The organism is Streptomyces sp. CB01881 (assembly GCF_002953255.1).
Lineage (GTDB): Bacteria > Actinomycetota > Actinomycetes > Streptomycetales > Streptomycetaceae > Kitasatospora.
The window spans coordinates 1,768,798-1,824,820 of the sequence record NZ_CP026498.1; the positions used below are offsets into that span (position 1 = coordinate 1,768,798).

At 74.7% G+C, this 56,023-nt stretch carries 54 protein-coding genes (2 of these 54 running past the window's edge); 21 read left to right on the forward strand and 33 right to left on the reverse strand.

Going from position 1 to position 56,023, the window contains the following annotated elements:
* The 13 genes from C2142_RS41465 to C2142_RS07770 form a co-directional block, all read right to left on the reverse strand.
* A protein-coding gene (locus C2142_RS41465; protein WP_148641695.1) for a LysM peptidoglycan-binding domain-containing protein crosses the window boundary here: on the reverse strand, window positions 1-1,982 show its 5' portion. It extends 1,882 nt beyond the left edge of the window; 1,982 of the gene's 3,864 nt are visible here — the first part of the coding sequence; its start codon is at window positions 1,980-1,982; the stop codon falls past the left edge of the window.
* Complete coding sequence (locus tag C2142_RS07715; protein ID WP_148641696.1) at window positions 1,982-2,377, reverse strand: hypothetical protein; 396 nt, start codon at window positions 2,375-2,377, stop codon at window positions 1,982-1,984. The genes C2142_RS41465 and C2142_RS07715 overlap by 1 nt, the downstream gene beginning before the upstream one ends.
* Window positions 2,378-2,606: 229 nt before the next feature.
* Window positions 2,607-3,005, reverse strand: a complete 399-nt coding sequence (locus tag C2142_RS07720; RefSeq protein WP_148641697.1) for a pilus assembly protein — start codon at window positions 3,003-3,005, stop codon at window positions 2,607-2,609.
* An 86-nt stretch (window positions 3,006-3,091) separates the two neighbouring features.
* The gene (locus C2142_RS07725; RefSeq protein ID WP_241002439.1) at window positions 3,092-3,463 is read right to left on the reverse strand and encodes a TadE/TadG family type IV pilus assembly protein; all 372 of its coding nucleotides are present in this window, start codon (window positions 3,461-3,463) and stop codon (window positions 3,092-3,094) included.
* Window positions 3,464-3,498: 35 nt separating this feature from the next.
* On the reverse strand, window positions 3,499-3,783 hold the full coding sequence (locus C2142_RS07730) for a hypothetical protein (RefSeq protein WP_148641698.1): 285 nt from the start codon (window positions 3,781-3,783) through the stop codon (window positions 3,499-3,501).
* Window positions 3,784-3,849: 66 nt separating this feature from the next.
* The gene (locus C2142_RS07735; protein ID WP_148642265.1) at window positions 3,850-4,728 is read right to left on the reverse strand and encodes a type II secretion system F family protein; all 879 of its coding nucleotides are present in this window, start codon (window positions 4,726-4,728) and stop codon (window positions 3,850-3,852) included.
* Entirely contained in the window at window positions 4,725-5,729 is a 1,005-nt protein-coding gene (locus tag C2142_RS07740) for a type II secretion system F family protein (RefSeq protein ID WP_241002440.1), read from the reverse strand. Before C2142_RS07740 ends, C2142_RS07735 begins: the two co-directional genes overlap by 4 nt.
* Window positions 5,729-6,418 carry a CpaF/VirB11 family protein gene (locus tag C2142_RS41955; protein WP_346766367.1) on the reverse strand — a complete coding sequence of 230 codons (690 nt, stop codon included), beginning with the start codon at window positions 6,416-6,418 and terminating at the stop codon, window positions 5,729-5,731. Before C2142_RS41955 ends, C2142_RS07740 begins: the two co-directional genes overlap by 1 nt.
* A 911-nt stretch (window positions 6,419-7,329) precedes the next feature.
* Entirely contained in the window at window positions 7,330-8,601 is a 1,272-nt protein-coding gene (locus C2142_RS07750; protein WP_194235760.1) for a hypothetical protein, read from the reverse strand.
* A 1-nt stretch (window position 8,602) separates the two neighbouring features.
* A complete protein-coding gene (locus C2142_RS07755) occupies window positions 8,603-9,373 on the reverse strand; it encodes an SAF domain-containing protein (RefSeq protein WP_148641699.1) in 771 nt (256 codons plus the stop codon).
* Window positions 9,374-9,475: 102 nt separating this feature from the next.
* Window positions 9,476-10,417, reverse strand: coding sequence for a hypothetical protein (locus tag C2142_RS07760; protein ID WP_148641700.1), 942 nt, complete (start codon window positions 10,415-10,417; stop codon window positions 9,476-9,478).
* Window positions 10,411-10,890 (reverse strand): hypothetical protein, encoded by a 480-nt coding sequence (locus tag C2142_RS07765; protein WP_208693216.1) that lies wholly within the window; start codon window positions 10,888-10,890, stop codon window positions 10,411-10,413. The genes C2142_RS07760 and C2142_RS07765 overlap by 7 nt, the downstream gene beginning before the upstream one ends.
* Window positions 10,891-11,171: 281 nt before the next feature.
* Window positions 11,172-12,035: a hypothetical protein gene (locus C2142_RS07770; RefSeq protein ID WP_148641702.1), complete on the reverse strand. Its 864-nt coding sequence runs from the start codon at window positions 12,033-12,035 to the stop codon at window positions 11,172-11,174.
* 314 nt (window positions 12,036-12,349) lie between these two features.
* Between C2142_RS07770 and C2142_RS07775 the strand changes: the two genes are divergently transcribed.
* From C2142_RS07775 to C2142_RS07785, 3 genes are all read left to right on the forward strand, one after another.
* Window positions 12,350-12,781 carry a pyridoxamine 5'-phosphate oxidase family protein gene (locus C2142_RS07775; RefSeq protein ID WP_148641703.1) on the forward strand — a complete coding sequence of 144 codons (432 nt, stop codon included), beginning with the start codon at window positions 12,350-12,352 and terminating at the stop codon, window positions 12,779-12,781.
* A gap of 170 nt (window positions 12,782-12,951) precedes the next feature.
* Entirely contained in the window at window positions 12,952-13,404 is a 453-nt protein-coding gene (locus C2142_RS07780) for a MaoC family dehydratase (RefSeq protein ID WP_148641704.1), read from the forward strand.
* Window positions 13,405-13,823: 419 nt separating this feature from the next.
* Entirely contained in the window at window positions 13,824-15,104 is a 1,281-nt protein-coding gene (locus C2142_RS07785; protein ID WP_241003138.1) for an MBL fold metallo-hydrolase, read from the forward strand.
* A gap of 430 nt (window positions 15,105-15,534) precedes the next feature.
* Here C2142_RS07785 and C2142_RS07790 read toward each other — a convergent pair whose 3' ends face one another.
* The 4 genes from C2142_RS07790 to C2142_RS07805 form a co-directional block, all read right to left on the reverse strand.
* The gene (locus tag C2142_RS07790; RefSeq protein WP_148641706.1) at window positions 15,535-15,891 is read right to left on the reverse strand and encodes a hypothetical protein; all 357 of its coding nucleotides are present in this window, start codon (window positions 15,889-15,891) and stop codon (window positions 15,535-15,537) included.
* A 254-nt stretch (window positions 15,892-16,145) separates the two neighbouring features.
* Entirely contained in the window at window positions 16,146-16,676 is a 531-nt protein-coding gene (locus C2142_RS07795) for a TetR/AcrR family transcriptional regulator (protein ID WP_148641707.1), read from the reverse strand.
* 160 nt (window positions 16,677-16,836) lie between these two features.
* Window positions 16,837-19,521, reverse strand: coding sequence for a DUF6493 family protein (locus tag C2142_RS07800; protein ID WP_148641708.1), 2,685 nt, complete (start codon window positions 19,519-19,521; stop codon window positions 16,837-16,839).
* Entirely contained in the window at window positions 19,518-20,912 is a 1,395-nt protein-coding gene (locus tag C2142_RS07805; protein ID WP_148641709.1) for an SWIM zinc finger family protein, read from the reverse strand. Before C2142_RS07805 ends, C2142_RS07800 begins: the two co-directional genes overlap by 4 nt.
* 136 nt (window positions 20,913-21,048) lie before the next feature.
* On the opposite strand from C2142_RS07805, the gene C2142_RS07810 reads away from it, so the two are divergent.
* The 8 genes from C2142_RS07810 to C2142_RS07845 all read left to right on the forward strand — a co-directional run bounded on the left by C2142_RS07810 (window position 21,049) and on the right by C2142_RS07845 (window position 26,087).
* Complete coding sequence (locus tag C2142_RS07810) at window positions 21,049-21,960, forward strand: acyl-CoA thioesterase II (RefSeq protein ID WP_241002441.1); 912 nt, start codon at window positions 21,049-21,051, stop codon at window positions 21,958-21,960.
* A 103-nt stretch (window positions 21,961-22,063) separates the two neighbouring features.
* Complete coding sequence (locus C2142_RS07815; RefSeq protein ID WP_206670930.1) at window positions 22,064-22,714, forward strand: TetR/AcrR family transcriptional regulator; 651 nt, start codon at window positions 22,064-22,066, stop codon at window positions 22,712-22,714.
* Window positions 22,715-23,141: 427 nt separating this feature from the next.
* A complete protein-coding gene (locus C2142_RS07820) occupies window positions 23,142-23,930 on the forward strand; it encodes an alpha/beta fold hydrolase (protein ID WP_148641712.1) in 789 nt (262 codons plus the stop codon).
* A 100-nt stretch (window positions 23,931-24,030) separates the two neighbouring features.
* Complete coding sequence (locus C2142_RS07825) at window positions 24,031-24,429, forward strand: MerR family transcriptional regulator (RefSeq protein WP_148641713.1); 399 nt, start codon at window positions 24,031-24,033, stop codon at window positions 24,427-24,429.
* 190 nt (window positions 24,430-24,619) lie between these two features.
* The gene (locus C2142_RS07830) at window positions 24,620-25,018 is read left to right on the forward strand and encodes a BCCT family transporter (RefSeq protein WP_148641714.1); all 399 of its coding nucleotides are present in this window, start codon (window positions 24,620-24,622) and stop codon (window positions 25,016-25,018) included.
* A gap of 172 nt (window positions 25,019-25,190) precedes the next feature.
* Window positions 25,191-25,370, forward strand: a complete 180-nt coding sequence (locus C2142_RS07835) for a hypothetical protein (protein WP_148641715.1) — start codon at window positions 25,191-25,193, stop codon at window positions 25,368-25,370.
* Window positions 25,371-25,410: 40 nt separating this feature from the next.
* Window positions 25,411-25,692 carry a hypothetical protein gene (locus tag C2142_RS07840; protein WP_241002442.1) on the forward strand — a complete coding sequence of 94 codons (282 nt, stop codon included), beginning with the start codon at window positions 25,411-25,413 and terminating at the stop codon, window positions 25,690-25,692.
* A complete protein-coding gene (locus C2142_RS07845) occupies window positions 25,689-26,087 on the forward strand; it encodes a hypothetical protein (protein WP_148641717.1) in 399 nt (132 codons plus the stop codon). Before C2142_RS07840 ends, C2142_RS07845 begins: the two co-directional genes overlap by 4 nt.
* 3 nt (window positions 26,088-26,090) lie before the next feature.
* Here C2142_RS07845 and C2142_RS07850 read toward each other — a convergent pair whose 3' ends face one another.
* Entirely contained in the window at window positions 26,091-27,812 is a 1,722-nt protein-coding gene (locus tag C2142_RS07850; protein ID WP_148641718.1) for a DUF2398 family protein, read from the reverse strand.
* Window positions 27,813-28,134: 322 nt separating this feature from the next.
* Here C2142_RS07850 and C2142_RS07855 point away from each other — a divergent pair, with 322 nt between their 5' ends.
* Window positions 28,135-28,899, forward strand: coding sequence for a lysoplasmalogenase (locus C2142_RS07855; protein WP_148641719.1), 765 nt, complete (start codon window positions 28,135-28,137; stop codon window positions 28,897-28,899).
* Window positions 28,900-29,003: 104 nt separating this feature from the next.
* On the opposite strand, the gene C2142_RS07860 is transcribed toward C2142_RS07855, so the two are convergent.
* The 7 genes from C2142_RS07860 to C2142_RS07890 form a co-directional block, all read right to left on the reverse strand.
* Entirely contained in the window at window positions 29,004-29,615 is a 612-nt protein-coding gene (locus C2142_RS07860) for a hypothetical protein (RefSeq protein ID WP_148641720.1), read from the reverse strand.
* 153 nt (window positions 29,616-29,768) lie between these two features.
* Window positions 29,769-30,572 (reverse strand): exodeoxyribonuclease III, encoded by an 804-nt coding sequence (locus tag C2142_RS07865; protein WP_148641721.1) that lies wholly within the window; start codon window positions 30,570-30,572, stop codon window positions 29,769-29,771.
* 138 nt (window positions 30,573-30,710) lie between these two features.
* Window positions 30,711-32,513, reverse strand: a complete 1,803-nt coding sequence (gene ggt, locus C2142_RS07870; protein WP_148641722.1) for a gamma-glutamyltransferase — start codon at window positions 32,511-32,513, stop codon at window positions 30,711-30,713.
* Between the two features lie 258 nt (window positions 32,514-32,771).
* The gene (locus tag C2142_RS07875; RefSeq protein ID WP_241003139.1) at window positions 32,772-33,833 is read right to left on the reverse strand and encodes an ROK family glucokinase; all 1,062 of its coding nucleotides are present in this window, start codon (window positions 33,831-33,833) and stop codon (window positions 32,772-32,774) included.
* Between the two features lie 41 nt (window positions 33,834-33,874).
* Window positions 33,875-34,729: an ATP-binding cassette domain-containing protein gene (locus C2142_RS07880; protein ID WP_148641723.1), complete on the reverse strand. Its 855-nt coding sequence runs from the start codon at window positions 34,727-34,729 to the stop codon at window positions 33,875-33,877.
* Window positions 34,726-35,769: an ABC transporter permease gene (locus tag C2142_RS07885; protein ID WP_148641724.1), complete on the reverse strand. Its 1,044-nt coding sequence runs from the start codon at window positions 35,767-35,769 to the stop codon at window positions 34,726-34,728. Before C2142_RS07885 ends, C2142_RS07880 begins: the two co-directional genes overlap by 4 nt.
* Window positions 35,766-36,785, reverse strand: coding sequence for a substrate-binding domain-containing protein (locus C2142_RS07890; protein ID WP_148641725.1), 1,020 nt, complete (start codon window positions 36,783-36,785; stop codon window positions 35,766-35,768). The genes C2142_RS07885 and C2142_RS07890 overlap by 4 nt, the downstream gene beginning before the upstream one ends.
* A 357-nt stretch (window positions 36,786-37,142) precedes the next feature.
* On the opposite strand from C2142_RS07890, the gene C2142_RS07895 reads away from it, so the two are divergent.
* Window positions 37,143-38,243: an alpha/beta hydrolase-fold protein gene (locus tag C2142_RS07895; protein WP_346766368.1), complete on the forward strand. Its 1,101-nt coding sequence runs from the start codon at window positions 37,143-37,145 to the stop codon at window positions 38,241-38,243.
* A 123-nt stretch (window positions 38,244-38,366) separates the two neighbouring features.
* Here C2142_RS07895 and C2142_RS07900 read toward each other — a convergent pair whose 3' ends face one another.
* Window positions 38,367-39,959: a PucR family transcriptional regulator gene (locus C2142_RS07900; protein WP_148641727.1), complete on the reverse strand. Its 1,593-nt coding sequence runs from the start codon at window positions 39,957-39,959 to the stop codon at window positions 38,367-38,369.
* 423 nt (window positions 39,960-40,382) lie between these two features.
* Between C2142_RS07900 and C2142_RS07905 the strand changes: the two genes are divergently transcribed.
* The 5 genes from C2142_RS07905 to C2142_RS07925 all read left to right on the forward strand — a co-directional run bounded on the left by C2142_RS07905 (window position 40,383) and on the right by C2142_RS07925 (window position 47,365).
* Window positions 40,383-41,270, forward strand: a complete 888-nt coding sequence (locus C2142_RS07905; RefSeq protein ID WP_148641728.1) for an FAD binding domain-containing protein — start codon at window positions 40,383-40,385, stop codon at window positions 41,268-41,270.
* Window positions 41,267-41,764: a (2Fe-2S)-binding protein gene (locus C2142_RS07910; RefSeq protein ID WP_148641729.1), complete on the forward strand. Its 498-nt coding sequence runs from the start codon at window positions 41,267-41,269 to the stop codon at window positions 41,762-41,764. Before C2142_RS07905 ends, C2142_RS07910 begins: the two co-directional genes overlap by 4 nt.
* Window positions 41,761-44,133, forward strand: a complete 2,373-nt coding sequence (gene pucD / locus C2142_RS07915; protein WP_148641730.1) for a xanthine dehydrogenase subunit D — start codon at window positions 41,761-41,763, stop codon at window positions 44,131-44,133. Before C2142_RS07910 ends, pucD begins: the two co-directional genes overlap by 4 nt.
* A gap of 398 nt (window positions 44,134-44,531) precedes the next feature.
* The gene (locus C2142_RS07920) at window positions 44,532-46,013 is read left to right on the forward strand and encodes an NCS2 family permease (protein ID WP_148641731.1); all 1,482 of its coding nucleotides are present in this window, start codon (window positions 44,532-44,534) and stop codon (window positions 46,011-46,013) included.
* 80 nt (window positions 46,014-46,093) lie between these two features.
* Complete coding sequence (locus tag C2142_RS07925) at window positions 46,094-47,365, forward strand: XdhC/CoxI family protein (protein WP_148641732.1); 1,272 nt, start codon at window positions 46,094-46,096, stop codon at window positions 47,363-47,365.
* Window positions 47,366-47,389: 24 nt separating this feature from the next.
* Here C2142_RS07925 and C2142_RS07930 read toward each other — a convergent pair whose 3' ends face one another.
* Complete coding sequence (locus tag C2142_RS07930) at window positions 47,390-47,683, reverse strand: hypothetical protein (RefSeq protein ID WP_148641733.1); 294 nt, start codon at window positions 47,681-47,683, stop codon at window positions 47,390-47,392.
* A 174-nt stretch (window positions 47,684-47,857) separates the two neighbouring features.
* Here C2142_RS07930 and C2142_RS07935 point away from each other — a divergent pair, with 174 nt between their 5' ends.
* Complete coding sequence (locus tag C2142_RS07935) at window positions 47,858-48,151, forward strand: hypothetical protein (protein WP_148641734.1); 294 nt, start codon at window positions 47,858-47,860, stop codon at window positions 48,149-48,151.
* Window positions 48,152-48,180: 29 nt separating this feature from the next.
* On the opposite strand, the gene C2142_RS07940 is transcribed toward C2142_RS07935, so the two are convergent.
* Both C2142_RS07940 and C2142_RS07945 read right to left on the reverse strand, forming a co-directional pair.
* Window positions 48,181-48,801, reverse strand: coding sequence for a LysE family translocator (locus C2142_RS07940; protein WP_148641735.1), 621 nt, complete (start codon window positions 48,799-48,801; stop codon window positions 48,181-48,183).
* Window positions 48,802-48,926: 125 nt separating this feature from the next.
* On the reverse strand, window positions 48,927-49,130 hold the full coding sequence (locus C2142_RS07945) for a cold shock domain-containing protein (RefSeq protein ID WP_148641736.1): 204 nt from the start codon (window positions 49,128-49,130) through the stop codon (window positions 48,927-48,929).
* A gap of 191 nt (window positions 49,131-49,321) precedes the next feature.
* Here C2142_RS07945 and C2142_RS07950 point away from each other — a divergent pair, with 191 nt between their 5' ends.
* A complete protein-coding gene (locus C2142_RS07950) occupies window positions 49,322-50,359 on the forward strand; it encodes a WYL domain-containing protein (protein ID WP_148641737.1) in 1,038 nt (345 codons plus the stop codon).
* On the opposite strand, the gene C2142_RS07955 is transcribed toward C2142_RS07950, so the two are convergent.
* Window positions 50,350-51,264, reverse strand: a complete 915-nt coding sequence (locus tag C2142_RS07955) for an SDR family oxidoreductase (protein WP_148641738.1) — start codon at window positions 51,262-51,264, stop codon at window positions 50,350-50,352. The two genes, C2142_RS07950 and C2142_RS07955, sit on opposite strands and share 10 nt — an antisense overlap.
* A 248-nt stretch (window positions 51,265-51,512) precedes the next feature.
* Here C2142_RS07955 and C2142_RS07960 point away from each other — a divergent pair, with 248 nt between their 5' ends.
* On the forward strand, window positions 51,513-52,358 hold the full coding sequence (locus tag C2142_RS07960; RefSeq protein ID WP_153882759.1) for a hypothetical protein: 846 nt from the start codon (window positions 51,513-51,515) through the stop codon (window positions 52,356-52,358).
* 78 nt (window positions 52,359-52,436) lie between these two features.
* Here the strand turns inward: C2142_RS07960 and C2142_RS07965 are convergent, their stop codons facing one another.
* The 3 genes in view from C2142_RS07965 to C2142_RS07975 are tightly spaced (at most 10 nt apart) and all read right to left on the reverse strand, a layout consistent with a single transcriptional unit that may run on beyond the window.
* Window positions 52,437-54,158, reverse strand: a complete 1,722-nt coding sequence (locus C2142_RS07965) for an SDR family oxidoreductase (protein WP_148641741.1) — start codon at window positions 54,156-54,158, stop codon at window positions 52,437-52,439.
* Window positions 54,155-55,102 carry a M24 family metallopeptidase gene (locus C2142_RS07970; protein ID WP_148641742.1) on the reverse strand — a complete coding sequence of 316 codons (948 nt, stop codon included), beginning with the start codon at window positions 55,100-55,102 and terminating at the stop codon, window positions 54,155-54,157. The genes C2142_RS07965 and C2142_RS07970 overlap by 4 nt, the downstream gene beginning before the upstream one ends.
* Before the next feature lie 10 nt (window positions 55,103-55,112).
* A protein-coding gene (locus tag C2142_RS07975) for a PDR/VanB family oxidoreductase (protein WP_148641743.1) crosses the window boundary here: on the reverse strand, window positions 55,113-56,023 show its 3' portion. The gene runs 178 nt beyond the window's last position; only the last 911 of its 1,089 coding nucleotides appear in the window; its start codon lies beyond the right edge, outside the window; it ends in the stop codon at window positions 55,113-55,115.

A 56,023-nucleotide genomic window follows, 5' to 3' on the forward strand; every position in this document is an offset into this window, starting at 1 on the left:
CGCGGGCCGAGGGCGGTGAGCGCCGCCTCCAGGGTGGGGTGACGGTGGATCCGTTCGGCGGCCGGACCGCTGATCGGCAGCTCCTCGGCGAGGTCGACCAGGTGCAGGTGGAGACGGTCGGCGAGCGGGCTGTGGGCGAGCTCGACAGCCAGGGTGCGCAGCACGTCGCGGGCGTCGTCGGGGTGCCCGGAGAGGTGGAGCAGACGGACGGTCTCCAGGTCGGCGAGGACCACCGAACCGTCCGGGCCGGTGCCGAGGGTGACCAGGGCCGGATAGGGCGCGGCGGACTTGCGGGCCTGGGCGGGCGAGAGCAGGTCGGCGGAGTCGGCCGCGCACCACCAGACGTTGGGGGCGTGGGCGGCGCGGAACGGCGCGATCGGGGCGGCCGGGCCGGAGAGGTGCAGTTCGACGGTGCCGCCGGGGGTGACCCGGGCGGCGACGATGACGGGCAGGCGCTTGCCGCCCCGGACGGTGTTGCGGGCCATGGTGCGCAGGGCGCGGTCGAGCAGGTCGAGGCCGCGGTCGTCCTGGCGGGCCTTCAGCTCGGCCTCGAAGGCGGCGGCGGGCGCGGCCGGCAGGGCGATGCGGTGGCGGGGACGGCGGGCGCGGAGCTGGGTGCCGCGCTTGTGGGCGACGGTGCCGATCATCATGGCGGCGAGCAGCACGCCGACGGTGGAGGCGGCGAGCGCGACGGTGTAGTCGTCGCTGGGGGCCGCCTCGGTGTGCGCGGCGGGGGCCGGGGCGTGGGTGGTCGGCGGGGTGGGCGCGGGCGTGTGCGCCGGGGCCGGGGCCTGGGTGGCAGGCGCCGGGGTGGCCGGGGCCGGCGTCGCAGGGGCCGGAGGAGCCGGAGGTGCCGGGGCAGGCGCGGGTGCGGGTGCGGGTGCCGGGGCGGGTGCGGCAGCGCCCGGCACCGCCAGCACCATCCCCGGTACCACCATGTCCGGGTCGGTCAGCCGCTCCCCGTCCGGCGCCTGGACGCCCTTGTTCGCCTCGAACAGCTTCGGCCAGGCCTCGGCATCCCCCAACTCCCGCTGGGCGATGGCCGACAGGCTGTCCCCGGCCGCCACCGTCACCGTGCCGTGCCCGGCCGCGGCGCCACCGTCGACCCCCGTCTGCGGCGCACTCGGCGCGGGAGCGGGCCCGGGAGCCGGCGCAGGAGCAGGAGCAGGAGCAGGCGACGCATCCGCCTTGGCATCACCCGGCATCACCAGCTCCCACCCCGGCTGGATCGGCCGGTCGGCGTCGAACCGGGTGCCCGAACCGTCCATCACCCGCCCGTCGTTGAGCTTCGCGATCTCCACCCACCGCTCTCCCGAACCGAGTTGGCGCTCGGCGATGGACCAGAGGCTGTCCGCTGGCCGGGAGTCCCGGACGGTGTACGTGGGGTGCTGGTCGGCGGCGGGCGCGAGCGCGGGCGCGGCCTGGGCCGCGGGCAGTGCGGCCCGCTGCGCGCCGATCGTCAACTGGGCCGGGGCGGAGAAGGCCTGGGCACGCTCGGGGGTGGCGGCGAAGGACGATCCGGCCACCGGCAGCAGCGCGATCACCGAGCCGACCAGGCCGGCGGCCAGCCGCTGGCTCCAGCCGAACGCCGGGATCCGCCGGGCGATCCGCCCGCGCAGCTGGGCCGGGATCTCCAGCAGGACGGAGAGGGCGAAGCAGAGCCAGCCCAGCCAGCCGACCACGACCAGCAGCCAGAGGAAGAGCCGCCCGTCGTCGGGGCTGGTCAGCGCCTGCCCGATGCCGTCCGGCGCGACGTCGCCCATCGCGGCGACGGCCTGGGTACCGTACAGCAGCAGCGCGGGCACGCCGGCCAGCAACGCGCACAGCGTGAGCAGCGCCGCGACGGCGGTGAGCAGGGCCCCGCCCCGGCCGCCACGGCGCGACGGCAGCGCCGCCGGGCGCCGGCCGGGCCCCGGGTCGGCGGGCCCGCCGCGGGCCGAACGTCCGGCGCGGGCTTGGTCCTTGGCACGTGGCGCGACCATCAGTCGGTCTCCGCTTTCTCGACTCCGTGGACGAGGGTGGCAGTCCCCTTGCCCGTGACCTTCTGCTTGCCGAGCTCGCCCAGCAGGGCCGGCTTGTAGTCGGCCTCCACGGTGACGGTGACGGCCTTTCCGTCCGGCGAGAACGACACGCCCGCCGCCTTGAGGTGATAGAGGGCGAGGTAGCTGTTGGCGGCGTCCTCGACGTACTGCTGCTTGACCCGGTAGCCCTCGCCGCTGAGCACACCGGCCTCGTCGAGCTGCTGGCCGCCGACCCGGGCGGCCTCCTGGGCGTAGGCGTCGGTGCGTTCGGCAACGCGCAGCCGGCCGCCGGCGTCCACGACGAGGGCGATGACCAGGACCAGGAAGGCCGCGCAGATCGCCACGAAGATGGCCATCGCACCCCGGTCCGACCGACCGCGCGTCCACTCCCGGACACCGCGGCCCCGCCGTTCCCCCCGGGGTCCGCGCGCCATCACGCTCCCCTCCCGCACGTTCGTCTCCCCACCGGTCCCCGCCGGAACCGCTCCGCCTCGCACCTGCCGCCCCCGGGAGCCCTCCGCTTGCGTCTCCCCCGCCCGGGGCGTCCCCAATCCCCGCCCGGGAACCTCGTCCGCACCGGCCGTCTCACCCGCCCCGGTAGCGGTCGACCACCGAGGTGAAGCTGCCGGTGAGCGTCTTCGTCCCGGGCATGCCGGGCCCCGGCACCAGGTCGCTCAGACCCACCTCGCACACCACGGTCACCTCGACGGTGGCCATCACGACGCCCCGGCTCTCCAGCTGCCCCGGCTTCCAGGTGACCTTGCTCGTGCGGCAGTCGACGCCCTGCTGCTGGAGGGTGGCCCGGGCGGTCCGCTCGACCAGTTCGTCCATCCCGGCGGCGCTGCGCACCAGCGACGCCGTCCGGGCGGCCGAGCGGGCCGCCGCCTCCACCGTGCCGGCCGCGGTCTGCACCCGGCCGGCGGCGACGGCGACCAGGATCAGCGCGACGACGCCCGGGGCGACGACCGCCGCCTCGATCGCCACGCCGCCGCCGTCGCGCCCGCGCCCCGACCGGGCGGTCCGCCACGCCGCGAACCGCCGCCCCCACCCGGGGAACCCGGCCGCCCGCCTCACGGCACCGCCTTCGGCGGCAGGAACCGCTCGCGCGGCGCCTCCGCGTACTGGGTGACGGTCGGCTTGAGGAACGGGACGACGGAGGGGGCGGTCAGCTCCACCGTCACCCGGATCAGCTCCGGTGTGCTGCCGTCCTTCGTCACCCGGTACTCCCGGACGCCCTGCCGGCCGAGGAAGTCCTCGGCCTGCCTGGTCGCCGCCTCGTCCTTGGCCCCGTCGCTCCGGTTCCCCTGCACGCGTCCGGCGTCCACGCCCTCGCGGGCGGCGGTGAGCGCGACCTGGCGGTAGTACCACCACATCGACGCCTGGACGACGAGCAGGATCAGCACCAGGAGGACCGGGAAGACGATGGCCAGGCTCAGGCTCACCGATCCGCGGTCGTCACGGCGACGGGGCCGGTGCCTCACGTGGCCGCGCCGGCACCCGCGCCGGGGAGGTTCGGGTCCTGCTCGACCTTCTTCACGACCTTGTCCTTCAGCGCGTACAGCGCCACCGCGACGGCTCCGGCGACGAAGACCAACGCGATGACGGCGAGGGCGAGTTCAATGCTGATCGCACCGCGGTCGCCGCGCGCCCGGGCGGCCCTGACCCGGCCGACCCGGAACTGGAAGAGCAGCAGCGCGAACTGGACGGGCAGCAGCGTGGGCCGGATCAACCGGCCTGCCAGGGCCTTCAACTGGTCGGACATCGGGGACTCCCGGGGTTGGGGTGGTGTCAGCCGCTCGGTCGGTGTGGCAGGTCCCGCGTGACCTGCTCAGCCGAGCATCTGGTGGAGCGCGGGGAAGATGATCAGGACGGTCATCAGCAGGGTCAGGGCGGCCCCGGGCGCGACCATCCGCTCGCTGTCGGCGTTGGCCCGGGCCAGGTCCTCGGCGAGCAGTTCGCCGCGCAGGCCCTTGGCCCGGGCTCGCAGGGTGTCGTAGACGGCGGCGCCGTCCGTGCCGGAGAGCCGCATGATGTCGGCGACGTCCTGCAACGGGGTCAGCCCGAGCTCGGCGGCCAGTGCGTCCAGGCCCGCCCAGGGCGGCAGCCGGTCGGTGGCGGCGCGGTCCAGGGCGTCCCGGATCCGGCGGAAGACCGGGCCGCGCCCGACGGAGGCGGCACGGCGCAGCGCCTCGGCGGGACCGAGGTCGGCGGCCCGCTCCAGCGCGACCAGTTCCAGGTAGGCGGCGATGCCGTGCAGGTACTCGGTGCGCGCCTCCTTGGCCTCGCCGCGCACGATGGCGTCCGGGACGAACCAGAACAGCCCGGCCAGCAGCGGCCCGACCACCAGCGGCATCGCGACCGGCAGGCCCATGTCCAGCAGCAGTGCCATCGCCGCCAGGTAGGCCGGCAGGACGAGGCCGATCACGGCGAACAGCAGCTTGTGCGCCATGAACCGGGCCGGGGTGCGGCCGATCAGCGACAGCTCCCGGTACGGGATGCGCACGCCGCGCAGGCCGATCGACTGCTCGCCGATCCGGTCGAACCAGCGCGGCCGCTCGTCCGGGTGGGGCGTCCGGTCGGCGGGCGTGCGGTGCAGCCGGTCCAGTGCCTGGCTCAGGTCGGGCGGGGCGGGCCGGAGTTCGGAGATCAGCAGGGCGACGCCGCCGGCCGCGACCGCGCCGGCCAGCACCGACCAGGGCGAGATCATCGGGCCTCCCCGAGAAGTTCCTGCTCTCCGGCGGAGCCGCCCTCGCCGGGGCCCGCGTCCGCGCGCCGGCCGGACCGGCTGCGGCCGGTCCGGCTGCGGCCGGTCCGGCTGCGGCGGTCGGCCTCCAGCAGCCGCGGCACCGGCGGGTGCGAGGCCAGCGCGCGCATCCAGGCGATGATCGCCACGAAGAGCGCGGCGACCACCGCGAGCACGACCTGGCCCAGCACGGTGCCGTAGGGCCTGGTGTACTCGGTGTTGAACGAGCCGAGCACCACGACCAGCACGATGATGCCGACCAGCCAGCGGATGGTGGTCCGGTGCTTGGCCCGGTCGGCCTCGATGGTGCGGCGCTGGCGGACCTCCTCGCGGACCGAGTCGGCCATGTCCGAGAGCGCCCGGGCCAGGCCGGGGCCGCTGTCCCCGGAGCGCAGCAGCAGCGCGGCGAGCACCTTGTCGGCGGTGGCGTCGGCGAGGCTGTCGGCGAAGGAGCGCAGCGCCTCCTCCGGCTGCCAGCGGGCCTGCAACCGGGCGGCCAGCTCGCCGACCTCGTCCTCGATCGCGGCGGGGGCGGTCCGGCGGCTGGTGACGATGGCCTGGTTGAGGCCGACGCCGAGCAGCAGCACGTCGGCGATCCGCTGGGTCCACTCGGAGAGCGCCTCCAGCCGCTCGATCCGGTGGGTGTCCGGGCGGGTGGTGTCGAACAGCCAGGGCAGCCCGAAGACGGCCAACGGCACCAGCAGCGCGGTCAGCGGGATGCCGGTGAACAGCCAGCCGAGCGGCGCGCCGGCCAGCGCCAACGGCAGCTGGATCCGGCGCAGCCGCACCACCCGGGCGGGGGCGGTGCCGGGGGCGCCGTACCAGAACACGTGGGCGCGGCCGGCCAGCGGGCCGGGCCCGTCGGCCTCGGTGTCCTCCTCGACGGGCTCGCTGCCGCGGGCCCAGGCCACGAGGGCGACCAGGCCGAGTGCGACCAGCAGGCCGCAGAGGACGAGGAGCAGCATCACCGGGCGCCACCGCCGATCCGCAGCTGGAGGGGCTCGGCCCAGCTCCCGTACCGGGAGCCGAGCAGCGCGGCGTCGAAGCCGGCCCGGCGCAGGTCGTCCAGGCAGTTCGGGGGGGTGTGCGGGACGGCGCGCGGCTCGCCCAGTTCCGGGCGCGGGCCGAACACGGTGTTCAGGGCGGGCCGGCCGCTCTCGCCGAGGCCGGTCACCTCCAGGACGTGCGAGACGAAGCGGTGGCGCCGGCCGCCGACGGCCGTCTCGTCGACCATCGACACGTGCACGATGAGGTCCACGGCGTTGGCGGTGAGCCGGTAGGCGAGGGCGTCGGTCATGTGCGAGCCGTACTCCAGGCAGAGTTCGGCGATGCGGTCGACCACCATGTGCGGCCCCCGGGCGTGCAGGGTGCACATCGAGCCGCCCTCGCCGTTGGTCATGACGCGCAGCATCGGGACGACCTCGCCGGAGCGGACCTCGCCGACGATGATCCGCGACAGCGTCATCCGCAGCGCGGCCGGGATGAGGTCACCGATCGTCAGCTCGCCGGCCATCCGGCCCTCGACGCGCTCGCCGTTGCCCTCCCGGGCCTCCATCGGGACGACCTGGCGCAGGTGGCCGAGGGTGTGCAGCCAGAGCTCGAACTCCGACTCCAGGGTGCCGATCCGCTCGTCCGGCGGGATCTCGGCGGCCATCGCGCGCAGCAGGCTGGTCTTGCCGACGCCCTGGGTGCCGGTGCACGTTCTTCCGGGCCTTGATCGCCGAGGCCAGGAACGCGGCCAGGGTGGAGTCGAGGGTCCCGAGCCGGACCATCTCGGGGAGGGTCGCCGAGGCCACCCGGTGGCGGCGGATCGCCACGTAGGGCCGGGGGGTCACCTCGGTGAGGGCTTGGAGACGCATGCCGCCCTCCAGCCGCAGCGCGAGGGTCGGGCTGGCGGTGGAGAGGCTCCGCTCGCCGCCACCGTGCTGGCGGGCGAGGTCCTGGAGCAGCTCGACCAGCTCGGCGTCGGTGTCGGCCACCGGCGGGACCTGGCGCAGGGGTTGGTGAACCCGGGAGACCCAGACGTCGTCGCAGCCGTTGATCAGGATGTTCTCGATCTCCGGGTCGTCCAGGTAGGGCTGGAGCCGGCCGGCCCGGAAGAGCAGGTCGAAGACGGCCTCGGCGAGCGCGCGGTCCTGCTCGCGGGTGGGCGGGATGCCGTGGGTCTGCGCGTAGGCGTCGGACCAGCGGGCGACGGCCTCCTCGATCAGCGCCCGGCCGCGCTGACGGCGGGTGGCGCGGTCCGGCTCGGTGCCGGAGGCGGCGGTCAGCCGGGTGATCTGCTGGTGCAGTTCGGCCGCGACCTGGCGCTTGAGCTCGCGCGCCACCTGGGGGTCGACGGCGGGCCGGGTGCCGGCGCCGCGCCGGTCGAGCGAGGGCAGCTGGGACGGGACGGCGGTGGGGGTCGCGGAGCCGCCGTACGGGGCGGCCGCGGGCGCGACGGGGCCGGGCGCGACGGGGCCCGGAGCGACGGGGCCCGGCTGGACGAAGGGCTGGGCGGCCGGCTGGGGCGTCGCCCAGGGCAGCGCGGCCGGGTCGGCCTGCGCCGGGTGCTGGTTCAGGGGGCTACCGCGCACGGAGCACCTCCCCGTGGCCGGGCGGCGACGGCTGCGGGCCCTGCCCGTACGACGGCGGCCCCTGCCGGTACGGCTCCGGCTGGACGCGGCCGTACTCCGGCGAGAGCCCCTGGGCGTACTGCGGCCCGTGCACCTGGCCGTACTGCGGCGCGGACCCCCGGCCGTACTGCGGCGCGGCGGAGGGCTCCTGCCCGTACCCCGGCCCGGCGGAGGGCCCCGCGGACGACGGGCCCGCCGACGTCCCCGGCTGCTGCGGCTGGACGTGCGCCGGGAAGGGCGCGGGCGCGGCCGGCTGCGGGGCCAGCCCGGCCAGCGGCGCCACCGGGCCGGTGGTGATCACCGGCGGCACCGGCGGCGGCACCTGGCCGTACGGCTGGGGCGCCGGCACCGGCGGCGGGGCGTAGGCGAGCGGCTGCGCCTGGGCGTCGGCCTCGGGCGCGGCGGCGAGCCGGGCGGGTGCGGGCGCGGCCGTGGGGGCCAGCCGCTGCCGGCGGCGGCGCACCAGCAGCTGCACCTCGTCCGCCGCCGAGCGGGCCGTCCGCATCAGCTCCGAGCGGATGAACCGGCGGTCGGTGACGTCCCCGCCGTCCGACAGCACCCGGGCCGTGCGCGCCGCGTGCGGCAGCAGCCCCAGCACCGGCAGCCCGAACTCGCGCGAGACCTCCACGCCCGAGTACGGCCCCTCGGCGACCAGCAGCAGGCCCAGCGCGTCCGCCCCGGTCCCGGCCGTGGCGAGGTCCTCGGCGAGCCCGGACAACCGCGGGCGGACCGCGCTCAGCCCGCGCAGGGTGGTACGCACGGTGACCGCGACGACGTCGGCCCGGCGGGCGAGGACGGCGCTGGTCCCGGTCGCACCGGAGCGGCCGAGGTCCAGGATCACGTCGTAGCCCTGCGGCTCCAGGCCGTGCAGCACCTCCATCAGCGGTTCCCAGGTGTAGGCGAGCCCGGGCGCCTGGGTCGGGTCGGTCAGGCCGGGCAGCAGCAGCCGCTCGGCGTTCCCCTCGGGCGAGAGGTCGATCAGCTGTTCCCAGAGCGCCTGGGCGAGCAGTCCGCGACGGTCCGCGACGGCCAGGTTGCGCAGCCCGTACACGGCCTCGACCCGGCCCTCCAGCGCGCCGGCCAGCACCGCGCCGCCGTCCGGATCGCACTCGACCAGCAGGATCCGGCGCCCGGGCTGCAACGGCCAGGCGAGCAGCAGTGCCAGCGCCGTCGTGGTGGCCCCCGGTGCCCCGGGGCCGCCGACCACCGCGATCACCGCCATCTCAGGCCCCACCCGCCCCGGTGGACGCGGTCGCGCTCGCGGCGCCGGTCGCGGCACCGCTCGCCGCACCGGACGGGCCGGCCGTCCCCGAGGGCGCGGCGGGTGCCCCCGAGGGCGCGGGGGTCCCCGGGGCCGCGCCGGCGGCCGCCCCGCGGGGCGCGAGCACCACCTGGATCCGCCCGCTGGCCACCCAGGAGGCCAGCCGGGGGGCGTCCGCCGCTGGGACCGCGACGTCCACCACCTGGCTGCCGTCGGTGTCCACCCGGCTGACCGCGATGACCACCGCGGTCAGCGAGTCCGGCCGGCCGGTGTCCGGCGTGTAGACCACGACGATCGGCAGGCCGGGCTGGAGCCTGGTCGCCGGCAGCTGGGTGCGCTTGGCCGAGACGCCCACGATCAGCTGGCCCGGCTGCACGCTCAGCGCCTGGGCGACGTCCGCCTTCAGCAGCAGTGCGCCGCGCTTGAGGTCGGTGGTGGCCCGCATCCCGATCGCGTCCTTGCGGTCCGTGGCCGCCACCGGCTTGAGCACCGGGTCGCTGGCGATCCGGGCCACCACCAGGTCCGCATCGGTCAGCACCTGCCCGTACGGCACGTCATGGGCGAGCGCCAGCACGGCGACCCGCTGTCCGGTGCTGTTGTAGAGCACCGCGCCGCCCAGCCCGCCGGCGGCTATCAGCGCCACCGCCATGGCCAGCACCGCCGGCCGCCGCCGCCGTGCCCGGAGCGCGCGCCCCGGGGCGTGCGGCGTGGCCGCGCCCTGCTCAGGCACCACCACGGTCACCCCCGCCGTCGCTGTCTGTACGGTTCTCCACCGGGCTCCGGCCTCTCCCACGTCGTTCGGACACGTTGCTGTGCTGCTGCGCGGTCGCCGGCCTCAGTTGAGGACCTGCACCTCGGCCACCCGTACGGCGAGGTCGGCGGAGAGCGGCACCTTGATCGGGGCGACGTTCAGGTTGCCGGGGGTGACGGTCACCTCGCCCACCCAGTTGGCCGTGACCGTCCCGGCGAAGGTGCCGCCGGCCTTGGTGGCCGAGCCGGTGGTGAACAGGTGGCCGCAGGTGGGGGACTTGGCGGCGCCGTACTTCGGGTCGTACGGGGTGCCGGCCGCGCCCTCCTTGGCGCAGGTCTCCGTCGTCCCGTCCCCGAGGTCCCAGACCACGGAGTCCAGCCGGGGGGTGACCGTGACGGTCACGGTGCCGTTGCCGACCGACCTCGGCGCCGGCGCCTTGGCGTTGGCGAGCCAGAGCCAGACCGGTACGCCGACCACGGCCGTGCCCTTGGGCGCCGTGCCCGGCTCGGGGAACGGCAGGGCGATCTGCTCGCGCATGATCTTGTCCGCCTCCGCCGCCGGGTCGAACGGCGGCTGGGCGGGCGCCTGGGCGAAGAACTTCGGCACCGTCGTGCCCATGCTGCCGTCGGTGAAGCGGCAGGTCTCGGCGTAGACCGTGCCCTCGGTGGGCTTGTGCCCGGCCCAGACCGGGTCGTCGGCCGCGGGCTGCGGGGAGACCGTCCGGTAGTAGCAGCCGGTCCCGCTGCTGAACCAGCCCAGCTCCGGATCGTGGCAGGGCCAGTCCTCGCCGTTCCAGCGGCAGAGCTGCGGACCGCCGGAACCCCCGCCGCCCGTCCCGCCGTTGCCACCGCCCGGGGTCGGCGTGGACCCCGGTGTCTTGGTGCCCTCGCAGATGACGTTCACCGCGCAGTGGGTGACCTCCCCGCCGATGGGTGGTTCCTCCGCCATCGCGGGCGCCGCCGGGGCCATCAGTAATCCGGCGAACAACAGCGCGCGGATCACGATTCGCCGTTCGGGTTTCAGCACGATCGGTCCACCTCCCGCTTGAACTCGTTGATCAGCCAACGCGTTTGGAACCTCCGCAGGGAAACGGTCGCGAGGTACCGCGTCAGCCGCTGTTGTGGATCCTTTACCGCGTGGGTGGTGGCATCGGCCTGGTGCCAGCCCGTCACGTCGAGGCAGTCCTCGATCACGGCGGTCTGCGGATCCGACGCCAGGTCGACGGTCTTCACCACCGGGGAATTCCTCGGACTTCCGATCATCACCAGTTTGGCGTCACGCAGTTGACGGAGATTGACGAGGGAGTCGCGCAGCGCCGTCCCGGAGGAGTACGTCTGCAGCCGGGAACCGTCCGAATCGGTGCTCCCGAACTCCTCGACCTGGGCCTGCCACCAGTCCTGATAGGTGCTCAGGGCCAGCCGGGCCTGGGCCCCCTCGGGACCGTCGGTCGGCGCGATCCGGACGTTTGCGGAACCACCCGAAGGAGTTACCGGGTTCACTCCCGCAACAGTGGGCGCACTCGTCCCGAGACGATCGACGGAACCGGCGTCACCACCGGCCGCGCAGGAGCTCAGCAGGATCGCCAGAACCGCCCCAGCGACCCCAACCGCCCCAGGGCGCAACACATTTCCGCGCCGCCGCATCGCCCCACCTCATCGCGACCGACCCCGTCCGTGGTCCGTGGTCGCCAGAAGAATTCCGCCGTCCCGCCGGTGTTGCTGCGAGGGCATCGATTCTTCGCCAACCCACCCCTTCACGGCAACACCCCGGGGCCCTGACCTTACGCGGAAGGCGGATCCGTCGGGGCACTTTCCCGCCACAGAACGGCCAACAGTTCTTCGGAAAGCGACAATCCGGCCAATGCGCCCCGAACGGCGGCCCGATTCCGCATCAACAGGCGCCCGCCCTGCGGCGGTACGAGCAGGCGCGCGCCCGGCGCACCTCCTCCCGGGGCGGCCCCGGAGCCGGGATCACCGCCGTCGATCAGCCCGGCGACGGCCGGCTGGAGGTCGAGCGGGGAGACCGCGGCGGGCGCACCGGCGACGCCCTGCTGGAGCACGGTGGTGAGGGCGTGGCTGAAGGATCCTTCGCCCCCGGGCAGGACGGCGTCCCGCCCGCGTCTACCGGCGGTGTAGCGGCCGACCCTGCCCCAGAGCGGCACCCGCGGGTAGCTGAGCAGCTCGCCCGCGCCGTCCTCGCCGCCACCGCGTTCGAGCGCGGCCCAGGTGTCCCGGTCGGCGACGGCGTCGACCAGGAGCAGCGCCTCCTCCTGGTCGCCGTGGACCATCGCGCTGACCACCCAGTCCCAGGCCAGCCCGCGCCGGTAGGCGTTGTCGGCGGTGGAACCGCCGGTGACCAGCGCCAGGCGCCGGCCGCGCGGATCGGCGACCAGCTGGCCCACCAGGCAGACCAGCAGCCAGCGGCCGGGCCGGGCGGCCGCCTCGCGCACCGCGGTGAGCATGGTGTTGGCGTCCGCTCCCGGCTCCAGCACGTCGACCCGGCAGCCCGCCGAGCCGGCGTCGAAGCACATGCCGGGGAGCACGTCGGCGAACAGCCGGGCCCCGGCCGCCGCGTTCGCCGAACCGCCGAAGCCGCGGTCCGGCCCGCCGTCCGCCCCGATCACCACCAGATCGATTCCGCTCACCACGCGCACCGCCCCCTCCTCGCCGACCCCTCGCTGCCCGGGGCCGCCCACCGCACCGTCGCGCGCTCCGTCCGGCCGCGCGTCCCGTCCTGCCGTACGCGGTGCTGGTCGTACCGCGTCGTGTCCTGCCGCGGCGCCCGTCGTGCCGCGCCCGTCCGTCCGTCCGGCGGCGCACCCGCCCGTGCCCCCGGCACGTTCCGCACCACCGCCGGACAAGCTACCGCCCCGCGGGCCCGGAGGCGGGGCTCCCGGCCCGCCGCTCCGGGACCATGGGCCCTATCGGCCCGCACTCCGGCGGGAGGACGATCGGAGACATGGACCGTGAAGACCGTGTACAGACCCTGAGCGAGGCCGAATGCCTGCGACTGCTCAGCACCGTGCCCGTCGGGCGCGTGGTGTACACCGAGCACGCGCTGCCGGCCGTCCTGCCGGTCTCCTTCGCGGTCGCTCCGGACAGTCGCCTGCTGCTGGCCGTACGCCGGGACAGCACCACCGCGCGCGGGCTCGACGGCACCGTCGTCGCCTTCCAGGCCGACCTGCTGGACCCGGCCACCCGGACCGGCTGGAGCGTGCTGGTGCACGGCCGGGCGGACGTGGTGCGCGAGCCCGAGCAGGTGCGGCAGGCCCTGCGCTCGGGGCTGCGACCCTGGGTGGGCGGCTCGGACCCGCTGTTCATCGCCCTGGTGCCGGAGCTGGTCAGCGGCCGCCTGCTGGCACCCGTCGGACGGACGGTGCAGCGCTCCTGAGCGCCCCCGGCTCCGGCCTCCGCCGGGCCGCCCGCTCCGGGCCGCCCCTCGCGGGCCCCGGTTCGCCTTCCCGACCCTGATCGTTTTCCGGCCGGACCCCTGACAGGTGACCGGCGAGTAGGCATACTCTGCCGGAGTCCGCACCCCCACCTGCCCACCAGGAGCGTTCCGTGACGACCTTCGCCTCCCTCGCCGACCTCACCGCGGCCGTCGGCACCGAGCTGGGCACCAGCCGGTGGCACACCGTCTCGCAGGAGCAGATCGACCTGTTCGCCGAGGCCACCGGCGACCACCAGTGGATCCACGTCGACCCGGAGCGGGCCAAGGAGAGCCAGTTCGGCTCGACCATCGCGCACGGCTACCTCACGCTGTCGATGATCCCGGTGCTGGCCAAGGAGTGCTACGGCGTCGAGGGCGTGCGGATGGCGCTGAACTACGGCTCGGAGAAGGTCCGCTTCCCCGCACCGGTGCCGGTCGGCACGGCGATCCGGGCCACCGCCGAGCTCGTCTCGGCCACCGAGGTGCCCGGTGGCGTCCAGGCCGTGGTCCGGTTCACCATCACCAGCGCGGAGAGCAGCAAGCCGCACTGCGTCGCGGAGACGATCACCCGCTTCTACGCGTAGCGGGCCCCGCGGCACCCGAGCCGCACAGTCCTGCCCTGTTCCGTCCGGCGCTGGGCCGTCCTGGCCTGCCCAGGTCCGCCCGTTCTGCCCGTTTCCACCCTGTCCTGCCCCGTCCCGTCGTCCTGCCCCGTCCTGCCCCGTCCTGCCCGCGGACGGATCCGCCGCACAGTCCTGCCACACCCCCGTCCTGTACGCCGAACGGCACGCCCGGGGCCGCTCGCCGGGTCCGGGCGACCCACTGCGAGTAACCTCCGACGAGATGGTTGTCGTACCGCAATGGCCCTGCCGCCGTGGGTACGCGCCCCGGCATGCCGGTAGCCGTAACCGTCCCTGGAGGTGCCGTGCCCCGCCCCGTCCCCTGGTACTCCCGCGTAGCCGGTCTGACCTCGCAGTTCTCCAGCCCGCCGACCCTCGCCGGACTGCCCCGCGCGGCCTGGCACCGGGTCCGCACGGACGCCTTCGGCGCCGAGCCCCGGGGCGAGCGGCTGTCCCGGATCCACCGCTCGCCGCAGTTCGCCGACGGCGCCTTCCGCAACCCGCTGCCCACCCGCCGCCTCGTCTACGAGCACACCCCGCTGGAGATCACCCGCGCCCAGCTGGCCTCCGACAAGGCCCGGCGGGCGCCCACGGCCGCCGTGCCGCTGCACCGCCTGCTCCCGGCCGACCTCGCCACGCCCCCCGTCTCCGGCCTACGGCTCACCTGGCTCGGCCACGCCACCGTGCTGGCCGAGATCGCCGGCCGCCGGGTGCTGTTCGACCCGGTCTGGGGCGAGCGCTGCTCCCCCTTCGGCTGGACCGGCCCCAAGCGGCTCCACCCGGTGCCGCTCCCGCTCTCCGAGCTCGGGGCGGTCGACGTGGTGGTGGTCTCCCACGACCACTACGACCACCTCGACATGGCCACCATCCGCGCCCTCGTCGGCACCGGCGCGGTCTTCGCCGTCCCGCTCGGCGTCGGCGCCCACCTGGAGCACTGGGGCGTACCCGCCGAGCAGCTCGTCGAACTGGACTGGTGGGAGTCGGCCGAGGTCGCCGGGCTCACCCTGACCGCCACCCCGGCGCGGCACTACTGCAGCCGCGGCCCGCGCACCAGCGCGCTCTTCCTCTGGGCGTCCTGGGTGGTGGCCGGTGGCGGGCAGCGGGTCTTCCACAGCGGCGACACCGGCTACTTCCCCGGCTTCGCCGAGATCGGCCGCCGGCTCGGCCCGTTCGACGCCACCATGATGCAGGTCGGCGCGTACAGCGATTTCTGGCCCGAGGTCCACATGACCCCCGAGGAGGGTGTCCAGGCCCACCTCGACCTCGGCGGCGAACTGCTGCTGCCGATCCACTGGTGCACCTTCAACCTGGCCCCGCACCCGTGGGAGGAGCCCGCCGAGCGGGTGGTCGCCGCCGCCCAGGCGTTCGGCGCGCACCTGGCCGTGCCCCGGCCGGGCAAGTCGTTCGAGCCGGCCTCCCCGCCCGCGCTGCGGCTCTGGTGGCGGGCGGTCGCGGCGCCGCCGCAGGACGACGCGAAGCTGGTCGTCCCCGACGGCCTCGCCGCGGGGGACCGCCCGGCAACGGGCGGCACCGCGGCTGTCGCCACGGCGACGGCCGGCCCGGCGGACGGCGGAGCGACCGCGGGCGAGCCCCTGGCATCCGAGCCCGCCCCCCGGCCCAAGGCGGCCGCCAGGACGACGGGGTCGCCGTCCGACGCGGCCTGACCTGCCGGGAGGGGCCCGGAGTTCGCGTGAACTCCGGGCCCCTCTCCGCGCTCCCGGCCGGGCCGTCGCCGTCACTCCTCAGGCAGACCGTCCCCGCTCCACGGCGGCGGATCGGCCGTCAGGCACCCTGCCGTCCGGCGGCAACTGCGCTCCGGGGCCCCGGAACCGACGGAGGTCTCCGAACCCGGGCCCGGCCGGCGCGTGGGAGGCGGCCGGCACCGTGGTCACCGGGACCGCGACGTCGACCGGCCTCCCGGCCTCCCGGCCTTCGAACAGGCCGTCGAGGACAGCCCGGCAGTCCCGGCCCGGAGGGCCACCACGGACGAGGTCGCGTCCGGCTGCCGGGTGCACGAGGTGTCCGGGTGCACGAGGTGCCCGGGGCGGGGCACGGCGGCGGACGACCCGCGTGCCCCGGCCCGCCGCCTCCGGCTCACCCGGGGCAGCGGGCCAGCTCGACCAGGTCGACCGTCGCCCGCGGGTCGTCGACCTCGATCACCAGCCGGCTGTACCGCTCGTCGGCCAGCTCGATCACCACCGCCTTGGCCGGGTTCTTGACGTCCCAGAAGACCCATTCGCCGCCCGAGCGGAAGGTCCCGGCCGTGATCAGCCCCGGGAAGTGCGTGCCGCCGACCCGGATCCCCTTCGGCTCGCGGAGGATCCCCGGGTCCAGCGTGGCGCCCCGGACGTTGGCGAGCGGAATCTCGATCCGGCTCTTGATCGCCCAGAGCCGGTCGAGACCTGCGATCTCGACCACGAGGGTGCCGTCGGTGACGCTGACGTTGGCCATGGATGCGTTCCCTTCGTTCTTTCGACTGCGAGGAGGGTGGGGAGGGGGCCCGGATGGTGGGGACCGGGGCCGTCGGACCCGGGGCCGTCGGACCCGGGCGGTGGGGCTCTGCGCGGTGGAGTTCTGCGCGGTGGAGTTCTGCGCGGTGGAGTTCTGCGCGGTGGGGCTCTGCGCGGTGGAGTTCTGCGCGGTGGAGTTCTGCGCGGTGGAGTTCTGCGCGGTGGAGTTCTGCGCGGCGGGCCCCGGGCCGGGGCTCAGGCCGTGGGGCCGACCCGTTCGGCGAGGGCCAGCACGGCGTCGGGCGTGGGCGCGTCGGCCCCGGCCCGGGCCCGCACGCGCAGCCCGAGCACGGCCGCGGCGAGCACGCCCGCCGCCCGGTCGTCGCCGAGCACCTGACCGATCGCCCGGTCGAGCGCGGCCACGCCCTCCGCCACGAGGGCGGCGACCTCCGGGTCGCTCCCGGCCCGCTCGACCGCCGCGGACAGCAGCAGCCCGGCGGCCGGTCCGCCGTCGAACCCTGCGGCGGCCCGGGTCAGCACGGCGGACAGGTCGGGTGCTTCGGACAGGGCGGCCGCGACGGGCAGCACCTCCAGGTCGAGGTGCCGGCGCAGGGCTGCCAGATAGAGGCCGCGCTTGCTCCCGAACACCTTGTAGAGGCTCCCCCGGTGCACCCCCAGCCCCGTGACCAGGTCGTCCACCGAGGTGCCTTCATAGCCCCGGGTGGCGAACAGCCCTGCTGCCGACTGAACGGCCTCGTCCTCGTCGAAGGCGCGTGGTCTTCCCATGCCGATGACCGTAGGGGTTTGAGAACGGCCAGTCAAGAACGAGTGTTCTCAAACACCGGCGGGCAGGCCACCGGTGACGGTCCGGTCCGCCGGGCCCCGGGTCGACCGGCTGGACGGCCGCCGGCCCGGACCGGGCGTGACCGGCCCGGGCGGGCGCCCCTCAGCCGGCCAGCACCTCGCGCAACGACCGCGCCTCCTTCACCAGGCGGCCCGACCCCGCCCGGGCCGCCACCGCGCTCACCTCGGGTATCGGGCCGCGGGCCGCGCAGCGGCGCGCCGCGTCCGTCGCCACGGCGACGAGGTCGGCCGTGCCCCGGACGGACTCGCCGGCCAGGAGCGCCGGCAACGCCGGGGCGAGGACGGACCAGACGGTGGCGTAGGCGCCGGTGCCGGCGGCGGTGGTGAGGGCCGCGAGGAGACGGTTCGGTTTGACGGTCCCGCAGGAGAGCAGCTCGCCGAGTTCGCGGCCGAGCAGGGCGCCGTCGAGGTCACCGCGGGCGGCGAGGACCAGCAGGGCGTCGACCGCGGCCGTGCGGTCCTCGGGGAAGCGCGCGCCCAGGCCGTAGGCGACGGCCAGGTGGAGCGCGAGGCCGGCCCGGCCGCCCGCCTCGGCGAGGACGGGGAGCAGGGCGGCCGCGCCGCGCCGCTCGCGGTCCGCACTGTCGGCGAACCAGTCGAGCCAGCGGGCGGCCTGTTCCTCCCGGTGGTGCGGGAGCATGGCGGCCCAGTGCCCGGTCGGCCGCCAGAGCCACTCGTTCTGCTTCCGGGCCCGGGCCACACTGGGCTCGGTGGCGTCGAGCAGGGCCCGGAACTCCGCGCCGAGCCGCTGCCCGGCCGGGCCCTCGGGGCCGGCACCGAGGCCGGGCTGGGCGACGGAGACCCGCGTGAGCTCCTCCCACCAGCGGTCCCAGAAGGGACGGCCGCCGCCTCCGCCCCGGCCGGGCGCGAAGACCGCCCGCTCCGAGGGCAGTGCGGGCACTCCGCCGTCGCGCAGCCACCGCGCCACCCAGCGTCCGGCCGGCGAGGCCAGCCGCCCGGCGGCGGCGAGGACGGCCTCGTCGGTGGCCGGGGCGAGCCGCAACAGGGCCGCGTGGAGGTCGGCCTGACCGGGCGTCGAGCCCGCTGCCTCGTACACGGCCAGCCGCTCGACCAGGGCCGCGGCGGCCAGCGCACCCGTCGCATCGGTCGGGGTGGCGAGGAGCAGCGGCGGGCGGTCGGCGGTGACCCGCTCGGCGGCCTCGGCGAGGCGGGCGGCCAGCACGTTGCCGTACGGCGTGTTGTGCTCGCCGCGCAGCGGGTTCCGGTCCTTCTTGCGGAGGACGAAGCCGCGCTCGTGCGGGTGGACGTGACCGGCGACGGCGGCCGCGACGTACAGGACGTCGCCCGGCCCGCAGTCGTGCCAGCGGCCCACGCCGCTCCACCGGTGCACCCGCAGGACCGGCTCCAGCGCCTCGGCCAGCGCCGCCCGGTCGCGGTGGGCGTGCCGGACCAGGCCGTCCAGGGTGCGTTCGAAGACCGCGACGTCCGGCTGTGCGGCGGCCATCAGCGCGGACAGCTCCTCGGCGACCTCCGCCGCGGTGGCGATCGGCCCGCCCAGCGGTGTCGGCAGCGGGGCGGGCGGCAGCATGTCGCTCCACCCGGTATCCGGGTCGTCGCCGCCGACCGGCGCGCCCAGCAGCTCCCCGGCGCGCGCGTGGTGGGCCGGGTTGAGCCCCTCGGCGGCGGAGCGCAGCTCGGACAGCACCGCCTCGCCCGCCGCCCCGAGGTGACGCGCCACCACGTTGAGCGCCCGCTCCTGGACGGCGGTGTCGGGGTGGCCGAACGCCTCGGCCACCGCCAGCACCACCGGCCCGGCCTGCTCCGGCGAACGCTTCGCCGTCCTGTCCAGCCAGCCCAGCTGGGCGCGGACGAGCTTCTTCTCCGTCCGGAACAGCACCACCGACGAGGCCTCCACCAGCACCTCGGGCCCGACCAGCCCGGCGGCGTCCAGTTCGGCCAGCGTCCGCTGGGCGTGGCCGGCCGCCGCGGAGAGCCCGTCCAGCAGGGCGACCAGGCTGCGCGCCCGGGCGGCGTACTCCTCCGGGGTGGGCGCGAGGGCGGTCAGGACGGCGAGGAAGGCCCGCTGGTCCCCGGGCTTGCCGCCGCGCACCAGCCGGGCGAGGCACCGCTCGATCAGGTCGGCCCGGTCCAGCCCGCCGTCGGCCGCGAGCACGGCCACCGCCTCCGGCCAGCAGTCACCGGGCCGGTCGGTGAACCTGAATTGGAGCTGCCAGCCGATGTCGGCGAGCTCGAACACCCGGGGCACCAGCACCGGCGTGAAGGCGTCCTCGCGCATGCGCTCCAGCAGCGTCCGGACGCGGCCGCGGGTGCCGTCCCCGTCCGCCAGCCGCCGCAGCCACTCGGCGGTGAACGCCTCCGTGTCGGGCACCGGGCAGCCCGTCCGGCGGACCACCTGCTCGATCAGCGGGTAGAGGTCCCAGCTCCAGCCCGATCCTCGGCGCGCCGCGAGCCGGGTGACCACCTCGACCTGCCACTCGGCCGGCTGCGCCGAGACCACCTGGGCGAGCGCCGGGTGGCGGGCCCAGGAGCGGCCGGCGAAGTCCCGCCCGCCGATCCAGGTGGCGGCGCCGGCCGGCCCGGCGTGGCAGCCCGCGCCGGCGACCAGGAGTGCCCCGGACTGCGCCGACGCCTCCTTCGACCACTCCCCCCGGACCTGCTTGCGCAGCTCCTTGAGCGCGGGCAGGCAGGCCCGCCGCTCGGCCGGGCCGAGCGCCGCCACCAGGGCCGGCAGCTGCGGCGTCCGGCCCTCGCGGACCGCCGTCACCAGTTCCTCGACGCCGTTCATGCGCCCGCCTCCACCGTGTCCGACGCGTTCGTCGCGTTCTCCCGGACCATCCCGACCGCCAGCGCGTGCTTGCACGGTCCGCGCCCGCCCCGGTACTTGGCCCACCAGAGGCAGGTGCAGCTCACCGCCCCCGCCCGGTCCGTCCGGACCCGCTGGATGTGGTCGTCCACCGTCACCGTGGCGAGCTCACCGCCCGCCTCCAGCCGGACCGCGCCCGCCGCGACCAGCGCGTGGGCGGCCCGCAGCCGCGGGTTGCGCGCCTCGGCCCGGCCGGCCTCATAGGGCAGCTGCCGGTGGAAGTACGCGGCCTCGGCGGTGTCGTAGCCGATCTGCCCGGCGGTGCCGAGCCGGGTGAGCGCGGCCCGCACCCGGGCCGGGGTGAGCCCGGACTGCTCGGCGAGCTCGGCGATCTCGATCCGCGGCTCCCAGGCCAGCAGGACGGCGACCAGCTCGGCGTCCTGCTCGGCGGTGCCGGTGGCCAGCGCTCCGAGCACCCCGCCCTCGCCGGAGAAGCCGCGCGAGACGTCGGGCGACAGGGTGAGGGTGAGCCGCATGCCGGGCAGCACCACCTCCCAGGCCGAGGCGGCCGGGCCGTCGCCCGCCACCGGCCCGTAGACCCGCAGCGCCGACGCGTGCCGCAGCACCCGCTGCAGGGCGGCCAGCCGCTCCGGCCCGGGCAGGCAGACCGCCCCGGGAACCGGCCGGGTGGTCGGGCGCAGCGTCCGCCCGGCCGGGACGATCCACTGGACGGTGCGCGCGCCGCCCCGGCCGCCGCGCGGCAGCGAGCGCAGGAAGCGGACGGCCTCGGCGGCGGGCAGCTCGGCGCGCAGGTCGAACCCGGCCGCCGTCACCTGGGTCTCGGCGAAGCCGCGCAGCCAGCGTTCGGGCAACGGCACCTTCTTCTCGACGACCGGCCCGTCGAAGGTGGTGACCTCCAGGGCGTCCGGGCCGACGGCGAGGTGCAGCGGGTCACCCGGGCCGATCCGGGTGAGCGCCTCGCGCAGCGGGTTGTTGACGTCGACGTTGGTGGTGCCGTGGCCGATCTCGTCCCCGTCGAGCCCGGCCCCGAGCACGTCGAGCCGGGCGTAGACGCCGCAGCAGCCGGAGAAGGACTCGAACCGCAGCCGGTCGCCGTTGGCGGTCACCACGGGGTCGAGCGAGGCGCGCAGCCGGGGCTGGTAGTAGCGGGCGGCGGCGACGTCGGCGACCGCGAGCAGCGCGGCGGCGGCCGGCGCCGGGTCGGCCAGGAAGCCCGCGAAGAAGCGCGGGTTGGCGACCGCCCCGAGGGGCGTGACACCACCGGAGGTCTCCAGGGCGAGGCGCGGGCCGTCGGCACCGTCGAGGACGGCGGACGGGCGCAGATAGGCGTACGCGTATGCGGCTTGCGACATGCCGAGGACGCTAGGAGGCGGTACTGACAATCCGTCGGGAGAACCCCGTCACTGGAACAGGTTCTACACCGATGTTCGCCCGAAAGGGTTACCCAGGTCACACCATCGGACCGTTGGCTTCTGCCACTATGGGCCGGTGACCGACGTGACCGAACAGGAGAGACGGGCCAGCGACACCGCAGGCCCGTTCGCCGAGCTGCTGCGGATCGAGCGGCTGGACGAGAACACGTTCCGGGGCCGGTGCCATGCCGGCGCCCCGATGCGCGCCTTCGGCGGCCAGGTCGCCGCGCAGGCGCTGACAGCCGCCGGGCTCACCGTCGGGCCCGACCGCCCGGTGCACTCGTTGCACGGCTACTTCCTGCTCCCCGGCGACCCGACCCGCCCGATCCGCTACGAGGTCGACCGGGTCCGCCAGGGCATGTCGTACGTCACCCGCCGGGTGACGGCGGTCCAGGGCGGCGATGCGATCTTCACGCTCTCCGCCTCCTTCAAGCGGCCCGAGCCCGCGGCCGACCGCCACCGGGAGATGCCGCTGCTGCCCGGCCCCGAGGAACTGCCGGACGCGCTCTCGCTCTGGGACGAGGCGGCCCGCGCCGAGCTGACCCGCTCCAGCGGCTTCGGCTCCCTGGAGCTGCGGTTCGTCCCGCCGGACGCGCCCGGCGTGCCCGCCGCCGTGCCCGGCATGCCGCAGCAGTTCGTCTGGCTGCGCACCGACTCCCCGCTGCCCGACGACGACCCGCTGCTGCACGCCTGCGCGCTCACCTACCTCTCGGACCTCACGCTGGCCTCGACGGCGGGGCTGCACGTCCAGCCGAACTTCTTCCAGCGTGCCGAGGCGCCGAGGCTGATCATGGCCTCGCTGGACCACGCGATGTGGTTCCACCGTCCGTTCCGGGCCGACGAGTGGCTGCTGTTCGCCCAGCGCAGCCCCTCCTCCTCGGACGGCCGGGGCCTGGCGCTCGGCGAGTTCTACGACCGGGAGGGCCGGCTGGTGGCCTCCGCCGTCCAGGAGGCGCTGCTCCGCGACCGCTCGGCCCGGAAGCGCTGACCGGCGCCTCCACCGGGCCCGGAGCCCGGTGGACGGCGGGCGAACGAGGGGCGACCGGTCGGCGTCATACTCCTGAGCGGCCCAGAGCCGTATCATGGTGCGGGTGACCAAGGTTGACCTGTCACCACGGCCGGTGGAGACGATGTCTCCGCGTCAGCTCGAACGCCGCGAGTCCCTGATCGCGGCCGCACTCGCCCTGGTGAACGAGATCGGCGTCGAGCGGCTGCAGATGAAGCAGGTCTGCGAGCGGTCCGGAGTCGCCCTGGGGACGGCGTACCGCTACTTCTCCTCCAAGGACCATCTGTTGGCGGCGGCGATCGCCGAGTGGCACCGGCTGCTCCTGGCCGACCTGGTGGCGGAGCTGCGCGGCCCTCGGGCCGGGCCGGCCGCCACCGACCGGGTGGTGCGCTTCGTCCGCGGCGGCATGCGCGCCTACCAGCGCCAGCCCGAGCTGGCCCGGCTCCGGGTGGCCGTCGCCGCCTCCACCGACCCCTTCGCCAGCGAGGCGCTCCAGGGCATGGCCCGCGCCGACAGCACCGCGCTCCAGGCGGTGATGGGCGAGGTCCCGGCCGCCGCGAGCGACCTGGTGCGGCACATCGTCGGCCACGCCTGGCAGGGCGAGCTGACCGCCTGGGTGACCGGCCGCACCACGCTCGGCGACGCCCGGCGGCGGCTGGAGGACGTGGTGCGGCTGGTGCTGGCCCCGTACGAGACGCCGTACCCGGCCCCGTACGAGGTCCAGCCCGCCGGCTGAGCGGCCGGCCGCCCGCCCGGGCCGCCGTGATCAGGTGCCGTGGAGTCGTCGCGCGGGCGCGCAGCTCGTTGGGGGCCCGGCCGCTCGGGCGCCAGTCGGTGCTCCAGCGTGTCCGGTTGTCGGCCCGCGGCTCGTCGCGGAGCCCGGCGCAGCGCCCGGCGCGGGGCTGTGGACGAGACCCGGGCGGCGCGCCGCCCGGGCGGCCTCTCGGCGCGGAATCCCCCGGTCACGCCCCGGATCACCGGGCAGTCGCGCACCCCGCGTCAGCCGTTCCGGAGGTTCGCCGGGGCGACACCGCGTTCCCGTCGAGGCGTCATCACGGCTTCCTGCGAACGGAGTTGATCCGGAATGTTGACCTTCACATCGGTGTGAACACGTACTGTCGTGAGCGAAGGAAAAACCAACGGCCGTTGAGGAGCCACCCGTCATGACCGAGAAGCCCGCCACCCCCGCCCCGCTCGCCCGGACCGTCGTCGGCTCCGGCCCCGGTCTGCTGCTCGCCCACGGCGCCGCCGGCAGCGGCGTCAACAACTGGGGCCCGCTTCTGGAGGACCTCGCCGCCCACCGCACCGTCGTCGCCCCGGACTTCCCCGGCTCCGGCGACTCCCCGTTCGAGCCGGTGGCGCCCACCCTGGACGAGCTGGCGGACCGGCTCGTCGCGGCCGCCGTCGAGGAGGGCCTGGAGACCTTCGACCTGGCCGCCTACTCGCTGGGCGCCGCCGTGGCCGTCCGCGCCGTGAACCGCCACCCGCAGCGGGTCCGCTCGCTGCTCCTGGTAGCCGGGGTGGCCGGCGGCGACCACCGCCTGCGGATCACGGCCGAGCTGGCCGTCGGCCTGGCCGACCAGCCGGAGCTGATGGCACGCTTCCTGCTCTCGGTGGTCTTCGGGTCGAGCTGGGTCAGCTCGCTCACCCCCGAGCAGCTCGCCGGCCTGCACGCCAACCTGCTCACCCCCCTTCCGGCCGCCTCCCGGCAGCAGTTCGAACTGGTGGGTTCGCTGAACGTGCGGGACGAGCTGGGCTCCATCGCGGTGCCGACGCTGGTGATCAGCCCCACCGAGGACATGCTGGTGCAGCCCAGCCAGCACCGCGCCCTGGCCGACGGCATCCCGGGCGCCCGGTTCACGGAGCTGGCCGCCGGCCACATGGCCGTCGTCGAGCAGCTGCCCGAACTGCGCAAGCTGATCCTGGACTTCCTCACCGGCCCCGCGGAGTAACCGGCCCGCCGGGAGCCACCTCAGCCGCCGGAACCACCGGGAACGACCCCGGCCCCGGCCCGGAGGGAACAGCGTCGGGCGGGCGGGCGTTCCGGTGATCATGCGCATCGGAGAACTCGCCCGCCTGACCGGGGTGTCCACCCGCCTCCTGCGGTACTACGAGGAGCAGGGCCTGCTCCACCCGGAGCGGTCTGCCGCCGGCTACCGCGAGTACGGCGAGGACGCCCTGGTCCGGGTGCGACAGGTCCGCGGCCTGCTGGCGGCGGGCCTGTCCACCCGGGTGATCGCCGAGATCCTGCCGTGCGCCACCGGCCCCCTCCCCGCCCTGGAGGCCTGCCCCGACCTGCTCGGCACCCTGCGCGGCGAACTCTCCGATCTCGACGCCCGCATCGGCGAGCTGACCCGCAGCCGGCAGGCGCTCGCCCGCTACCTCGACACCGCCGTCCCCACCACACACGTGGCCGCCGAACAGGCGCCGCCGGTGTACGCCGCCGCCTGACGGGCCGCCACGGGACCGCGCGGGCGCGCCTCCTCCCGGCGTGCCCTCCGCCGTCTCCCCCGTCTCCCCCTGCGAGCTGGACGCAGTACGACATGTCTCAATCTTCCGATCGTGTCGCCGGCCACCCAGTACGCCGTGGGAGGGCCCCCGTGCCACCATCCCGCAGGGCGCCGAGGCCTCGCTGTTCGAAATGCTGCGCCCCCTGCCGGGCGGCCCGGTCACCGGCGTGGTCGCGGTGCTGATGGTGATGACCTTCTTCATCACCAGCGCCGGCTCCGCCTCGCTCGTCCTCGGCTCGCTCTCCCACCGCGGCCCGCTGCACCCGCGCCCCAGGCCGGTCGCGGCCGCACTGCTGCCGACCGGCGGGCTCACCGCGCCGCAGCACGCCACCGTCCTGGTAGTCCTGCCGTTCGTCGTGGTCATGCTGCTGCTCTGCGTCTCCCTGCTGAAGGAGCTCCGCAAGGATCCGGCGGCCGGCCCGTCCCGCCTCCACCCCGTGCACGGCCTGCGCGACGCCGTCCGGGTCGCCGTCGGCGAGGCCATGGCCGACGCCGGCGCCCGGCGTGGCGACCGCCCTCCGTCGGAATGACGGCCGCGGCCCCACTCCGCACGGCGTGGGGCCGCACACCGGCCCGCGCACACCGGCCCGCGCGACCGGCCCCGCGCACGCGGGCCCTCCCGGGACGAACCGACGCCCGCCCCCCATCCGGACTTCACCCACGCGTAGCGATCGTTCACACCGCCCTGGAACGCTCCCTGACATGAACGCCAACCCTCCGGCGACCCTCCAGGATCCGCGCTTCCCGCTCCCCCAGCGCCACCGCCGATTCCTGGCCTGCGCCGCCGTCCTCGCTTCCGTCGCCCTCGGCACCTTCGGCGTCGGCGCCACCGTCGAAACCGTCCAGCACGCCCCCGTGGCCGCGGCACCGGCCAGCCGGTGATGTGATCCGGGCCACATTCGACCGTGGTATGGTCCGTGGTATGGCTACGACCAAGAAGTACACCGTGACCCTGCCTGAGAAGCTCGCGGAGCAGATCCGCGCCCAGGTCGGCCCGGGCGAGTTCAGCCGGTATGTCACGCAGGCCATAGAGCGCCAGGCCGAGCGGGACAGACTGAACGAACTGGTGGGCTGGTGGGAGTCCGAGTACGGCCCGGTCCCCGACGAAGCGCTGCGTGAGGCCGAGGCCGAGCGGCACGAACACGACGCCTGGTTCGCCGCCCGCGAGGCGCGCGTACTGGAACAGGAACGGCGGGCCAGTTGAACACCGACCTCGTCTACGTTCTCGACTCCGAGGGCCTGTCCCAGGGGGCACTGGGCACCACATCCATGGGTGCGCGACTCAAGGACGCAGCACGGAGCGGAATCCGAGTCGTCACCAGCTCGATGACCATGATCGAGGCGCATCATGAGCGCATCAACAAGGCCGCCTGGAACTGGACCCTCTCCCGCATCGTCGTCGAGCCGGTCACCCAGGAGGTCGCCGAGGAGGCGGTCGTCCTCCTCCGGGACGCCGGGTTGCACGGCCACAAGTACGCGATCGACGCCGCACTGGTCGCCGTCGCACTTCGGCAGTCCGGCAGGGTCGTCGTCTACACGTCCGACGTCGACGACATCGAACGCATCTCCGGCGGACGCCTGAGAGTCGCCCGACTCTGACCCTCAGGCCCGCTGTTCCTCGCGCGGCCCGACCGGGGTGGGGATGGTGACCGTGGCGTCCCGGCGGGAGTGCCGGCCGGTGCCCGGGGCCGGGAGGAGGTCGGCGGCCGGGGCGTAGCGGGCGGCGGGGGCGCGGAGGAGCCAGCCCGGGGGGCGGGTGCCGCGGGGGGTGGGTGCGAGCAGGCCCATCCGGTGGAGCAGGTCGAGGGTGTCGCGGCGCAGGGCGGTGCGGTCGGCGAGGTAGTCGCGGCGCCAGCCGGCCGGGAGGCCGTACTCGTCGGCGAGGTCGCCCAGGGCGCCGTCTATCAGCGCGTCCGGGACGGGGACGTCCGCGCCGGTGGCCTCGCCGGGGAGCGGTCGGACCTCCTCGACGAGACGCTCGACCAGCAGCAGGGCCGCCTGGGCCACGGTGCCGGCCCCGGGCAGGGCGAGGTCGGTGAGCTCGTCGGCGGGGTCGACCAGGGCGACGCCCTCGGCCCGGATCTCGGCCTCCAGGCCGAGGAAGTCGGCGAGGGCGGCGGGGCCCGTGTGGCCGTGGTCGCGGAGCCAGGCGCGCTGGTCCTCGGTCAGGTCGGCGGCGAGGACGGCCGGGGTCTCGGCGAGGCGGCGGCGGACGGCGGTGCCGGGCTCGGCCTCGCCGGCGCGGCGGATCAGGCCGGCGGCGTCGGCGGCGAGGGCGGGTGTCCCGGCGGGGACGGCGCGGGCCAGCTCGCGGTCGACCGTCAGGACGGCGCCCTCCTCGGCGAGGTCCACGGGTATGTCCGCGAGCACCTGCCAGTCGGCGAGGGTGGCGAACGCCATGGCGAGGTCGGCGGGGACGTCGGCACGGTCCTGCACGGATGCGGCGGCGCGCATCGCGGCGAGCAGCCGGCCGAGCGGGAGCTGCTCGGGCGCGTCGACCAGCAGGGCCAGGGCGAGGGCGAGTTGGGCGTAGCCACCGGGGGTGAACGGGGCGCCCGTGCCGGGGTGTTCGAGCCGGCGGGCGGCGCCCGGGCCGAGGCCCGCCTTGCAGAGGCGGGCGTGCCAGGGGCCGACCACCAGGCGGTAGCCGAGCAGGGTGTCGAACCGCTCGGTGAGCCAGTCGCGGTGACGGCGGATTAGTGGGAACCCGTCGGCGTGCGGCCCGGAGGCGGTCACCAGTGGGTGGGCCAGCAGCAGGCGGGCGGCGATCCGGCGCTCGGCGGCGGCGGAACGGTCCTGCGTGCCGGCCGCGGAGGAGCGCGACTGCTCGGGCTTGCGGTGCTTGCCGGGCGTGCCCGGCTTCGCACCCGAGGGGACGACGGTCGACGCGCCCGTGTCGCGCCGGGCCCGGCGCAGGCCGCGCGCCGCGCGGGCCTCGCGGGCGCGCAGCGCGGCGGGCGCGTGCGCGGTGGGGCCGTGCCACCAGCTGATCTCGGCCCCGGGCGGGCCGGGTGCGGGGCCGGCGGCCGGCTCCGCGGGGACGCCGAAGTGGCGGGCGGGGTAGAGGCCGAAGGAGGCGGTGCAGAGGTCGTCGGCGGCGCCGGGGCCGGCCTCGGCGAACCACCGGGCGAGCCGGAGCAGTCCCGGGTCGGGCGAGAGTCCGGCGGCCTCCGCGGCCGGGCCGGCCTCCTGCGGAGTGTCAAGCCCGGCTTCGCGTACGGCGACGACGGCGTCGGTGGTGCCCCGCCCCGCCCCGCCCGCGCGCCCGTCCGACGTGCCGCCGGCCACCTGCGTGGCGCCGGCCGCGTACTCCTGCTGCTCCATGTCGTTGACCAGACTAGACGGTGGGCCCGGCCCCCGCTGGCAGCAAGGGGACCCGGTACCGAATTGGCCGGCCGTGCCCCGGTGCGACGTCGCCCAGCCGGTCACCACGCCGCCCCGCCCGTCACCTCGGCGCCCCGTCCACCACCGCGGCGCCCCGCCCGCCGCCGCGTCACCCCGCGGGCCCGACGGCCGCTACGCGCCGGTAACAAGCCCCTTCCCCCACTCGGGCCCGGTCGCCTAGGGTGCGAACGAACAGGCCGGCCCGCCGCGCCACGTCCGCAGCACCGCCCGCCCCGCCCGAACTCCCGGAGGACACCGCCGCATGAGCATCCGCACCACCACCCGCGCCGTTCTCGGCGGGCGCCTGCGCAGCGCCACCGGGCTGCTCACCGGCTTCGCCGCCACCTCGGCCGCCCACCTGGGCGCACTCCTCACCGACACGCCCGTACTGCGGCACGCCACCAAGCCGGCGCTGATGCCGCTGCTGGCCGCACACAGCGTCACGGCCGCCGCCACGGCGGGCCGGGAGGCTCCGAAGCTGCTGGCGCCCGCGCTGCTGCTCAGCGGGGGCGGCGACGTGCTGCTCCAGCTCGGCGACGACACCGCGTTCCTGGCCGGCATGGGCTCCTTCGCGGCGGCACACGTCTGCTACGTGACGATGTTCGTCCGGCAGGGGGCGCTGAGCGACCGGCGGCGGGCGCTGGTCGTCGCCGCCGCGTACGCGACGGCCTGGGCGGCGATGGTGGGGCGGCTCTGGCCGGATCTCGGCGACCTCCAGGCCCCGGTGGCCGGGTACAGCCTGCTGCTCGCCTCGACGGCGGTCACCTCGGCGGGGCTGGGGTGGCGGACGGGCGTGGGCGGGGCGCTCTTCCTGCTCTCCGACACGCTGATCGCCACCAAGCTGGCGAAGTGGCGGGAGCTGCCGGGGCATCAGTTCTGGATCATGGCCACGTACATCCTGGCCCAGTACCTGCTCGCCACCGGCGCCCTGCGCGCCGCGGAGGCCTCCGGGTCCGCGGAGGTCTCCGGGCCGGGAGGGGCCGCCGACGCCCCGCAGTGGCCGGGGGCCCGCGCCGTCACCGCCTGAGGCTCCTCCCGGAACAGGACGGTGCCGCCGGGCCATCGGCCCGGCGGCACCAGACGGCCGACCGCACGACCACCGGCGCGCTCGGCCTCGCCGGCGGCGGCTCTTCAGGCGGAGCCGGCACCGGTCCGCCGCCGCAGCAGCCAGAAGCCGCCGATGCCGCCGACGACCAGCGCCGCACCGCCGGCCAGCTCCGCCGGGTTGGAGGCGACCGAGCCGCCGAGGCCGGTCTTCACCGCGCCGTGCGGGGCGATCTGCTGGCTGCCCGCGCCGGACTGCCCGAGCGAGCCCGCCCACTCCCCGGCGGCCTGTCCCCACTCGCCGAGGCTCCCGGCCGGCGACGAATCGGTCGTCGACGCGGACACGGTGGTCACCGTGACGCTGGTGGAGAAGGCGGCGCCGTCGGGGCAGGTGCCGTCGACCTTGTTGTCGCCGCTGTACTTGCCCGCCAGCCGGGCCGAGCCGGTGTGCTTGCCGTCGGAGCCGAGCGTGAGGGTGGCCGGGCCGCCCTCGAACGCCTGGGAGTTGGCGGTGATGGTCTTGCCGTCGGGCTTGTCGGACTTCTCGCAGGAGACCGTGACCGTCACGGTCTGGCCCGGTGCGGCCTGGGATGGGCTGACCGTGGCGGCGCCGTCCTTGGCCAGCGCGATGGGGGCCGTCAGGCCGGTCAGCACTGTCGCGCCGATCAGGGCGGCGGCGGCCGTACGCGTGGGGCGCATGCCGGAACCTCCGGGATTCTCGGGCGTAGCCGGGGACTCCGATGTCCTCGTGATCGAACAACCACACCCAGTCATTCACCGACGCTAGGCACCCCTCCCCCGCCCGGCCACCGCTCTGGACCGTTCGAGGGAGGACCCGCTACCGGGAGTGCGTCAGAGGTCCAGGTCGACCACGACCGGGGCGTGGTCGGAGGTGCCCTTGCCCTTGCGGGCCTCGCGGTCGACGTAGCTGTCGGTCACGGCGTCGGCGAAGGCCTTGTTGCCGTAGGTGAGGTCGATCCGCATCCCCCGGTTCTTCGGGAAGGCCAGCTGGCGGTAGTCCCAGTAGGTGTAGGGGCGGTCGTACTTGAGCGGGCGGGGCACGACGTCCTGGAGGCCGGCCTCGGCGAGGGCGGCGAGGGTGGCGCGCTCGGCGGGGGTGACGTGGGTGAGGCCCTCGAAGGCGGCGACGTCGAAGACGTCCTCGTCGGCCGGGGCGATGTTGAAGTCCCCGAGGACGGCGAACGGGCGCGGCCCGGCGGCGTCCTCCAGCGCGGCCTGGCGCAGGGCCTCCAGCCACTCCAGCTTGTAGCGGTAGTGGGCGTGGCCGACCTCGCGGCCGTTGGGCACGTAGACCGACCAGACCCGGACCGGGCCGCAGGTGGCGGCGATGGCGCGCGGCTCGACGTCGGGCAGCAGGGCGTCGTCGGCGAGGTAGCCGGGCTGGCCGGGGAGGTCGCGCACGACGTCGTCCAGGCCGATCCGGGAGACGACGGCGACGCCGTTCCACCGGCCGGTGCCGTGCGCGGCCGTCTCGTAGCCCAGCTCGCGCACGGCCTCGTACGGGAAGGCGTCGGCGGCGCACTTGAGCTCCTGGAGGCAGAGCACGTCCGGCTTGGCGCTCTCCAGCCATTCGAGGAGCTTGGGCAGCCGCGCGGTGACGGAGTTGATGTTCCAGGTGGCGATGCGGACGGTCACGGCGGGCGGCCTTCCCGGTGGTTCGGACGGTGGTTCGTCGGGTCGTGCGGACGACGGGTGGGCGCCCGCAGGACGCCCACCCCGAATCTACCGCCGCCCACCGACAAACCGGCCCGGCCCCGGGCGCGGGCCGGCGCCTCAGGGGGCGGGCCGCACCACCGCCGCCGCGCCGCCGCCGCGGCGGACCGGTTCGGCGGCCGCCACCCAGCGGCCGTCCGGCAGCCGTTCGACGCCGGTCGCGGCGCCGATCTCGGGCGTGCTCGCGAACACGTGGCCGAGCGCCTCCAGCCGGGCCCGCTCGGGCAGGGCGAGGAAGGCCGGCTCGGCCTGCGTGGCGGCCGTGTTGCGCTGGCTGGCGCGAGGCGCGGCGATCGCCTGCTCCAGGCTCAGCCCCCGGTCGAGGCGGCCGAGCAGCACCTGGAGGGTGGTGGTGATGATGGTCGCGCCGCCGGGCGAGCCCGCTGCCAGCACGGGCTCGCCGTCGCGCAGCACGATGGTCGGCGAGAGCGAGGAGCGGGGACGCTTGCCCGGGCCGGGCAGGTTGGGATCGGGCACCCCGGGGGTGAGCGGGGTGAAGTTGAAGTCGGTCAGCTCGTTGTTGAGCAGGAACCCGCGGCCGGGGACGGTGATGCCGCTGCCGCCGGTCTGCTCCAGCGTGAGCGTGTAGGAGACGACGTTGCCCCACCGGTCGGCCACGGTCAGGTGGCTGGTGCTGAGGCCCTCGTACGGCTCGGCGGCGGGCGCGGGGCCGGCGCTCGCGCAGGCGGCCGGGTGGCGCGGGTCGCCGGGGGCGAGCGGGCTGGTGAGGGCGCGGTCGGGGCTGATCAGGCAGGCCCGGGACGCGGCGTAGCGCTCGGAGAGCAGCTCCTTCACCGGCACGTCGTTGAAGGCCGGGTCACCGACCCAGCGGTTGCGGTCCGCGAAGGCGATCCGGGAGGCGTCCAGGAAGTGGTGGTAGTACTGCGTGCCGTCGTACCGGCCGACCTCGCCGTCCTCCAGGATGCCGAGCGCCTCGCCGACGGTGGTGCCGCCGGAGCTGGACGGGGCGATCGAGTACAGGTCGTAGTCGCGGTAGGCCACGTGGGTGGGTTGCTGGCGCTTCGCCTGGTAGCCGGCCAGGTCGGTGGCGTCCACCCGGCCGGGGCGGGCGTTGCGCCCGGAGGCCGGGTCGACCGGCGGGTGCTGGATGGTCCGGACGATGTCGGTGGCGAGGTCGCCCTGGTAGAGCGCCTTGGTGCCCTCCTTCCCGAGCTGCCGGTAGGTGGCGGCCAGGTCGGGGTTGCGGAAGGTGGAGCCGACGACGGGGAGGTCGCCGCCGGGGAGGAAGAGCTTCGCCGTGTCGGGGAAGTCCTTGAACCTGGCCTGGTTGAGCGCCGTCTGGTCCTGGAAGGTCTGGTCGACGGTGAAGCCCTGGTCGGCGATCCGCTGGGCGGGCTTCAGCGCGTCGGCGAAGGAGCGCCTGCCCCAGAGCCGGACGGCCGTCTCCCAGGTCGCCGGGGAGCCGGGCACGCCGACCGACAGCCCGCTGGTGACGGCGTCGGCGAACGGCAGCGGCTTGCCGCCCTCCAGGAAGAGCCCCTCGTCGGCCGTCCGGGAGGCCGTCTCCCGGCCGTCGATGGTGGAGACCCGCCCGGTGGCGTGGTCGTAGTAGACGAAGTACCCGCCGCCGCCGATCCCGGCCGAGTACGGCTCGGTGACCCCGAGCGCCGCCGCGACGGCGACCGCGGCGTCCACCGCGTTCCCGCCCTTGCGCAGCACCTCGATCCCGGCGGCGGTGGCGTCGGCGTCCACGCTGGCGACCGCGCCGCCCCACCCCACCGCCTCCGGCACCTTGGGCGGCGACTGCACTGGTGGCCCCGCCGCGGTGGCCGGCCCCGCGACGGAGCAGACCAGGGCGGTGGCAAGCAGGAGCGGCGGGGCGATGCGGGCCAGGGCTCTCATCCGGAAATGCCTCCTGAGTCGACGTCAACTCCGTTGTTTCACAGGAGCCATGGCCGCGACAACAGGTCCGCATTGCTACCAACGGGTAGTTGACGTACGGCCACCGGAGACGGGCGGGACGGGAGACCGCGTTCCGGGTGCGGTGCCACGGGAAAGGGCGCGCTGGTGCGGTGCCCGGGCGGCCCGGTCGCGCGGCCTGACCCGGAGCGGGAAGTCGGACCGGCCGACTTCCCACTCCGCCGCGCGCCGGGACAGGCCCTACGGGACGCTGCGCTCCACCCGGCGGCGCTTGATGGTGCGGAAGCGGCGGGCGACCTGGCGGGCGAGGTCGGCGGCGCCGACCAGGCCGGCCTCGTTGCCGAGGGCGGCGTGCACGATGGTCGCCTCGGGGCGGAAGCCGCGGCCGGTGAGGGTGCGGCGGAAGGTGTCGCGGGCGGGGGCGAGGAGGAGGTCGCCGGCCTCGGAGACGCCGCCGCCGATGACGAAGCGGCCGGGGTCGAGGGCGGCGGCCAGGTTGGCGATGCCGACGCCGAGCCAGGTGCCGACCTCGTAGAGGAGCTCGGTGGCGGTCGGGTCGCCGGCCCGCGCGGCCTCGGTGACCAGCGGGCCGGTGATGCCCTCGACGGTGCCGCCGGCCCGGGCGAGCAGCGGCTGGACCACCGGGGACTCCTCGGCGACCAGTTCGCGGGCGTCGCGCACCAGGGCGTTGCCGGAGGAGTACTGCTCCCAGCAGCCCCGGTTGCCGCAGGGGCAGCGGTGGCCGCCCGGCACCACCTGCATGTGCCCGAACTCGCCGGCCAGCCCGTACTTGCCGCGGTCGACGTGGCCGTCGCGGACGACGGCGCCGCCGATGCCGGTGCCGAGGGTGAGCATCACCATGTGGTCCTCGCCGCGCCCGGCGCCGAAGCGCCACTCGGCCCAGGCCGCGGCGTTGGCGTCGTTCTCGACGATCACCGGGAACCGCAGCCGCTCGCTGAGCACCTCCTGGAGCGGCTCGTTGCGCCAGTTGAGGTGCGGGGCGAAGAGCACCTTGGAGCGGTCGGCGTCGACCCAGCCGGCCGCGCCGATGCCGACCGCGTGGACGTCGTGCCGGTCGGCGAGCTGGAGCACCAGCTCGACGATGACGTCCTCGACGACCTTGGCGCTCTTGCTCTTGTCGGGGGTGTCGGTGCGCAGCTTCTCCAGCACCTTGCCCTCGCCGTCCACCACGCCCGCGACGACCTTGGTGCCGCCGATGTCGACGCCGATGGTGGGCAGCCGCAGGAGGCCCGCGGGCAGGGCGCGGCGGCGGCGCTCGGCGCGCGGGCCGAGGCCGAGCAAGGTGGGCAGGACCGGCGGCCGGGTGGCGGCGTTGGGGCTGGTCACGGCTGCGGGCGCTCCTCAGGGGGGTCGACGGGCTGCGGGCGGGCGAGTTCGTGCGAGAGTTCGGCGAGGTCGGAGCCGCCGGCCATCTCGGTGGTGAGCTGTTCGAGGCCGATCTCGGCCCTGGGGTGGCTGCCGGCCATCCGGCCCCGCTTGAGCAGGGTGAAGTGGTCGCCGACCAGGTACGCGTGGTGCGGGTTGTGGGTGATCAGCACGACCCCGAGCCCGGCGTCGCGCGCCGCGGTGACGTACTTGAGCACCACACCGGACTGCTTGACGCCGAGCGCGGCGGTCGGCTCGTCCAGGATCAGCACCCTGGCGCCGAAGTGCACGGCACGGGCGATGGCGACGCACTGGCGCTGGCCGCCGGAGAGGGTGCCGATGGGCCGGTCGACGTCGTGCAGGTCGATGCCCATCCTGGCGAGGGCCTCGCGGGTGGTGGCGCGCATCCCGTCGGCGTCCAGCCGCAGGCCGCCCCACCGCTTGTACCCCTGCTCGGAGCCGAGGAAGAAGTTCCGCCATACGGGCATCAGCGGCACCACGGCGAGGTCCTGGTAGACGGTGGCGATGCCGCGGTCGAGGGCCTGGCGCGGGGAGTCCAGGCGGACCTCCTCGCCGCCGATGGTGTAGGTGCCCTCGTCGTGCCGGTGCAGCCCCGCGATGATCTTGATCAGGGTGGACTTGCCGGCGCCGTTGTCGCCGAGCACGCAGCTGATCTCGCCGGCCCGCAGGGTGAGCGAGACGTCCTCCAGCGCGCGGACGGTCCCGTACGTCTTGCCGACGCCCCTGAGGGAGAGCAGCTCGGACGGGAGCGGCTCGGTGGCGAGCGGCTCGGGGGAAGGCAGGCCGGTCATCGCGGTCCCCTCTCGGCGCGGCGCTTGACCCAGGAGTTCAGCAGGGCCGCGAGCAGAAGCATCGCGCCCAGGAAGAACTTGAACCAGTCGGGGTTCCACTGGGCGTAGATGATGCCCTTGCTGGCCATGCCGAAGATCAGCGCACCGAGCGCGGAGCCGGCCACCGATCCGTAGCCGCCGGTGATCAGGCAGCCGCCGATGACGGCCGCCACGATGTAGATCAGCTCGTTGCCGACGCCCTCGCCGGACTGCACGGTGTCGAAGGAGAACAGCAGGTGCTGGCCGAGCACCCAGGCGCCGAAGCCGACGCCGAGGTAGAGCACGGTCTTGGTCCGGGCGACCGGCACGCCGACCGCGCGGGCCGCGGCCGCGTCGCCGCCGACCGCGAAGATCCAGTTGCCGAAGCGGGTGCGCAGCAGCACCCAGCTGCCGACCACCAGCAGGCCGAGCCACCACCAGACGGTCGCCTTGATCGTCAGCCCGCCGACGGTGACCTCGGAGGCGAACAGCCAGCGGCAGGAGCCGAAGCCCTCCATGTCGGAGATCGGCTTGGTGGAGACGGTGCCGGAGACCAGCTTGGTGATGCCCAGGTTGGCGCCGGTGAGCATCAGGAAGGTGCCCAGCGTGACGATGAAGCTGGGGAGCTTCGTCCGGCTGAGCATCCAGCCGTTGAAGCCGCCGACGGCCAGCGTGACCAGCAGCGAGACCAGCACGCCGACCCAGGTCACCGCGGTGAGCTGGTAGCTGACCATGGACGAGGTCAGCGCGGCGGTGGTGACCAGCACGCCGGCCGAGAGGTCGAACTCGCCGCCGATCATCAGCAGGGAGACCGGCACCGCCATGATCCCGATGGTGGACGCCGCGTAGAGCACGGTGCCCAGCGAGGAGACCTGCAGAAAGGGTTCGGCAACGGCGGAGAAGACCAGGAAGACGGCGGCGGCGGCGATCAGCGCGCCCAGCTCGGGCCGGGCGAGCAGCCGCCGAAGGGCCGCCGGGCGGTCCTGGGCGGGGTCCTGCACGAGCAGGTCGGGGGTGCTCAACGCGTCCCCCTCGCGACGTACTCGGCGAGCGCGTCGGCGTTGTCCTTGGTGAGGATCTGCGGGCCGGTCAGCACCGGCTTGCCGCCACCGAGCATGTCGAGGTTGGAGCGGTAGAGCCAGAGCAGGTCGACGCCCTCGTAGCCCTGGAGGTAGGGCTGCTGGTCGACGGCGAAGCCGACGCTGCCGGCCTTGAGCCCGGAGACCACCTGCGTCCCCAGGTCGAAGGTGTCCAGCTCGACGGTGCGGCGGGCGTCCTGGATCGCCTGGAGGCCGGTGGCGGCCATCGGGCCGGAGAGCGTGAGCACCGTGTCGATGGCCGGGTCGGCCTGGAGCTTGGCGGCGAGGGCGGCCCGCGCGTCGGGCATGTTCACGCCGTCCACGTAGAGCACCTGAAAGGCACCGCCGGCCTTGGCCTGGGCACCGGAGCAGCGCTGTTCCTGGCCGACGTTGCCCTGCTCGTGGATCACGCAGAGCACGCTCTTGCGCCCGCGCGTCGCCAGCTCGGCACCGGCGGCCTGGCCCGCGGTGGACTCGTCCTGGCCGATGTGGGTGAGGGCGCCGAACTTGGCGGAGAACTCCTGGCCCGAGTTGATGGTGATCACCGGGATGCCGGCGGCCTTGGCCTTGCCGAGGACGTCGCCGAGCGCGTCGCCCTTGGCGAGGGTGACCAGCAGGCCGTCGACCTTCTGGTCGATGGCGGCCTGGACGAGCTGGACCTGGTTCTGGGTCTGCGCGTCGTTGGAGTACAGGAAGGTGATGTTGTCCTTGGCGGCGGCCTGCTCGGCCCCCTTGCGCACGGTGTCCCAGAAGGCGTCGCCGGCGCCCGCGTGGGTCACCATGGCGACCTTCCAGCGCGGGGTCGTGACGGCGCTGCCGGCGGCGGCCGAGGCCTTGGCTCTGGCCTGCTCGGCGCGCAGGCCTCCGGTACTGCTGCAGCCGGCGACGGCGGCCAGCAGGACCAGGGCGGCGCAGACGGGCCGGATCCGGTGGGAAGGTCGGAAGCGCGTAATGCTCATGACCATAGTCTCGCTGCACGCCGTAGCGGCCTGTGCACCGCCTCGCCTGCCACCGCGCTCCGTCCGGGCGGTATCGTGCCCTGCCGGGGGAAATCCCGGGAGTCGGCTGGGCGCATCGTCAGGGCGCGGGCCGCCAGGGTGGCAGACTAGGGCGGACCCGAAAAGGGATCATCACGGAAACGTGATGTTCCTCTCAGGTTCCACACAGATTCGGACGGCAACCGATCCCCGTTCCTGGCCGTCCGATGTCATTGGAGCGAGTTCCGGGCGAGTGGGGCCCCGGACGGCTTTGAACCCGGATACGAGAACTTGATGCAACTGACAGGCACGCCATTCTTCCTCTGCACGGTCATTCTCGTGCCGATCTCCATCGCAGTGGCCCTGCTGCTCTGGGGCAAGGTGCGCGGGCCCCGGCCGGTTCAGATCCTGTCCAGGCTCGCGATGATCGTCTTCTGTCAGGTCACGGCCGTGCTGATGGTCTTCATCATGGTCAACAACGCCAACCTGATCTACGGCAGCTGGGACGACCTGCTCGGCACCGGCAAGCACGTGCGGGCGGTGCCCTCGGTGCCGCCGGCCGACCCGGGCGCCGGTGGCACGGCCGGCGGCCAGGGCGGCAGCGGGGACGCCAAGCAGCCGCCCAAGGTGGCGCAGCAGTTCCGCGGTGTGGACGACCCGAAGGTGCCGAACGACGTCCAGAAGACCGACCTCAAGGGCCAGCTGTCCGGCGTGGACGGCGAGGTCCTGGTCTGGCTGCCGCCGCAGTACCACGACCCGGCGTTCAAGGACAAGAAGTTCCCGGTCGTCGAGCTGATCCCGGGCTTCCCGGGCTCCTCCTCCACCTGGTACGGCACGCTGAAGGTCTCCGAGCAGCTCAAGCCGCTGATGCAGCAGGGCAAGGTCGCCCCGTTCATCCTCGTCTCCCCGCGCACCCTGCTGCTGGGCAACAGCACCGACGCCGGCTGCACCGACGTGCCCGGCAAGGTCAACGCGGACACCTGGCTGACCCGGGACGTCCCGCAGATGGTGCTGGACAACTTCCGCGCCGACGCCTCCCCCGACCGCTGGGCGGTCGCCGGGTACTCGGCCGGGGCCCACTGCGCCACCAAGCTGTCCCTGGCCCACCCCAACCGCTACCGGGCCGGCGTCAGCCTCTCCGGCTACAACGACCCCGCGACCGAGAAGGACTCGCTGGTCGGCAAGGACCCGAAGCTGCGCGAGGCGAACAACCCGGTCAACATCGTCAAGACCGCCGCCCAGCCGCCGAAGGTCGCCCTGTACATCTCCGGCAACAAGGGCGACGGCTACGAGGACGGCCAGGCGATCGCCGCGGCCGCGAAGGCGCCGACCACCGTGCAGGTCCAGGAGACCACCGGGCCGCACTCCAGCGACGTCTGGAAGAACATGGTGCCGGGCGTGTTCGAGTGGATCACCAGTGTGATCCCCGCCCAGCCCTGACCGGTTGAGACGAAGGGCCCCGCCGCGATCCGCTCGCGGCGGGGCCCTTCGTCGTCCGGCCGGCCTGCCGGACGCCCGACCCGCCGGACGGTCAGCCCGGCGTAGGGTCAGCCCGCCGGGCGGTCAGGCCAGTTCGAGGGCCAGGTAGAAGTCCACCCGGTCCTCCAGCCGGGAGAGGTCCCGGCCGGTCAGCTCCTCGATCCGGCCGATCCGGTAGCGCAGCGTGTTGACGTGGACGTGCAGCTGGGCCGCGCACCTGGTCCACGAACCGTCCGAGCGCAGGAACGCCTCCAGGGTGCGGACGAGGTCCGCCTGGTGCTCGATGTCGTAGGCGATCACCTTGTCGAGCAGCCGGCTGCGGAACGCCCGGCGGACCTCGTCCGGGACGGCCGCCAGCAGCAGCACGTGCGAGGCCAGCTCCTCCGGGCCGGCCACGCAGACCCGGCCGACGCGGGCGGCGGCGATCCGGCGGGCGTGCCGGGCCTCCTCCAGGGCGCCGCGCAGGCCGCCCGCCTCGGAGGCGGGGGCGGAGACGCCCAGGGTGATCCGGCCCTCCGAACCGAGGCCGGCCTCCAGCGGGGCGAGCAGCTCGCGCAGGGTGTCGGCGGGCACCGCGCTGTCCAGCGCGGGCAGCACCACGACGGCGCCGGTGCCGGCCCCGGCGATCAGCGCGCGGTCGGTCGTCCCGCCCAGGGCCTCCTCCAGGACCGAACGCACCGTCCCCTCCGGCAGGCCCGTCCCCTCAGCACTGAGCACCAGCCAGGAACCGTCCTGCGCCTGGGGTTTGGGCTCGTGGCCCTCGTAGCGGGCGGCCATCGCCGAGGAGGCGTAGAGGGTGCGGCTGATCTCGGCCGGGTCGGCGTCGCGCTGGAGCAGGGTGAGCACCTCGTCGGCGAGGCGGCGGCGCAGCCGGCGGCCCTCGTCGCGGCGCTGCCGCTCGGCGGCGACCAGCCGGGCCAGGTTCTCGGCGAGCTGCTGGCGCTTGCCGGTCCACTCGGTGACGTCGCCGGCCACCGCGAGCACCCAGTCGGCGAGCGGCGACTCGGCGTCGGGGGTGGCGGGGGCGGGCAGCAGCGAGTAGGAGCCGGTGACCAGCCGGGCCCGGTGCGGGGGGCGGCGGCGCTGGCGCTGGGCGCCCAGGTGGGCGCGGACCAGCTGGTCGCGGTCCTCGGCGGAGAGCCGGTCGGCCGGGCCCGCGATCACCGCGCCGGTGGGGGTGAGCACCCAGCAGTCGAGGTCGAGGTCGCCGCCGAGCAGGTCGAGGACGGCGTCCAGGCCGCCGCCGCCGGCCGCGGAGACCAGCAGGCGGTGGCGGTCGACCAGGGCGGCGAGGTCGGCCGCGCGGTCGGCGGAGACCTGCCGGCCGATGAACTCGGTGACGGTGCCGAAAGCGATGTCGTCGGGTACCGCCAACAGGGGCATGCGGTGGCGGCGACAGGCGTCGACGAGGTCCTCGGGGACGGGGCCGACCTCGGCCTCGCCGGCCGCGAGGGCGACGGCGCCGCCGGCCACGATCGTCCGCACGAACCGCTCGGAGTCGGCGGGCCCGGTGCGCCAGAGCATGCCGGTGAGCACCAGCTCGCCGCCGTGCAGGTAGCGGCCGGGGTCGTGCAGGTCCGTGGTCATGACGCCGCTGACCTGGCGGTCAAGCTCTTCCTCCGCCGCGAGCAGGCGCAGTCGCGGGGCTCCGGGGGCGAGCAGGTCACGGACACGCATCCGGGACTCCTAACGGGCAGGGGGGAGGGTGAAGGGGGCCCGAGCGCTCGGTCCGGGGAGACAGTGTGCCCGAACATCTGTGCTCGGTGTTACGTACCGACCGGCGCCCGGATCACGGGGCCATAGCTTGGGAATCACGGCCGGATTACGGTCGTAGGTAGCGCCCGGTAAACGGCTGGGCTGCGAAATTGTCCGCCTTAGAGGAACGTACAGGATGCCGGGCGGGACCACAGCCGGGGCTTCATGCCATCGGTGACTGCCAGTGGGCCCCGTCACAGCGGTTCACTGGCCACACGCCGCCGGACACATCCCGGTGACCAGGATCCGACGCCGAGGCAACGAAGCGGTTTGCACGGTCCGAACACCGAGTTCCGGGCACTGTGCCCAACAGTCCGGCCGGCAACGACTTGAGGAGACACCCGCATGGAGTTCCTTCGGCCCGCTACCTGGGACGAGGCACTCGCGGCGAAGGCTGAGTACCCGACCGCGCTGCCCATCTCGGGCGGCACGGACGTCATGGTCGAGATGAACTTCGACGTGCACCGGCCATCCGCGATTCTCGACCTGAACCGCATCACCGAGCTCACCGAATGGTCGAACGACGGCGACGTCGTCAAGCTCGGCGCCTCGGTCCCCTACACCCGGATCATCAACGAGCTGTCCGGACCGCTGCCCGGCCTGGCGCTGGCGGCCCACACCGTCGGCTCGCCGCAGATCCGCAACCGCGGCGGCGTCGGCGGGAACCTCGGTGGTGCCTCCCCGGCCGGCGACGCGCACCCCGCGCTGCTGGCGGCGGGCCGGGACGTCCTCGTCGAGGCGGCCTCGGTGCGCGGCACCCGGATGATCCCGATCGACGAGTTCTACGTCGGCGTGAAGCGCAACAGCCTGGAGGCCGACGAGCTGATCCGGGCCGTGCACATCCCCGTCGCGGACGGCCCGCAGCAGTTCTCGAAGATCGGCACCCGCAACGCCATGGTCATCGCGGTCTGCGCCTTCGGTTTCGCCCTCCACCCGAAGAACGGCACCGTCGGCACCGGTATCGGTTCGGCTGCCCCCACGCCGCGCCGCGCCGTGGAGGCCGAGGAGTACCTGCAGGGCGTGCTGGCCGAGCGCGGCCTCTGGGAGTCGGGCGACCTGCTGGGCGCCGAGGTGATCCAGCGGTTCGGCGAGCTGGTCAAGGCCGCGGCCTCGCCCATCGACGACGTCCGCGGCACCGCCGACTACCGGCGGCACTCGCTGGCCGTGATGGCCCGCCGCACCCTCACCTGGTGTTGGAACGACTACAGCAAGCAGATCAGGAGCGCGGCATGAGGGTCACTTTCACCGCCAACGGCAAGCCGGTCGAGGCCGACGACGTGTGGGAGGGCGAGAGCCTGCTGTACGTGCTGCGCGAGCGGGTCGGCCTCCCGGGCTCGAAGAACGCCTGCGAGCAGGGCGAGTGCGGCTCCTGCACGGTCTACCTGGACGGGACGCCGGTCTGTTCCTGCCTGGTCGCCGCCGGCCAGGTGCAGGACCGCGAGGTCCGCACCGTCGAGGGCCTGGCCGACGAGAACGGTGAGCTGGGCCTGGTCCAGCAGGCGTTCATCGACGCCGGCGCCGTCCAGTGCGGCTTCTGCACCCCCGGCCTGCTGGTGCAGACGGACGCGCTGCTGGAGAACGACGCCCAGCCGAGCGACAACGACATCCGCGAGGCGCTGTCGGGCAACCTCTGCCGCTGCACGGGCTACGAGAAGATCATGGACGCGGTGCGGCTGGCTTCCGCCCGCAAGTGCGCCGGTAACGCCGGTAAGGGGACTGCCGAATGAGCACTCGTACCATCCAGGGGCAGAAGAACCTCCAGAACATCAACCAGGCGTCCAAGGACGGCATCGGCGGCTCGCCGCTGCGCCCGGACGGCAACCTGAAGGTCAAGGGCGAGTTCGCGTACTCGTCCGACATGTGGCACGAGGACATGCTCTGGGGTATGGCGCTGCGCTCGCCGCACCCCCGCGCCAACATCCTCTCGGTGGACATCTCCGAGGCGCTCAAGGTGCCGGGCGTGTACGCCGTCCTCACCCACGACGACATCCCGGGCTCGAAGTTCTACGGCCTGGAGATCCAGGACCAGCCGGCCCTGGCGATCGACAAGGTCCGCTACCACGGTGAGGCGATCGCGCTGGTCGCGGCCGACCACCCGGAGACGGCCCGCCGCGCGGTGAAGAAGATCAAGGTCGAGTACGAGGTGCTCACCCCGATCGTCACCGAGGAGCAGTGCCTCGACCCCGAGACCCACGGCTACGTGCACGAGCCGCACGAGTTCAAGTCGCACGGCTACGGCAACATCTGCCACGAGCAGAAGCTGGTATCCGGTCTCGGCGTTACCGACGAGGTGCGGGCGATGGCGGACGTCATCGTCAAGGGCACCTACGAGGTCGGGATGCAGGACCAGGCCTTCCTCGGTCCGGAGTCCGGCCTGGCCGTGCCGGCCGAGGACGGCGGCATCGACCTCTACGTCGCCACCCAGTGGCTGCACGTGGACCGCCAGCAGATGGCGCCCGTGCTGGCCCTGCCGGAGGAGAAGGTCCGCCTCACGCTGGCCGGTGTCGGCGGCGCCTTCGGCGGCCGCGAGGACATCTCGATGCAGATCCACGCCTGCCTGCTCGCCCAGCACACCGGCAAGCCGGTCAAGATCGTCTACGCCCGTGACGAGTCCTTCTACGGCCACGTGCACCGCCACCCGGCCAGGATGCAGTACGAGCACGGCGCCACCCGCGACGGCAAGCTGGTCTTCGCCGACGCCCGGATCGTGCTGGACGGCGGCGCGTACGCCTCGGCCTCGCCCGCCGTGGTCGGCAACGCGGCCTCGCTCGGACACGGCCCGTACGTGATCCCGAACGTCAAGATGCACGCCATCGCGCTCTACAGCAACAACCCGTCCTGCGGCGCGATGCGCGGCTTCGGCGCCGTCCAGGCCGCGTTCGGCTACGAGACGCAGATGGACCGGCTGGCCGCCGAACTGGACATGGACCCGGTCGAGCTGCGGCAGCTGAACGCCATGGCGGAGGGCGACCACATGCCCACCGGCCAGCAGATCGACTCGCCCGCCCCGGTCGCCGAGCTGCTCCAGCGGGTCAAGGACATGCCGCTCCCGCCGCCGCTGGACACCGAGCACCTGGACGTCCGGCAGGTCCCCGGCGCGCTGTCCAACACCTCGCACGGCGAGGGCATCGTGCGCGGCGTCGGCTACTCGGTCGGCATCAAGAACGTCGGCTTCTCCGAGGGCTTCGACGACTACTCCACCGCCCGGGTCCGCCTGGAGGTCATCGGCGGCGAGCCGGTCGCCATGGTGCACACCGCGATGGCCGAGGTCGGCCAGGGCGGCGTCACCGTGCACGCCCAGATCGCCCGCACCGAGCTGGGCGTCGAGCAGGTCACCATCCACCCGGCCAACACCGAGGTCGGCTCCGCCGGTTCGACCTCCGCGTCGCGCCAGACCTACATGACGGGCGGCGCCGTGAAGCTGGCCGCCGAGGCGGTGAAGCAGGCGCTGATCGAGAAGGGCCGCCGTCGTTACGGCTGGACCCGCAACGACCTGTCGCTGGCCGGCGGCAAGGTCGTCTCCGAGTCGGCCGGCGCGCTGGTCTCCATGGTGGACCTGCTCGGCGACGAGGCGATCGACCTCACCCGCGAGCACCACCACCGCCCGACCGTCCCGTTCGACAAGGAGACCGGGCAGGGCTTCGGCCACGTCCAGTACACCTTCTGCGCCAACCGCGCGGTCGTCGACGTGGACGTCGAGCTGGGCCTCGTCAAGGTGGTCGAGCTGACCGCCGTCCAGGACGTCGGCAAGGCGCTCAACCCGCTCTCCGTGGTCGGCCAGATCCAGGGCGGCTGCACCCAGGCCCTCGGCCTGGCCGTGATGGAGGAGATCGTGGTCAAGGACGGGAAGGTCCGCAACGCGTCCTTCACCGACTACCTGATCCCCACCATCCTGGACACCCCGCCGATCCCGGTGGAGATCCTCGAACTGCCCGACCCCCACGCCCCGTACGGGCTGCGCGGGGTCGGTGAGGCCCCGACCGTCTCGGCGACGCCGTCGATCGTGGCCGCCATCCGCAACGCCACCGGCCTGGCGCTCACCCGGATCCCCGTCCGGCCCGAGCACCTGACCACCGAGACCCCCGGCCCGCTGTAGCCGCGGATCCCCGCACACCTCCCCGGGGCGGCGGCCGTTCTCTCCGAGCGCAGGCGAGGAGAAGATCGGGAACAGTTCTCCGAGCGCAGGCGAGGAGAAGATCGGGAACAGTTCTCCGAGCGCAGGCGAGGAGAACACCGAGAACAGCCCCGCCGCCCCGGGGCAGCACCACCAGAGCAGTGAAGAGCACCATCGATGCACCACCTGAAGCAACGTGAACGCACCATCCCGCTGCCTCTCCCACGCCGGGGTTCCGCAGCGGTGCGCACCACCTACGCACCGCAGGCACTGCCACAGAGTGCGCCCAGTGAGTCGAATCGTCCCCCTGTGCCAACCTCGTTGACTGGCTCTCAGGTCGGCTCGCCCACCCCAACCCCCTTTGACACTTGGGAGTGGACATGACCAGGATCCCCACGGAGCCCGGCACCACTGAAGACAGACCCGCCGAGGACGACGCCCCCACGTCGGTCCCCGCGACACCCTCGAAGAACGCGCTGGACACGTACTTCAAGATCTCTGCCCGGGGATCGACGCTCGCCAACGAGCTGCGTGGTGGCCTCACCACCTTCATGGCGATGGCGTACATCATCCTGCTCAACCCGATCATCCTGAGCGGGGCCGACGTCAACGGCCTGAAGCTGGACCACGCCCAGCTCACCACCGCGACCGCGCTGGCCGCCGCCGTCACCACGATCCTCATGGGCGTGGTCGGCAACGTGCCGCTGGCCGTCGCCGCCGGCCTCTCGGTCTCCGGTGTGATCTCCGCACTGGTCGTCCCGCACACCACCTGGCCACAGGCCATGGGTCTCTGCGTGATCTACGGCCTGCTGATCGTCCTGCTGGTGGTCTCCGGCCTCCGCGAGAAGATCATGAACGGCATGCCCCTGCCGCTCAAGCACGCGATCACCATCGGCATCGGCCTCTTCGTCGCGCTGATCGGCCTGGTCAAGGCCGGCTTCGTGCACACCGGCGGTCCCACCCCGCTCGCCCTCGGCCCCTTCGGCGAGCTGGCCGGCTGGCCCGTCCTGATCTTCTGCCTCACCCTGCTCACGATCTTCGTCCTGCTGGCCCGCAACGTGCGCGGCGCGATCCTGATCGGCATCGCCGGCGGCACCGTGGTGGCCTTCGTCGTCAACGCGGTCGCCGACCTGCCGGCGAAGACCTGGATCAACTCCGCCCCGGTCTGGCCGGGCAGCCCCGTCGCCTCCCCGGACTTCGGCCTCTTCGGCCACGTCGACCTGTTCGGCGCCTTCGGCGGCCACGGCCTGGGCGCGATCAGCGCCACGGTCGCCGTCTTCACCCTCGTCCTGGCCGGATTCTTCGACGCGATGGCGACCATCATCGGCGTCGGCACCGAGGCGGGCCTGGCCGACAAGCAGGGCCGGATGCCCGGCCTCTCCAAGGCGCTGTTCATCGACGGCGCCGGCGGTGCCATCGGCGGCGTCGCGGGTGCCTCCGGCCAGACCGTGTTCGTCGAGTCCGCCACCGGCGTCGGCGACGGCGCCCGGACCGGCCTCGCCTCCACCGTCACCGGCGGCATGTTCGCCCTGATGCTCTTCTTCTCGCCGATCGCGGGCATCGTCCCGACCGAGGTCGCCTCCGCCGCCCTCGTCGTCATCGGCTCGATGATGATGAGCCAGGCCCGGCACATCGACTGGTCGGACCGCGAGGTCGCCATCCCGGCCTTCCTCACCAGCGTCCTGATGCCGTTCACCTACAGCATCACCGCCGGTGTGGCCGCCGGTGTCATCTCCTACACGGTCATCAAGGCCGGCCAGGGCAAGTGGCGCGAGCCCGGCACCCTGATGTGGCTCCTGACCGCCGTGTTCGTCGTCTACTTCGCGCTCACGCCCATCAAGTCCTGGCTGGGCGTCCACTAGCAGCACCGCCGCCGTACGGGAATCGTTTCCCGTACGGCGGCCCCTCCCGTTCCCGTCCGTTTCGTAAGGAGCTCCCCGACATGCAGGACATCGCCGAGCAGCTGCAGGCCTGGCACGCGTCCGGGCGCTCCTTCGCCGTGGCCACGGTGGTCGGCGTCTCCGGCAGCGCGCCGCGCGACCCGGGCGCCGCGCTCGCCGTCGACACGTCCGGCGAGGCGATCGGCAGCGTCTCCGGCGGCTGCGTCGAGGGCGCCGTGTACGAGCTCTGCCAGGCCGCCATCGAGTCCGGCGAGCCGGTGCTCGAACGCTTCGGCTACAGCGACGAGGACGCCTTCGCCGTCGGCCTGACCTGCGGCGGCATCCTGGACGTCTTCGTCCAGCCGGTCGTCCCCGGCACCGACCCCGCGCTGGACGCGGGCATCACCTACATCGCCTCCGGCACCCCCGTCGCACTCGCCCGGGTGATCGCCGGCCCCGGCGGGCTGGTCGGTGCCACCGTCGCCGTCACCGCCGACACCCACCACGGCGCCCTCTCCCCCGCACCGGCCCGCCCGTCGCCCGCCACCACCCTTGCGACGGCGCTCCCCCAGCCCTCGGCCGGAGGGACCCCCATCGCGCGGCGCCTCATCGCCGGGCTGGAGCGCGCGATCGTCGCCGAGACCCGGGCCATGCTGGACGCCGGGCGCACCGGCCAGGTGGTGCTCGGCCTGGACGGGCGCCCCTGCGACGAACGCGAGCAGGGCACCGTCACCTTCTTCGTCGAGGCCTACGTGCCCGCGCCGCGGATGCTGGTCTTCGGCGCCATCGACTTCGCCGCCGCCGTGGTGCGGATCGGCAAGTTCCTCGGCTACCACGTCACCGTCTGCGACGCCCGCCCGGTCTTCGCCACCGGCCGGCGCTTCCCCGAGGCCGACCAGGTCGTGGTCGACTGGCCGCACCGCTACCTGGACTCGCAGCTCGACCGGCTCGACGGCCGCACGGTGCTCTGCGTGCTCACCCACGACGCCAAGTTCGACATCCCGCTGCTGGAACGCGCCCTGCGCCTGCCGGTCGGCTACGTCGGCGCGATGGGCTCGCGCCGCACCCACCGCGACCGCGAGGAGCGGCTGCGCGAGGTCGGCCTCACCGAGACCGAGATCGGCCGGCTGCGCTCGCCCATCGGCCTGGACCTCGGCGCCCGCACGCCCGAGGAGACGGCCGTCTCGGTCGCCGCGGAGATCGTCGCCCACCGGCGCGGCGGCAGCTGCCTGCCGCTGAGCGCCGGCAACGGACCGATCCACCACGACCTGGCGCGCGCCGAGGACGCCCCCGCGCAACGGGACGCCGGGGACCCGCGGCCGCACGCGGCCTGAGCCCGGCCCGGTCCGCGGCCGGGCTCAGTGCACCACGTTGTAGGCCTCGCAGACGAGGGGCGGGGTGGTCGGGATGCCGACCTCCTGGAGGATCGGCATCAGCACGGCCGCGAAGTGCTCGAACGCCTCCCGGGACTCCCAGACGTCCGTGACGTGCCACCCGCCGTCCGGCGTCGGGCCCGCCGCGTGCAGGACCAGCCCGCGCACCGGCCAGTCGGACGGCCGGTTCAGCCCGGCGCCGCCGGTCAGCCGGTCCACCGCCTCGTCGTACTGGGCCTGGCCGACGCCGGCCAGCTCGAAGGTGATGATGATCGCCATGGGGTGCTCCCGTTCACGGTGGAGTGTCGCCTCCAGTGCAGCCCCGGTCCGCCCGGCGCGGCCATCGCTGGCCACCAGCCGGGTGACATTGCGGGCACCGGACGGCGGCGGGACGCTGGAACCCGGGGCCCGCCCCCGCGGGCCCGCCACGAGTCCGGGAAAGGAGCACCGGTCATGCGTGCCCTGCTGGAGATCGAGATCGACACCGCGACCACCAACAAGCTGATCAGCGACGGCGAGGTCGCCGCGAAGTTCGAGCGGATCATGGGAGACCTCAAACCCGAGGCCGCCTACTTCTTCGCCCGCAACGGCAGGCGCTGCCAGGTCATCGTCGTCGACCTCGCGGACGAGGCCTCGCTGCCGTCCGTCTGCGAGCCGTTCTGGCTGGAGTTCAACGCCACCGTCGAGGTGCACGTCTGCATGAACGCCGAGGAACTGCGCGAGGGCCTCGGCCGGCTCGCGCGCTGAGCCCCCGCCGCCCCCGGCACGCCGGCCCCCTACTGGGCGGCCGCCAGCTTCACTCCGAACCCGACCACGACCGCCCCGGTCACCCGGTCCATCAGGCGGCGCGCGGACGGCCGGCGCAGCCAGCCGCGCACCGCCTGCGCGAACGCCACCAGCACGGCCGACCAGACCAGACCCTCCAGGAGGTGCACGCAGGTCAGTGCCACGCCGGCGGCGAAGTGCGGGGCGCCGGCCGGGATGAACTGCGGCAGCACCGCCATGTAGAAGACGCCGACCTTGGGGTTGAGCAGGTTGGTCGTCGCGCCGCGCCGCCAGCCGTGCCGGAAGCCGCCGGCCGCCGGACCGGCCTCGGCCGCCGCCTCGTCGCCCCGGCTGCGCAGCAGCTTCACGCCCATCCAGATCAGGTAGGCGGCGCCCGCCCAGCGCAGGACCTCGTACGCCGGCTGGGAGGCGGTGAGCAGCGCCGTCACCCCGGCCGAGCTGAGGACGCCCCAGGTCAGGGTGCCGGTCTGCACGCCGGTGATCACGCCCCACGCCTGGCGGCGGTGGCCGAGGGCGGCGGTGCGCAGGATCAGGGCGGTGTCCACGCCGGGCGCCAGCGTGAGCACCCCCACCACGAGGGCGAAGGACCACAGAGCGGTTGTCATCTCCATGGGCCTGATCGTAGGGCCCGCCCGTCCAACTCCCTCCCGCCCGGCGGGGGGACGGGAGTTGGACGGGCCCTACGCCCTCCGGCAGACCCGCTCGGAGCGGGCGGATACTCGGAGCGGGCGGACGCTCAGAGCGGGCGGACCCGTTCCGCCACCGGGCGGCCCTCCTGCTCGGTCGGGTCGTACTCCACCCGCTGCCCCTCGTCGAGGGCCCGGTCTCCCTCGCCCACGATCGAGTCGAAGTAGACGTAGAGCGCGGGCCCCTCGTCGTCGGGGGTGATCGTGCCGTAGCCGTGGTGGGCGTTGTACGTGCTCACGGTGCCGGTGGCCATGGGTGCTCCTCGCTGGTGTCGGCCCCCTCCTCGTGGCACCCATGATCGGGGCTGGGGCCCGGCGGCGCGCGTCCTAGGATCAGGTGACCGGCCCGACGGAGGACGGTCCGACGGAGGACGGTCCGGCTGGGGACGGTCCGGCTGGGGACGGTCCGGCTGGGGACGGTCCGGCTGCGGAGGGTGGTGGGCCTGTGCGGGCGGCGCGTGCCATCTCGCTGCTGTTGCTGCTCCAGGCGCGGCGGAGCTTGACCGGGGCCGAACTGGCCGCGGAGCTGGAGGTGTCCGAGCGCACCGTCCAGCGGGACGTCCTGGCGCTGGCGGAGGCCGGGGTGCCGGTCTACGCCGACCGCGGCCGGGCCGGCGGCTACCGGCTGCTCGACGGCTACCGCACCCGGCTGACCGGGCTGGACCGGGCCGAGGCCGAGGTGCTGCTCCTCGCCGGACTGCCCGGGCCGCTCGGCGACATGGGCCTCGACGGCCCGGCCCTCGCCGCCCGGCTGAAGGTGCTGACCGAGGTCGGCGAGGCGCCCTCCGCCGGTGCCCGGCGGTTCCACCTGGACGCCCCCGGCTGGTTCCGTACGGCGCCCGTGCCGCCGCTGCTCGCCGAGGTCTCCCAGGCCGTCTGGGGCGAGCGGCTGCTGCGGGTCCGCTACCCGCGGCGCGACACCGAGGTGGAACGGACGCTGCGGCCGTACGGGCTGGTGCTGAAGGCGGGCACCTGGTACCTGGTCGCCGGTCCGGGCCGGTCCGGGGTCCCGCTGGTGTACCGGGTGGACCGGCTGGTCGCCGCCGAGCCGCTGGACCAGCCGTTCGAGCGGGACGGGCAGTTCGACCTCGCCGCGTTCTGGGAGGCGAAGGCGGAGGAGTTCGCCCGCTCGCTGCTGCGGGAGAGCGTGCTGGTGCGGCTCAGCCCGCTCGGCGCCGAGCGGCTGCCGCTGCTGCTGGAGCCGGTAGCCGCCCGGCAGGCACTGGCGACCGCCGGGGAGCCGGACGGCGACGGGTGGGTCACCGTCCGGCTCGGGGTCGAGTCGGCGGACGTCGCCTACGACGAGCTGCTCAGGCTCGGGCCCGAGGCCGAACTGCTCGAACCCCCGGCGCTACGGCGGCGGTTGGCCGAGGCGGCGGCCCGCACCGCGGCGCTGTACGGCGCGGCGGACCGGAACGGCGAGGACCGGCCGGGCGAGAACCGGCCGGGCGACGACCGGAACGGCGGGGACGTTCAGCGGTAGCCGGCCGGGTCCAGCGGGCCGTCCGCCCCCTCGGCGTCCACCAGGTAGCTCCAGGCGTCCGGGCGGCTGCCGTCCAGGTCGGTGAAGCCGTACTCCCCGGCCAGCGCGCCGCTGGAGAGCGAGGTGCCGTTCCAGCGCGCCACCTCAAGGTCCGCGGCCAGCGCGACCACCGCGCGGCCGACGTACGCGGGCGACTCCGAGATGCCGAAGTCCGGCTGCCGCCGCGTGGCGTCCCGCCAGGTCTCCTCGGTGACCTCGAAGTGCTCCAGCATCATCTCGGAACGCATCCAGCCGGGCGTCAGCGCGACCGCCGTCGCCCCGCGCGGGGCCAGCTCGTGCCCCAGGGCGAAGGCCATCCGCAGCACCGAGGACTTGGCGACGTCGTAGAAGAAGGAGTTCCGGTAGCGGGTCGCGTTGTACTCGGCGGTGCCGTCCGTCATCTCCACCACCAGCCCGCCCGGCCGGCGCAGCAGCAGCGGCAACAGGTGGTGGCTGGTGATCGCGTGCGTCTCCACGGCCAGGCGCAGCAGGCGCAGCCCGTTGTCGAGGTCGTGCTCCCAGACCGGGCTCTCCCACTCGAAGAGCTGTTCGCCGCCCCAGATGTCGTTCACCAGGATGTCCAGCCCGCCCTGCTCGGCCTCGATCCGCTTCGCCACGGCCGCCACCTCGGCGGGCACCAGGTGGTCCGCCCGCACGGCGATCCCCCGGCCGCCGGCCGCCGTCACCAGTGCGGCCGTCTCCTCCAGGGTCTCCGGCCGCCCGTACTCCGACCGGTGCCCGCCGGCGCTGCGCCCCGTCCCGTACACCGTCGCCCCCGCGGCTCCGAGCTGCACCGCGATCCCCCGTCCGGCCCCCCGCGTCGCCCCGGCGACCAGCGCGACCTTGCCCTTGAGCGGCTGTGCCATGTCCTGACCTTCCGTCGTGCTTCCTTCGGCACCACCGATGCTGCCGTGCAATCCCGACACCTGCTGTCGTGATTGCACCGGAAGAAGGGGGAGCGCGTCGGGTGGCGCGGCTCGCGGGTCGTCAGGGTGGCGGTTGGTGGGCGACCAACCGGGACGCGCGTTCACCCGGCGCTCGAAAATCGATTCGATCACGACCCGGCCGGTGTGACAGGATGCCCCGATCTGTTCGTCCCGTTGGGGGGCCCTTCTTGACTGTGCGTCGTACCACCGTGTTCGCCACCACCATCGCGGTCGCCTCCCTCGTCGGCCTGGTGGGCTGTGACGACGACACCGCTCCTGCGGCGCCCGCCGGTGCGACCGCCGCCACCGCATCTCCCGACGCTTCACCGACCGCGTCCGCCGCGGCCACGGCCGGGAGCACGGCCACCACCCCCGCCTCGCCCCCGGCCACCACCGCGCCCGCCGCCCCGCCCGCGGCCACCGGGGCGGGTGGGGTGATCGACCCGGAGCAGGCGCTCGCCCTGGCCGGGAGGACGCCGTACGCGGCCACCCAGGAGTTCCGCTCCGAGGGCGGCCCGCTCACCGCGATTACCACGGCCCGGGTCAACCTCAACGGCCCGGTCCGCAGCGGACGCCTCACCCAGTCGATGAGCGCGGGCGGGGAGGACCTGCTCGGAGACGGCGGCGCCGGTCCCACCGTCGTCGTCACCGAGGACGGGACCACCTACATCAGGAGTGGCGGCAGTTGGCGGACGTCCCCGCTGGGGGACCGGATCGCCGACTACCACGGCTACGCCAAGGCGCTTCTCGCTCTCGGCCCGGCCGCGCGCAAGGGGATGGAGGACTGCGCCGGCACCCCGTGCTTCCACCTCGCCGGCACCGTCGACCTGGAGCAGATGCGGACGTTGGAAGCCGAGCAGTACAAGATCCTCAAGGGCAAGAACGTGACGTCCTTCCAGCTCGACCAGTGGATCGACGCCCAGGGCCGTACCGTCCGCTACGACCGGCGCACCGACTTGAAGGGCGTCGCCATGCGAACCCATGGCACCTTCAAGGACTTCGGCCCGGTCGAGAAGATCGCCCCACCGGCCTAGCGTCCGTCCGGCGGACCGTCCGGCGCCGAGGCAGCGGTCACTCACCACGGGCCACGGTCGCCGGGCAGGGCCGGGGCTTCAGGTCACGTTGAGCCGGGCCGCCAGGCGCAGCAGGCCCGGGGAGAGGCGGCTCAGGAAGCGGGCCGCCTTGGCCTCGGGGGTGACCGGGACGACGGGCTTGCCGGTGCGCACCGCGTGCAGGATGGCGGCGGCGACCTTCTCGGGCGGGAAGCCGCGGCGGGCGTAGAGCTTGGCGGCGCGGGCCTGCTTGGCGGCCTGCTGGGCGGCGCTGGTCGCGGAGAAGGTCGAGGTGCGGGTGATGTTGGTGTTGACGATGCCGGGGCAGATGGTGGAGACGCCGATGCCGTGGCCGGCGAGTTCGGCGCGCAGGCAGTCGGAGAGCATGAAGACGGCGGCCTTGCTGGTCGCGTAGGCGGTGAGCGCCTTGGACGGCAGGTAGGCGGCGGCCGAGGCGAGGTTGACGATGTGGCCGCCGGCGCCGCGGTCGGCCATCAGGGTGCCGAAGGCGCGGCAGCCGTGGATGACGCCCCAGAGGTTGACGTCCAGGACGCGCTGCCACTCCTTCTCGGTGGTCTGCAGGAACGTCCCGGAGTGGCCGATGCCCGCGTTGTTGACCACCACGTCGGGGACGCCGTGGGCGGCGGCGACCTCCTGCGCGAAGGCGTCGACGGCGGAGCCGTCGCTGACGTCGACCCGGTAGGCGTGGGCCTGCGGGCCGATCAGGGAGGCGAGTTCGGCGGTACGGCGGGCCGCGTCGAGGTCGAGGTCGCAGACGACGACGCGGGCGCCGTCCTCGGCGAAGGCCAGTGCGGTGGCGCGGCCGATGCCGCTGCCGCCGCCGGTGACGACGACCAGCCGGCCGAGGCCGGCCTCCTCGGTGCCCCGTCCGGCGTCGACGGAAGCGGTGAACTCACGGACCATGCCGGCCACGGCGGATCCCTTCTCCAGCAGGGCGGACCAGTGGGTGGCGTGCAGCGAGCGGCGGGTCAGCCTGGGCACCCAGCGCTCCAGGCCCTCGGAGAGGAACCCGCCGACGTAGTGGTCCTTGGTCAGGGTGATCAGCTGCACCGGCACCTCGGTGGGCCGCTCGCGCGGGTTGCGCAGGGTGGGCCGCATGTTGGCGCGGTACAGCTCGATGCCGCGCACCGCGTCCCGGCGCAGGGTGGGCTGCGGGTGGCCGGGGCGCGGGGTGACCTCCTCCAGGTCGCGCAGCACCCGGCCCCAGGCGCGGGCCAGGCCGAGCCGCCATATGCCGGGGGCGAGGTAGGGCAGGTGGAAGGCGGTGATGTACCAGGAGTGGACGCCCTGGGAGAGCAGCTGCTTCAGGTGGCGCGGGGTGGGACGGCGGTAGCGGTCGCGCAGCCAGTGCCCCATGTGGTCGAGGCAGGGCCCGGACATGGTGGTGTACGACGCGAGCCGCTGCTCGGCGCCGGGCGAGGTGACGGCCTCCCAGGACTGCAGCGAGCCCCAGTCGTGGGCGACCACGTGCACCGGGCGGTCCGGGCTGACGGCGTCGGCGACCGCGAAGAGGTCGGCGGCGAGGTGCTCCAGCCGGTAGCCCTCGCGGGAGGCGGGCACGCCGGACTCGCCGGCGCCGCGCACGTCGTAGCGGACGACGTGGTGGTCGCGGGCGAGGTCGGCGGCGACGTCGTCCCAGACCACGTGGGTGTCCGGGTAGCCGTGCACCAGGAGGACGGTGGGTGCGGCCGGGTCGCCGTCCTCGAAGACGGCGAGCGGGAGCCCGCCGGAGTGGACGGTCCGGCGGCGGGTGGTCGTCATCGGGTCGCCTCCTGGGCGGTCTCGGGGTCGGCGGCCGCTGCCGCGGTCAAGGGATCCGCCGCGGTTCCGGCCGCTGCCGCCGCCGTCCAGCGGCGGACGTGCGGCAGGTCGTCGTCGAGCCAGTAGGCGTCGTCTTCGGTGACCACGAGCAGCTCCTCGAACTTGATGCCCACCTCGCGGAACCCGATGTGCGGTTCCACCGCCCACAGGCCCGGGGTCGGCGCGTGCCGGGACGCCCGTCCGTCCGCCCAGAGCGGCGAACGGCCGTGCAGGCGCTCGCTGATCAGCTCGCGGCCGAGCGTCTGGAGTGTACGCACACCGAAGCCGAAGAGGTTGACCCCGGCCGGGCCGCGGGCGGTCGTCCGGGTCACCTGGTGACCGATCACCCGGCCCGGGTAGACCTGGTGGCGGTTGTCGTAGCCGTGCGCGGCGATCTGCGCGTCCACCGCCGCGTACACCTCGTCGAGCGGCCTGCGGGCGCGGACCTCGGCGAGGATCAGTTCGCGGTACACCCGGAGGTCGGCGGCGAGCCGGTCCCAGACCCGGTTCTCGCCGACCTTGCCGCCGTAGCCGATGTCGGCGGTGTAGCCGTCCACGACCGGGGCGCAGTCCAGCACGTACGGCATGCCCTCCTCCAGCCGGCGGCCGCCGGCGAAGAACTGGAGCGGGGTGTGGAAGTGCCGGAACGCCGTCCGGTCGCCGAACCAGGCGAACGGGACGTGGAAGAAGTCCTGCACGCCGGCGGCGACCAGGCAGCGGCGCAGCTTGGCGGTGGCCTGGCGCTCGGTGACGCCCGGTTCGATCCAGGCGGCGACCTGCTCGGCGCAGTGGTAGGCGAGCTGCTGGGTCTCCCGGAACCGGGCGAGGTCGTGGTCGGTGTACGGGAAGGCGGGCCGGGCCGTGGCCGTGGCCGACCTCCCCGCCGTCGCGGGCTTCGTGGTCATCGGGGGCTCCTTAGACGTCGAGCACGAGGGTCTCGCCCTCGGCGGCCCGGGAGACGCAGGGCAGCAGGGCGCCGGCGGCGCGCTGCTCGGGGGTGAGGCGGCGGTCGCGGTGGTCGGGGGTGCCGGCCAGCAGCCGGACCTCGCAGGTGCCGCAGAACCCCTGGTGGCAGGAGTACGGGAGGTCGGGGCGGGCCTCGCGGAGCACGTCCAGGGCGGGACGGTCGGCGGGCACGTCGAGCGCCGGGCCGTCCGCGCCGAGGCGGACGGTGAACGGCTCGCCGCCGGTGACCGGGGCGGCGCCGAACCGCTCGAAGTGCAGGGCGGTGGCGGGCGACCCGTCCAGCGCCCGCTGGACGGCGGCCAGCATCGGTGCCGGGCCGCAGCAGTAGACGGCGGCGCCGCGCGGGGCGTGCGCGAGCAGCTCGGCGCCGGTCGGCACGCCGCCGTGCTCGTCGTCGGTGCGCAGGTGGACCCGGCGGGGGTCGAGGGCGCGCAGCTCGTCCGCGTACGGGAGGGTGCCGGCGCTGCGGCCGACGTGGACGAGCCGCCAGTCCAGGCCGTGGCGCTGCGCCTCGCGGGCCATCGGGAGCAGCGGGGTGACGCCGATGCCGCCGGCCAGCAGCAGGACGGCCGGCTCGGCGCAGAAGGCGAAGCCGTTGCGCGGGCGGCGGGCGGTGAGGCGGGTGCCGGGGTGCAGCGTGTCGTGGATCTCGACCGAGCCTCCGCCGCCCTCCGGCAGCCGGCGTACGGCGATCCGGTAGGCGGTGTGGTCGGCGGGGTCGCCGCAGAGCGAGTAGTGGCGTTCGCGGCCGGACGGGAGCGCGAGGCGCAGGTGCGCACCGGGCTGCCAGGCCGGGAGCGGGCCGCCGGAGGGGTCGGACAGTGTCAACTCGACGACGCCGGCGGCGACCTGGCGGCGGG

Bases quoted from the DNA above. Each gene is read 5' to 3' on its own strand.
- C2142_RS07905 (WP_148641728.1), top strand. From the start codon at position 40,383: ATGGAGTTCCTTCGGCCCGCTACCTGGGACGAGGCACTCGCGGCGAAG.
- C2142_RS07920 (WP_148641731.1), top strand. From the start codon at position 44,532: ATGACCAGGATCCCCACGGAGCCCGGCACCACTGAAGACAGACCCGCC.
- C2142_RS07945 (WP_148641736.1), bottom strand. From the start codon at position 49,130: ATGGCCACCGGCACCGTGAGCACGTACAACGCCCACCACGGCTACGGC.
- C2142_RS07965 (WP_148641741.1), bottom strand. From the start codon at position 54,158: ATGACGACCACCCGCCGCCGGACCGTCCACTCCGGCGGGCTCCCGCTC.
- C2142_RS07840 (WP_241002442.1), top strand. From the start codon at position 25,411: ATGGCTACGACCAAGAAGTACACCGTGACCCTGCCTGAGAAGCTCGCG.
- C2142_RS07930 (WP_148641733.1), bottom strand. From the start codon at position 47,683: ATGGCGATCATCATCACCTTCGAGCTGGCCGGCGTCGGCCAGGCCCAG.
- C2142_RS07775 (WP_148641703.1), top strand. From the start codon at position 12,350: ATGGACCGTGAAGACCGTGTACAGACCCTGAGCGAGGCCGAATGCCTG.
- C2142_RS07970 (WP_148641742.1), bottom strand. From the start codon at position 55,102: ATGACCACGAAGCCCGCGACGGCGGGGAGGTCGGCCACGGCCACGGCC.
- C2142_RS07925 (WP_148641732.1), top strand. From the start codon at position 46,094: ATGCAGGACATCGCCGAGCAGCTGCAGGCCTGGCACGCGTCCGGGCGC.
- C2142_RS07940 (WP_148641735.1), bottom strand. From the start codon at position 48,801: ATGGAGATGACAACCGCTCTGTGGTCCTTCGCCCTCGTGGTGGGGGTG.
- C2142_RS07880 (WP_148641723.1), bottom strand. From the start codon at position 34,729: ATGACCGGCCTGCCTTCCCCCGAGCCGCTCGCCACCGAGCCGCTCCCG.
- C2142_RS07900 (WP_148641727.1), bottom strand. From the start codon at position 39,959: ATGCGTGTCCGTGACCTGCTCGCCCCCGGAGCCCCGCGACTGCGCCTG.
- C2142_RS07825 (WP_148641713.1), top strand. From the start codon at position 24,031: ATGCGCATCGGAGAACTCGCCCGCCTGACCGGGGTGTCCACCCGCCTC.
- C2142_RS07955 (WP_148641738.1), bottom strand. From the start codon at position 51,264: ATGGCACAGCCGCTCAAGGGCAAGGTCGCGCTGGTCGCCGGGGCGACG.
- C2142_RS07910 (WP_148641729.1), top strand. From the start codon at position 41,267: ATGAGGGTCACTTTCACCGCCAACGGCAAGCCGGTCGAGGCCGACGAC.
- ggt (WP_148641722.1), bottom strand. From the start codon at position 32,513: ATGAGAGCCCTGGCCCGCATCGCCCCGCCGCTCCTGCTTGCCACCGCC.
- C2142_RS07800 (WP_148641708.1), bottom strand. From the start codon at position 19,521: ATGAACGGCGTCGAGGAACTGGTGACGGCGGTCCGCGAGGGCCGGACG.
- C2142_RS07715 (WP_148641696.1), bottom strand. From the start codon at position 2,377: ATGGCCATCTTCGTGGCGATCTGCGCGGCCTTCCTGGTCCTGGTCATC.
- C2142_RS07850 (WP_148641718.1), bottom strand. From the start codon at position 27,812: ATGGAGCAGCAGGAGTACGCGGCCGGCGCCACGCAGGTGGCCGGCGGC.
- C2142_RS07860 (WP_148641720.1), bottom strand. From the start codon at position 29,615: ATGCGCCCCACGCGTACGGCCGCCGCCGCCCTGATCGGCGCGACAGTG.
- C2142_RS07805 (WP_148641709.1), bottom strand. From the start codon at position 20,912: ATGTCGCAAGCCGCATACGCGTACGCCTATCTGCGCCCGTCCGCCGTC.
- C2142_RS07790 (WP_148641706.1), bottom strand. From the start codon at position 15,891: ATGGCCAACGTCAGCGTCACCGACGGCACCCTCGTGGTCGAGATCGCA.
- C2142_RS07830 (WP_148641714.1), top strand. From the start codon at position 24,620: ATGCTGCGCCCCCTGCCGGGCGGCCCGGTCACCGGCGTGGTCGCGGTG.
- pucD (WP_148641730.1), top strand. From the start codon at position 41,761: ATGAGCACTCGTACCATCCAGGGGCAGAAGAACCTCCAGAACATCAAC.
- C2142_RS41955 (WP_346766367.1), bottom strand. From the start codon at position 6,418: ATGGCCGCCGAGATCCCGCCGGACGAGCGGATCGGCACCCTGGAGTCG.
- C2142_RS07750 (WP_194235760.1), bottom strand. From the start codon at position 8,601: ATGGCGGTGATCGCGGTGGTCGGCGGCCCCGGGGCACCGGGGGCCACC.
- C2142_RS07735 (WP_148642265.1), bottom strand. From the start codon at position 4,728: ATGATCTCGCCCTGGTCGGTGCTGGCCGGCGCGGTCGCGGCCGGCGGC.
- C2142_RS07890 (WP_148641725.1), bottom strand. From the start codon at position 36,785: ATGAGCATTACGCGCTTCCGACCTTCCCACCGGATCCGGCCCGTCTGC.
- C2142_RS07795 (WP_148641707.1), bottom strand. From the start codon at position 16,676: ATGGGAAGACCACGCGCCTTCGACGAGGACGAGGCCGTTCAGTCGGCA.
- C2142_RS07740 (WP_241002440.1), bottom strand. From the start codon at position 5,729: ATGCTGCTCCTCGTCCTCTGCGGCCTGCTGGTCGCACTCGGCCTGGTC.
- C2142_RS07820 (WP_148641712.1), top strand. From the start codon at position 23,142: ATGACCGAGAAGCCCGCCACCCCCGCCCCGCTCGCCCGGACCGTCGTC.
- C2142_RS07935 (WP_148641734.1), top strand. From the start codon at position 47,858: ATGCGTGCCCTGCTGGAGATCGAGATCGACACCGCGACCACCAACAAG.
- C2142_RS07855 (WP_148641719.1), top strand. From the start codon at position 28,135: ATGAGCATCCGCACCACCACCCGCGCCGTTCTCGGCGGGCGCCTGCGC.
- C2142_RS07835 (WP_148641715.1), top strand. From the start codon at position 25,191: ATGAACGCCAACCCTCCGGCGACCCTCCAGGATCCGCGCTTCCCGCTC.
- C2142_RS07730 (WP_148641698.1), bottom strand. From the start codon at position 3,783: ATGTCCGACCAGTTGAAGGCCCTGGCAGGCCGGTTGATCCGGCCCACG.